Annotated in this window: 62 protein-coding genes and 5 tRNA genes (2 of these 67 only partly in view); 54 read left to right on the top strand and 13 right to left on the bottom strand. The window is 48.4% G+C overall.

The annotated features are described in order from the left end of the window. The 8 genes from FGS84_RS20395 to FGS84_RS20360 form a co-directional block, all read left to right on the top strand. On the top strand, positions 1-261 hold the final stretch of the coding sequence (locus FGS84_RS20395) for an HAD-IC family P-type ATPase (protein WP_138310220.1). It extends 2,124 nt beyond the left edge of the window; only the last 261 of its 2,385 coding nucleotides appear in the window; its start codon lies off the left edge, out of view; the stop codon is at positions 259-261. Positions 262-312: 51 nt separating this feature from the next. Beyond that, on the top strand, positions 313-618 hold the full coding sequence (locus FGS84_RS20390; RefSeq protein WP_138310219.1) for a metal-sensing transcriptional repressor: 306 nt from the start codon (positions 313-315) through the stop codon (positions 616-618). Between the two features lie 33 nt (positions 619-651). Beyond that, positions 652-2,130, top strand: a complete 1,479-nt coding sequence (locus FGS84_RS20385; protein ID WP_138310218.1) for an MBOAT family O-acyltransferase — start codon at positions 652-654, stop codon at positions 2,128-2,130. Positions 2,131-2,187: 57 nt separating this feature from the next. Beyond that, positions 2,188-3,285 carry a hypothetical protein gene (locus FGS84_RS20380; protein WP_138310217.1) on the top strand — a complete coding sequence of 366 codons (1,098 nt, stop codon included), beginning with the start codon at positions 2,188-2,190 and terminating at the stop codon, positions 3,283-3,285. Positions 3,286-3,408: 123 nt separating this feature from the next. After that, on the top strand, positions 3,409-3,603 hold the full coding sequence (locus tag FGS84_RS20375) for a heavy metal-associated domain-containing protein (protein WP_138310216.1): 195 nt from the start codon (positions 3,409-3,411) through the stop codon (positions 3,601-3,603). 107 nt (positions 3,604-3,710) lie between these two features. Further along, positions 3,711-3,784, top strand: a tRNA-Pro gene (locus FGS84_RS20370). Between the two features lie 10 nt (positions 3,785-3,794). Then, positions 3,795-3,866 (top strand) — tRNA-Glu (locus tag FGS84_RS20365). Positions 3,867-3,933: 67 nt separating this feature from the next. Continuing rightward, positions 3,934-4,006, top strand: a tRNA-Thr gene (locus tag FGS84_RS20360). Between the two features lie 106 nt (positions 4,007-4,112). On the opposite strand, the gene FGS84_RS20355 is transcribed toward FGS84_RS20360, so the two are convergent. After that, entirely contained in the window at positions 4,113-5,459 is a 1,347-nt protein-coding gene (locus FGS84_RS20355; protein WP_138310215.1) for a tyrosine-type recombinase/integrase, read from the bottom strand. A 69-nt stretch (positions 5,460-5,528) separates the two neighbouring features. Further along, positions 5,529-6,182: a helix-turn-helix transcriptional regulator gene (locus FGS84_RS20350; protein ID WP_138310214.1), complete on the bottom strand. Its 654-nt coding sequence runs from the start codon at positions 6,180-6,182 to the stop codon at positions 5,529-5,531. A gap of 152 nt (positions 6,183-6,334) precedes the next feature. On the opposite strand from FGS84_RS20350, the gene FGS84_RS30985 reads away from it, so the two are divergent. The 12 genes from FGS84_RS30985 to FGS84_RS32000 all read left to right on the top strand — a co-directional run bounded on the left by FGS84_RS30985 (position 6,335) and on the right by FGS84_RS32000 (position 15,208). Next, positions 6,335-6,526 carry a helix-turn-helix transcriptional regulator gene (locus FGS84_RS30985; protein ID WP_171042684.1) on the top strand — a complete coding sequence of 64 codons (192 nt, stop codon included), beginning with the start codon at positions 6,335-6,337 and terminating at the stop codon, positions 6,524-6,526. A 48-nt stretch (positions 6,527-6,574) separates the two neighbouring features. After that, a complete protein-coding gene (locus tag FGS84_RS20340; RefSeq protein WP_243130028.1) occupies positions 6,575-6,925 on the top strand; it encodes an excisionase family DNA-binding protein in 351 nt (116 codons plus the stop codon). Positions 6,926-7,020: 95 nt separating this feature from the next. Next, a complete protein-coding gene (locus FGS84_RS20335) occupies positions 7,021-7,698 on the top strand; it encodes a hypothetical protein (protein WP_074664447.1) in 678 nt (225 codons plus the stop codon). Further along, a complete protein-coding gene (locus FGS84_RS20330) occupies positions 7,695-8,966 on the top strand; it encodes a DnaB-like helicase C-terminal domain-containing protein (protein WP_138310211.1) in 1,272 nt (423 codons plus the stop codon). The genes FGS84_RS20335 and FGS84_RS20330 overlap by 4 nt, the downstream gene beginning before the upstream one ends. Positions 8,967-8,978: 12 nt before the next feature. Then, entirely contained in the window at positions 8,979-9,197 is a 219-nt protein-coding gene (locus tag FGS84_RS20325) for a hypothetical protein (protein WP_118018919.1), read from the top strand. Continuing rightward, positions 9,194-9,421: a hypothetical protein gene (locus FGS84_RS20320; RefSeq protein ID WP_118018918.1), complete on the top strand. Its 228-nt coding sequence runs from the start codon at positions 9,194-9,196 to the stop codon at positions 9,419-9,421. Before FGS84_RS20325 ends, FGS84_RS20320 begins: the two co-directional genes overlap by 4 nt. A 159-nt stretch (positions 9,422-9,580) precedes the next feature. Beyond that, a complete protein-coding gene (locus tag FGS84_RS20315) occupies positions 9,581-9,811 on the top strand; it encodes a hypothetical protein (protein WP_243130027.1) in 231 nt (76 codons plus the stop codon). Beyond that, positions 9,798-10,295, top strand: coding sequence for a hypothetical protein (locus tag FGS84_RS20310; protein ID WP_138310210.1), 498 nt, complete (start codon positions 9,798-9,800; stop codon positions 10,293-10,295). The genes FGS84_RS20315 and FGS84_RS20310 overlap by 14 nt, the downstream gene beginning before the upstream one ends. A 7-nt stretch (positions 10,296-10,302) precedes the next feature. Further along, positions 10,303-10,440, top strand: coding sequence for a hypothetical protein (locus FGS84_RS30980; RefSeq protein WP_002583339.1), 138 nt, complete (start codon positions 10,303-10,305; stop codon positions 10,438-10,440). 97 nt (positions 10,441-10,537) lie between these two features. After that, positions 10,538-13,510: a hypothetical protein gene (locus FGS84_RS20305; protein ID WP_138310209.1), complete on the top strand. Its 2,973-nt coding sequence runs from the start codon at positions 10,538-10,540 to the stop codon at positions 13,508-13,510. A gap of 84 nt (positions 13,511-13,594) precedes the next feature. Further along, positions 13,595-13,930, top strand: a complete 336-nt coding sequence (locus FGS84_RS20300; protein WP_138310208.1) for a hypothetical protein — start codon at positions 13,595-13,597, stop codon at positions 13,928-13,930. A gap of 1,029 nt (positions 13,931-14,959) precedes the next feature. Beyond that, positions 14,960-15,208 carry an antA/AntB antirepressor family protein gene (locus tag FGS84_RS32000; protein WP_334292747.1) on the top strand — a complete coding sequence of 83 codons (249 nt, stop codon included), beginning with the start codon at positions 14,960-14,962 and terminating at the stop codon, positions 15,206-15,208. Between the two features lie 743 nt (positions 15,209-15,951). Here FGS84_RS32000 and FGS84_RS20280 read toward each other — a convergent pair. The 4 genes from FGS84_RS20280 to FGS84_RS20265 are packed head-to-tail and all read right to left on the bottom strand — an operon-like array spanning position 15,952 to position 17,241. Next, positions 15,952-16,224: a type II toxin-antitoxin system YafQ family toxin gene (locus FGS84_RS20280; RefSeq protein ID WP_002583331.1), complete on the bottom strand. Its 273-nt coding sequence runs from the start codon at positions 16,222-16,224 to the stop codon at positions 15,952-15,954. A 2-nt stretch (positions 16,225-16,226) separates the two neighbouring features. Continuing rightward, positions 16,227-16,436 carry a hypothetical protein gene (locus tag FGS84_RS20275; protein WP_074664556.1) on the bottom strand — a complete coding sequence of 70 codons (210 nt, stop codon included), beginning with the start codon at positions 16,434-16,436 and terminating at the stop codon, positions 16,227-16,229. 27 nt (positions 16,437-16,463) lie between these two features. Beyond that, positions 16,464-17,021, bottom strand: coding sequence for a Uma2 family endonuclease (locus FGS84_RS20270; protein WP_138310205.1), 558 nt, complete (start codon positions 17,019-17,021; stop codon positions 16,464-16,466). Between the two features lie 4 nt (positions 17,022-17,025). Next, on the bottom strand, positions 17,026-17,241 hold the full coding sequence (locus FGS84_RS20265; RefSeq protein WP_117626975.1) for a hypothetical protein: 216 nt from the start codon (positions 17,239-17,241) through the stop codon (positions 17,026-17,028). Between the two features lie 337 nt (positions 17,242-17,578). On the opposite strand from FGS84_RS20265, the gene FGS84_RS20260 reads away from it, so the two are divergent. Next, positions 17,579-17,782: a hypothetical protein gene (locus tag FGS84_RS20260; protein WP_138310204.1), complete on the top strand. Its 204-nt coding sequence runs from the start codon at positions 17,579-17,581 to the stop codon at positions 17,780-17,782. Positions 17,783-18,022: 240 nt separating this feature from the next. On the opposite strand, the gene FGS84_RS20255 is transcribed toward FGS84_RS20260, so the two are convergent. After that, positions 18,023-18,262, bottom strand: a complete 240-nt coding sequence (locus FGS84_RS20255; RefSeq protein ID WP_330670832.1) for a hypothetical protein — start codon at positions 18,260-18,262, stop codon at positions 18,023-18,025. A 293-nt stretch (positions 18,263-18,555) separates the two neighbouring features. Here FGS84_RS20255 and FGS84_RS20250 point away from each other — a divergent pair, with 293 nt between their 5' ends. The 4 genes from FGS84_RS20250 to FGS84_RS20235 all read left to right on the top strand — a co-directional run bounded on the left by FGS84_RS20250 (position 18,556) and on the right by FGS84_RS20235 (position 20,930). Continuing rightward, a complete protein-coding gene (locus FGS84_RS20250; protein ID WP_138310203.1) occupies positions 18,556-18,888 on the top strand; it encodes a hypothetical protein in 333 nt (110 codons plus the stop codon). Positions 18,889-19,007: 119 nt separating this feature from the next. Then, positions 19,008-19,493 carry a hypothetical protein gene (locus FGS84_RS20245; RefSeq protein WP_138310202.1) on the top strand — a complete coding sequence of 162 codons (486 nt, stop codon included), beginning with the start codon at positions 19,008-19,010 and terminating at the stop codon, positions 19,491-19,493. Then, a complete protein-coding gene (locus tag FGS84_RS20240; RefSeq protein ID WP_138310201.1) occupies positions 19,494-20,210 on the top strand; it encodes a hypothetical protein in 717 nt (238 codons plus the stop codon). Between the two features lie 393 nt (positions 20,211-20,603). Further along, positions 20,604-20,930 (top strand): hypothetical protein, encoded by a 327-nt coding sequence (locus FGS84_RS20235; RefSeq protein WP_138310200.1) that lies wholly within the window; start codon positions 20,604-20,606, stop codon positions 20,928-20,930. A 211-nt stretch (positions 20,931-21,141) separates the two neighbouring features. On the opposite strand, the gene FGS84_RS20230 is transcribed toward FGS84_RS20235, so the two are convergent. Then, entirely contained in the window at positions 21,142-21,450 is a 309-nt protein-coding gene (locus FGS84_RS20230) for a DUF3837 family protein (protein WP_138310199.1), read from the bottom strand. A gap of 204 nt (positions 21,451-21,654) precedes the next feature. On the opposite strand from FGS84_RS20230, the gene FGS84_RS20225 reads away from it, so the two are divergent. The 11 genes from FGS84_RS20225 (at position 21,655) to FGS84_RS20175 (ending at position 35,330) form a co-directional block, all read left to right on the top strand. Continuing rightward, positions 21,655-22,902 (top strand): AI-2E family transporter, encoded by a 1,248-nt coding sequence (locus tag FGS84_RS20225; RefSeq protein ID WP_138310198.1) that lies wholly within the window; start codon positions 21,655-21,657, stop codon positions 22,900-22,902. A 32-nt stretch (positions 22,903-22,934) separates the two neighbouring features. After that, entirely contained in the window at positions 22,935-24,896 is a 1,962-nt protein-coding gene (locus tag FGS84_RS20220; RefSeq protein ID WP_138310197.1) for a fructose-1,6-bisphosphatase, read from the top strand. A 164-nt stretch (positions 24,897-25,060) separates the two neighbouring features. Beyond that, positions 25,061-25,909 carry a transporter substrate-binding domain-containing protein gene (locus FGS84_RS20215; protein WP_138310196.1) on the top strand — a complete coding sequence of 283 codons (849 nt, stop codon included), beginning with the start codon at positions 25,061-25,063 and terminating at the stop codon, positions 25,907-25,909. A gap of 283 nt (positions 25,910-26,192) precedes the next feature. Next, positions 26,193-26,873: an amino acid ABC transporter permease gene (locus FGS84_RS20210; RefSeq protein ID WP_002583318.1), complete on the top strand. Its 681-nt coding sequence runs from the start codon at positions 26,193-26,195 to the stop codon at positions 26,871-26,873. Continuing rightward, positions 26,863-27,594 carry an amino acid ABC transporter ATP-binding protein gene (locus FGS84_RS20205; protein WP_138310195.1) on the top strand — a complete coding sequence of 244 codons (732 nt, stop codon included), beginning with the start codon at positions 26,863-26,865 and terminating at the stop codon, positions 27,592-27,594. Before FGS84_RS20210 ends, FGS84_RS20205 begins: the two co-directional genes overlap by 11 nt. Before the next feature lie 158 nt (positions 27,595-27,752). After that, positions 27,753-27,823 (top strand) — tRNA-Gly (locus FGS84_RS20200). Positions 27,824-28,026: 203 nt separating this feature from the next. Continuing rightward, on the top strand, positions 28,027-29,946 hold the full coding sequence (locus tag FGS84_RS20195) for a DNA gyrase subunit B (RefSeq protein ID WP_138310194.1): 1,920 nt from the start codon (positions 28,027-28,029) through the stop codon (positions 29,944-29,946). A gap of 18 nt (positions 29,947-29,964) precedes the next feature. Further along, the gene (locus FGS84_RS20190; protein ID WP_138310193.1) at positions 29,965-32,199 is read left to right on the top strand and encodes a DNA topoisomerase (ATP-hydrolyzing); all 2,235 of its coding nucleotides are present in this window, start codon (positions 29,965-29,967) and stop codon (positions 32,197-32,199) included. 20 nt (positions 32,200-32,219) lie between these two features. Continuing rightward, positions 32,220-32,945 (top strand): purine-nucleoside phosphorylase, encoded by a 726-nt coding sequence (deoD, locus tag FGS84_RS20185; RefSeq protein ID WP_138310192.1) that lies wholly within the window; start codon positions 32,220-32,222, stop codon positions 32,943-32,945. A gap of 187 nt (positions 32,946-33,132) precedes the next feature. Further along, a complete protein-coding gene (asd, locus tag FGS84_RS20180; RefSeq protein WP_138310191.1) occupies positions 33,133-34,218 on the top strand; it encodes an aspartate-semialdehyde dehydrogenase in 1,086 nt (361 codons plus the stop codon). Between the two features lie 47 nt (positions 34,219-34,265). Then, on the top strand, positions 34,266-35,330 hold the full coding sequence (locus FGS84_RS20175) for an aldose epimerase family protein (RefSeq protein WP_138310190.1): 1,065 nt from the start codon (positions 34,266-34,268) through the stop codon (positions 35,328-35,330). Here the strand turns inward: FGS84_RS20175 and FGS84_RS20170 are convergent. Continuing rightward, positions 35,317-35,571: a hypothetical protein gene (locus FGS84_RS20170; RefSeq protein ID WP_138310189.1), complete on the bottom strand. Its 255-nt coding sequence runs from the start codon at positions 35,569-35,571 to the stop codon at positions 35,317-35,319. The genes FGS84_RS20175 and FGS84_RS20170 overlap by 14 nt on opposite strands. Before the next feature lie 203 nt (positions 35,572-35,774). Between FGS84_RS20170 and FGS84_RS20165 the strand changes: the two genes are divergently transcribed. Together FGS84_RS20165 and FGS84_RS20160 are read left to right on the top strand one after the other, a co-directional pair. Continuing rightward, complete coding sequence (locus tag FGS84_RS20165; RefSeq protein WP_138310188.1) at positions 35,775-37,892, top strand: DNA topoisomerase; 2,118 nt, start codon at positions 35,775-35,777, stop codon at positions 37,890-37,892. A gap of 3 nt (positions 37,893-37,895) precedes the next feature. Then, a complete protein-coding gene (locus FGS84_RS20160; RefSeq protein ID WP_138310187.1) occupies positions 37,896-38,642 on the top strand; it encodes a UDP-N-acetylglucosamine pyrophosphorylase in 747 nt (248 codons plus the stop codon). Positions 38,643-38,798: 156 nt separating this feature from the next. On the opposite strand, the gene upp is transcribed toward FGS84_RS20160, so the two are convergent. Beyond that, positions 38,799-39,428 carry a uracil phosphoribosyltransferase gene (gene upp, locus FGS84_RS20155; protein WP_138310186.1) on the bottom strand — a complete coding sequence of 210 codons (630 nt, stop codon included), beginning with the start codon at positions 39,426-39,428 and terminating at the stop codon, positions 38,799-38,801. Between the two features lie 116 nt (positions 39,429-39,544). Further along, positions 39,545-40,369: a DUF4163 domain-containing protein gene (locus FGS84_RS20150; RefSeq protein ID WP_138310185.1), complete on the bottom strand. Its 825-nt coding sequence runs from the start codon at positions 40,367-40,369 to the stop codon at positions 39,545-39,547. 188 nt (positions 40,370-40,557) lie between these two features. Here FGS84_RS20150 and FGS84_RS20145 point away from each other — a divergent pair, with 188 nt between their 5' ends. The 6 genes from FGS84_RS20145 to FGS84_RS20120 all read left to right on the top strand — a co-directional run bounded on the left by FGS84_RS20145 (position 40,558) and on the right by FGS84_RS20120 (position 43,823). Beyond that, entirely contained in the window at positions 40,558-40,782 is a 225-nt protein-coding gene (locus FGS84_RS20145) for a helix-turn-helix transcriptional regulator (protein WP_138310184.1), read from the top strand. Positions 40,783-40,828: 46 nt separating this feature from the next. After that, positions 40,829-40,960 (top strand): hypothetical protein, encoded by a 132-nt coding sequence (locus tag FGS84_RS31830; protein WP_264469627.1) that lies wholly within the window; start codon positions 40,829-40,831, stop codon positions 40,958-40,960. Next, positions 40,929-41,423, top strand: a complete 495-nt coding sequence (locus FGS84_RS20135; protein ID WP_138310183.1) for a macro domain-containing protein — start codon at positions 40,929-40,931, stop codon at positions 41,421-41,423. The genes FGS84_RS31830 and FGS84_RS20135 overlap by 32 nt, the downstream gene beginning before the upstream one ends. A gap of 376 nt (positions 41,424-41,799) precedes the next feature. Then, positions 41,800-42,006 (top strand): hypothetical protein, encoded by a 207-nt coding sequence (locus tag FGS84_RS20130; RefSeq protein ID WP_138310182.1) that lies wholly within the window; start codon positions 41,800-41,802, stop codon positions 42,004-42,006. A gap of 29 nt (positions 42,007-42,035) precedes the next feature. Further along, entirely contained in the window at positions 42,036-42,566 is a 531-nt protein-coding gene (locus FGS84_RS20125) for an O-acetyl-ADP-ribose deacetylase (RefSeq protein WP_138310181.1), read from the top strand. Positions 42,567-42,746: 180 nt separating this feature from the next. Then, positions 42,747-43,823, top strand: a complete 1,077-nt coding sequence (locus FGS84_RS20120; RefSeq protein WP_138310180.1) for a 5'-3' exonuclease H3TH domain-containing protein — start codon at positions 42,747-42,749, stop codon at positions 43,821-43,823. A gap of 81 nt (positions 43,824-43,904) precedes the next feature. Here the strand turns inward: FGS84_RS20120 and FGS84_RS20115 are convergent, their stop codons facing one another. Continuing rightward, positions 43,905-44,666, bottom strand: a complete 762-nt coding sequence (locus FGS84_RS20115) for a GntR family transcriptional regulator (protein WP_138310179.1) — start codon at positions 44,664-44,666, stop codon at positions 43,905-43,907. 206 nt (positions 44,667-44,872) lie between these two features. On the opposite strand from FGS84_RS20115, the gene FGS84_RS20110 reads away from it, so the two are divergent. The 7 genes from FGS84_RS20110 to FGS84_RS20080 all read left to right on the top strand — a co-directional run bounded on the left by FGS84_RS20110 (position 44,873) and on the right by FGS84_RS20080 (position 51,573). Then, positions 44,873-45,820, top strand: coding sequence for a carbohydrate kinase family protein (locus FGS84_RS20110; protein ID WP_138310178.1), 948 nt, complete (start codon positions 44,873-44,875; stop codon positions 45,818-45,820). 15 nt (positions 45,821-45,835) lie between these two features. Further along, positions 45,836-46,693, top strand: a complete 858-nt coding sequence (locus tag FGS84_RS20105) for a class II fructose-bisphosphate aldolase (protein WP_138310177.1) — start codon at positions 45,836-45,838, stop codon at positions 46,691-46,693. A gap of 24 nt (positions 46,694-46,717) precedes the next feature. Further along, complete coding sequence (locus FGS84_RS20100) at positions 46,718-47,866, top strand: galactose ABC transporter substrate-binding protein (protein WP_138310176.1); 1,149 nt, start codon at positions 46,718-46,720, stop codon at positions 47,864-47,866. Between the two features lie 18 nt (positions 47,867-47,884). Next, a complete protein-coding gene (locus FGS84_RS20095; protein ID WP_138310175.1) occupies positions 47,885-49,414 on the top strand; it encodes a sugar ABC transporter ATP-binding protein in 1,530 nt (509 codons plus the stop codon). Further along, positions 49,411-50,415: a beta-methylgalactoside transporter gene (locus FGS84_RS20090; protein ID WP_138310174.1), complete on the top strand. Its 1,005-nt coding sequence runs from the start codon at positions 49,411-49,413 to the stop codon at positions 50,413-50,415. Before FGS84_RS20095 ends, FGS84_RS20090 begins: the two co-directional genes overlap by 4 nt. A 14-nt stretch (positions 50,416-50,429) precedes the next feature. Then, positions 50,430-51,311, top strand: coding sequence for an aldo/keto reductase (locus FGS84_RS20085; RefSeq protein WP_138310173.1), 882 nt, complete (start codon positions 50,430-50,432; stop codon positions 51,309-51,311). 179 nt (positions 51,312-51,490) lie between these two features. Further along, positions 51,491-51,573: transfer RNA gene (locus FGS84_RS20080), tRNA-Leu, on the top strand. Positions 51,574-51,655: 82 nt separating this feature from the next. Here FGS84_RS20080 and FGS84_RS20075 read toward each other — a convergent pair. Further along, positions 51,656-52,576 (bottom strand): hypothetical protein, encoded by a 921-nt coding sequence (locus tag FGS84_RS20075; RefSeq protein ID WP_227146521.1) that lies wholly within the window; start codon positions 52,574-52,576, stop codon positions 51,656-51,658. Between the two features lie 171 nt (positions 52,577-52,747). Here FGS84_RS20075 and FGS84_RS20070 point away from each other — a divergent pair, with 171 nt between their 5' ends. From FGS84_RS20070 to polA, 3 genes are all read left to right on the top strand, one after another. Further along, positions 52,748-53,572 (top strand): helix-turn-helix domain-containing protein, encoded by an 825-nt coding sequence (locus FGS84_RS20070; protein WP_138310171.1) that lies wholly within the window; start codon positions 52,748-52,750, stop codon positions 53,570-53,572. A 151-nt stretch (positions 53,573-53,723) separates the two neighbouring features. Next, complete coding sequence (locus FGS84_RS20065; protein WP_138310170.1) at positions 53,724-54,053, top strand: zf-HC2 domain-containing protein; 330 nt, start codon at positions 53,724-53,726, stop codon at positions 54,051-54,053. Between the two features lie 25 nt (positions 54,054-54,078). Next, positions 54,079-56,305 carry the 5' portion of a DNA polymerase I gene (gene polA / locus FGS84_RS20060; RefSeq protein WP_138310169.1) on the top strand. Its footprint extends 521 nt past the window's final position, so the window shows 2,227 of its 2,748 coding nt (coding positions 1-2,227); it begins with the start codon at positions 54,079-54,081; its stop codon lies beyond the right edge, outside the window.

The raw sequence follows: 56,305 nt of genomic DNA, 5'->3' as shown, positions 1-56,305 counted from the left end.
TCCGGGGATGTGGTGCTGATGAAGTCGGATTTGATGGATGTTTACAGGGCAATTAAACTGAGCAAGGCAACCATCCGCAATATCAAGCAGAACCTGTTCTGGGCATTTTTCTACAATTCATTGGGCATTCCGGTGGCAGCCGGTGTGCTGTACCTGCTGGGCGGTCCTCTTTTAAGCCCCATGCTGGGAGGATTTGCCATGTCCTTAAGCTCGGTGTGCGTGGTGGGAAATGCCCTGAGGCTCAGGAATCTGAAGCTGTAGGGTATGTCTTAACATGCCCGGGATAACAGGAAGGCAGAAGGAGAGGAATACATGAATCAGGAAGAAGGCTGCGGCTGCCGCCATAAACACAGGGAAGTTTCGGAAGAACGCGGGCTTATGAACCGGCTGAACCGGATAGAGGGACAGATAAGAGGCATTAAATCCATGGTGGAGGATGAGCGCTACTGCGTGGATATCATCACCCAGGTTGCCGCTGTCCAGGCCGCTCTCAACAGCTTTAACAAGGTGCTGCTGGAGCGCCATATCAAGACCTGCGTGGTGGATGACATACTTAAGGGCGACAGCGACGCAACGGTGGAGGAGCTTTGCAGAACCCTGCAGAAAATGATGAAATAACAGGAAACCTGAGATAAAGGAAACAGAAGATACATGCAGTTTAATTCATATTTATTTTTATTGTTGTTCCTTCCGGCTGTGCTGGCCGGCTACTTCGGATTGTGCCGGATGAAGCGCTATACCTGGGCCAGAGGATTTCTGGCCGCCATGTCCCTGGTATTTTTCGCATACGGGAATCCATGGTATCTGGGACTTCTGGTGGGCAGCGCAGTGTTTAACTGGGCTGTCTCCAGGATGCTGGTGCGTGACGGAAGCAGGGGGACAGATACAGGGCATGGCGGAGCGGACAGCGGCCCGGGCCGCGGACAGGGCCGGAAGCTGCTGCTGATATCCGGCATCTTCGCCAACCTGGCCCTTTTGTTTTATTTTAAATACATGAATTTCTTTATAGAAAACCTGAATGCATTTTTGGGAAAGGACATTGCCTTTACAAGGCTTCTCCTTCCGGTGGGAATCAGTTTCTTTACCTTTCAGCAGATTGCATGGCTGGTGGATTCCTTCCGCATGGAGACAGAGGGATATGGGTTTTGGGATTATTTCCTGTTTACCGTGTATTTTCCCAAGATTGCCATGGGGCCGATTCTCCTGCACGGGGAATTTATTCCCCAGCTCAGGGAACCGTGCCGCCGGAAGGCGGATTCCGGTCATCTGGCCGAGGGGCTGATGATACTGGCAGTGGGGCTGTTTAAAAAGGTTATCCTGGCAGAGTTTTTTGCGGGACCGGTAAACTGGGGATTTGCCCAGGTGGAGATACTCAGTTCCACGGATGCGTTCCTGGTTATGACGGCCTATACCTTCCAGCTGTATTTTGATTTCAGCGGCTACTGCGATATGGCTATGGGAATTTCGAGGATGTTTAACCTGGAACTGCCCCTTAATTTTAATTCGCCCTACAAGGCGCTGTCTCCCGTGGAATTCTGGAAGCGCTGGCACATGACACTGACCCGTTTTCTCAGGAAGTATATCTATTTTCCCATGGGAGGAAGCAGGAAGGGACCTATGCGCACCTGCATAAATATCATGGTGGTGTTCCTGGTAAGCGGTTTCTGGCATGGAGCTGCCTGGACCTTCATTCTCTGGGGAGCCCTTCACGGAGCTGCCCAGGCCCTTAACCGGATGTTAAAACAGCAGTGGGAGAATCTTCACACGGCGTTTCAGTGGATGGCCACCTTTCTGTTTGTAAACCTGACCTGGGTTATATTCAGGTCAGAAAGCATAGCCCAGGCAAAGCTGTTTTTTAAACGGCTGCTGGATTTTGGAAACATGCAGATTAACCCATCCTTCATGGACAGTTTTAAGATGGCGGAGCTGCCTCTATGGCTGACAGAGCACCGGGTATTTACCGTGCTGGGACTGTATGGAGCCGTGTTCTGTCTGGTGATGAATGCCAGGAATATGGGAGAGACCGAGCTTCGCCCCACCCTTCTCAGGGGGGCGGGAACAGCGGTTCTTTTGGTGTGGTCGGTTCTGTCACTGGCAGGGATATCCAGCTTTATTTATTTTCAATTTTAAACAGGTTTGCGGCTTACAGACAGTAAGGCATAATATACAGCTACAGGAGAGATAGGATTGGAGACACAAAAGCAGAGGAAAGGGACAGAAGATAACAGCTATGGCAGATGGCTTCGGTTTACCTTGGGAACCGTACTGGCCATGCTGGTTTTAATTGGGGGAATGGTGGTTTATGTGGACCCCTTTTTCCATTATCATAAGCCCCTTGGGCATCTGGCATATCCCATTGACAGCGAGCGGTACCAGAATGACGGAATCAGCCGCAATTTTACATATGATGCAGTGCTCACAGGAACATCCATGATGGAGAATTTTAAGGCCAGCCGCTTTGACAGTCTTTTCGGCGTAACATCCATCAAAATACCTTATGCAGGGGGATACTATAAGGAGGTGGACCAGGCTGTCAGACGGGCCATTGCCTACCAGCCCCGGATTAGAGTGGTGTGCAGGAGCCTGGACAGGAGTTTCCTGTTTTATCCCAAGGATGAGTGGAATCCGGCAGCCCCTTCTCCCGCTTATCTGCTGGATGGAAACCCATTTAATGATGTGAACTATATTTTCAATAAAGAAGTGATATTCGGTACCATTCCGGGCGTTTTTGCCAGGACAAGGGCGGGGGAGCAGACCACCACCTTTGACGAATACATGCACTGGGCGCCGGAACGGGACTGGGGCAGGGAGGCTGTCTTAAAGACATACGAGCGGGAGCCCCGGAGGGAGGAAACAGCCCTCTTTACCGAAGAGGACCGCCGGATGGTCATGGAGAATCTGGAGCAGAATGTGCTGGCCACGGCAAGGGCTAATCCCCAGGTCACCTTTTATTACTTCATTCCGCCCTACAGCATCAGCTGGTGGGACAGTGAACTGATGGTAAAGGGGGAGTTTGAACGTCAGATGGAGGGATACCGGCTCATGGCCTCCATGCTCCTGGAATGCAGCAATATCCGGCTCTTTGCTTTTGACGACCAGTTTGACATTACCTGCAATCTGGACCATTACATGGACGTGATTCACTACTCGGAGGACATAGGGGACCGGCTTCTGGAATGGATGGCGGCTGGCGAGCACAGGCTGACCAGGGAAAATGTGGATGGGTATTTTGATAGAATCACGGATTTTTACGCAAACTATGATTATGACAGCATTTATGAATGAGGGAAGAATAAGCGAAAACCGCCAGGGTCTTTTGCAGATGCAGCGATGACAGTGAAACAGGATGGCGCCCCGGAGCAGGAATCAGGGAAGGCCTGTTAATAAAAATAGTAAAGGAGAATGAATATGAAGACGTATAAGTGTGAGGAAATGATGTGCGAGGGCTGTGTAAACCGGATTAAGAAGGGGCTGGACGGAGCCGGCATTAAGAATACCGTGGATTTATCTGTCAAGACAGTGACTGTTGACGGAGACACGGACGCTGAAGCCAGGGCTGTGGAGATTTTAGATGACCTTGGATTTACAGCCGTGGAAGTGTAGTACTGAGCCTGCAGCCAGGGGTTACAGAAATTATCAAAGTTATTTTAAAAATTTTGACAATTTATAGTTGACTTTCTGGAATAAATGTATTATACTACCAAAGGTATCGAGGCGTGGCTCAGTTTGGTAGAGCGCTGCGTTCGGGACGCAGAGGCCGCGTGTTCGAATCACGTCGCCTCGATTTACCTTAAGGCCTGATGGTCAAGCGGCTAAGACGACGCCCTCTCACGGCGTAAACCCGGGTTCGATTCCCGGTCAGGTCATGATGGCAAGGCTGTTGCTTAGGCAGCAGCCTTGTTGCATCAAAGGAATGGCAATTGCTGTTCGGATGCCACTGTAGCGCAGTTGGTAGCGCAACGCATTCGTAATGCGTGGGTCGCCGGTTCAAGTCCGGCCAGTGGCTTGATAAAAAAGTACGTATTTACAAGGAAAATTGAACATTTGAGCAAAAGAAAAACCGTCCGGTGTGGGCGGTTTTCTTGATTTGACTAACATTTGACTAACATTGACTAATTTGCCTTGATTAAAACACTCTCCATGATGTTAGCTGCTTCCTCATTCTTGCTGCGGAAAAAGTAGGCATAGATATTTAATGTGGTGGTCGCATTGGAATGTCCCAGAACCCCGGCAACGGAGCGCGGGTCCATATTATTAGCAATCAATATGGATGCGGCAGTATGCCGTAAATCGTGTGGGGTTATATCCGGGGGTATCATGTGGCTGCAATCCTCTGCCACATATTTGTTATACAGTTCTATAATTCGTTTAAACTGATGGTATGGGCTTGAAGGGTGCATTTGAATCCCATTTTCTTGTGTGAAGATAAAATTCTTATCAAATTCTTTCCCGTGGTATCCCTGCCAATATGTGCCGCGCTCCATGCTTTGGCGCATTTGCTCCGCTTTCCATAATTTCAATATGCCTGTAACAACAGGCGGTATAACAGGAGTGCGTGATTTATTTGTTTTGGTCTTTTTCTGTATTATCTTTCCATCCACATAAGCTGTAGAGTTTTCAATATTCACGGTTCCGGTATCTAAATCTATATCATTCCATGTGAAAGCTATATTCTCACCACGTCTGTCACCAATAAATAGAGCCAGATAAAAGTAAGCCCGCCATTTTAAAGAGAGTTTCCAGGACGTTTGATATTCTTTGATTGAATATACTTCCCCTGATTTGTTTTTACGCTTACGGCCTCCGTATTTTATCGTTATAGGGTTGTCTAAGGCCCACAGGAACGCTTGTGTTTGCTCTATGGTAAGATATTTCACCTTATACTCTTTCTTGGGTCTATGTCCCTTGCTTTGCTTTCCAGCATAGATTAAAGAGTTTATGGTAAGTAATCCCTCACCAACGGCATAAGACAATAAGCTGCTGACAATGGCGCAATCCCTTGTTATGGTGCTTTCAGATAGCCCGCCGGGCTTTCCGTCAATCCTGGCCCCGTCCTGCCTTAAGTCTTTGCTGTAATCCTTAAGGTTCTTTGGAATGATGCTGCATATCTTTAAATGCCCCAGGCGTGGGACAATGCGCAATTTCAAACAGTTTTTATAGCTGGCCCAGGTAGTGATGGACATAATATCTTCATCCGGTTTTCCTGTAGGTTCATTGTCTTTTAAAAATAACTCAGATAGTTCCTCCAAAGTCATGCGCCGGCCTTTAACGTTTTGGCCTGATTTTACATCACGCTCAAAGTCCATTACAAATTGCTCCAGGGCCTTTTTCTCCTGTTTTGGGGTCATTCCTGGCTCTGGTGTGAATGTTTCCGTTTCAAGTATTTGGGACCCATCGGCTCTGCGCCCATTGCTAACCGTGACTTGATAAGAGTTACCGCGCTTTCTTACACTTGCCATAATATCCTTCCTTTCATCTGCTGGGCGGCATGGATGAATGGAAAATTGATAGTTGACAATAGTGGTTAATTAGTCTTTTTTTCTGTATTCCGGTATTTTCGTAAGCAATTCTAGCTGTTTAATGGTTCTGGTTATTTCTTCGTCAGCTTTCTTTTGACCTTCTTCGTTTAACATTGCATAATATTGTGCGAAAGAATCTCCTATGCCTCTTAAGGCTCTTGCCAGGTAAGCTGATTTGAATATGGATTCCTGCGGTGTCAGCTCTTCTCCACGGTTAGTTTTTTGCATAATACCATTAAACTTCATGTCGTCAAGATATTCATGATTATAGATACTATCATTGTTATGAAGTTTTATTTCTGTTTCTTCATATGACAAATGAGCTTGAGTAGACGTTGTTATCGGTAGACTTAATTTGTCTTTTCCTAAAATAAATACTTCTTGTGCAGAAAAGGATTTTTTTGCCTTTTCATCCATTGCTTTGGCGGCTTGAACAGTTTTTTGTATGTTATCCATGCGTGTAAAAAAATCTTTTTCGACTCCTAGAGCACTAGCAAGTTTTTGTAATTGTTCATCTCTGGGAAGTGATTGATTGTTTTCATATCTGCGAATCTGTACTTCGTGAATGCCACTTTCGCTAGCAAGCTTTTTTTGCGTCCAACCCTTATTTTTTCTTAGGATACGGATGCTATCACCAATTCTTAATAATGTACTGGCCTTCATATACCCACATCCTTTCTTATGATGCTTTAAGCATATCACATAGGAAATGTTTTTTCAATGCTAAAAATAGTTCTGTTCACATAGTTGACAAATCGAAATTAGTTCTATATAATATAAATAGAACTAAAAATAGTTCCATAAGGAGGTGGATTATGAGACTGTGTAAAACTAAGATGGAAATTATTATGGCAAAACATGATATGTACCAGAAGGACCTTGCAGACAAAGTAGGCATGAGTAGGGGGAATTTATCTACTCTTATTAACGGAAAGAATTGTCAGGCAAGAACTGCATTTAAGATTGCAGATGCGTTAGAGGTTGATGTAACTGAAATTTTAGAATAGAAATATGCTGGGCGGCATGGATGAATGGAAAGGAGCAAGCTTAGATTTATGACAAAAATGGAAATGGTTTCCAGATATACGGACTTAGCGCGGCAGCGTTCAGAACTTTTCTTGCAATCCGGTTCCTGTTGGAACACAAACACAGAAAGGCAGGAAAAGGCTATTCTTAATGAGATGGCGGCATTAGAAGCGGCTATTAAACTTCCAGTGCAGGAGGAGCAGTCCATTCCAGAAATGCTTACCATCCGTAAGGCAGCAGAGAGAACCGGATTATCTTATGATTGCATAAGAAAATTATGCCTCCAGAAGAAAATAACGTTTGTTATGGTTGGGACGAAATATTTAGTCAATTTTGGCAAACTGGTAGATTTTCTGAATGGACAGGGGGCTAATGCATGAGGGCTAAAGAATGGCGGTGATTAAACTTGAATGGCTGGGTGAGCTTACATAGAAAAATGTTAGATAATCCTGTAGTATGTAAGGATTCGGATTATATGGCTATTTGGATTTATCTTCTGCTTAATGCAACCCATGCGGAAATTCCTGCTATGTTTAAAGGGCAAAAAATAATGCTTAATCCTGGTCAACTGATAACAGGCAGAAAGGTCATTTCTGACAAATTGCGTGTCACGGAATCGAAAGTACAGCGTGTCTTAAAGTGTTACGAAAGTGAACAGCAGATTGAACAACAGACAGGTAATAGAAATCGCCTAATTACAATAAAAAACTGGGATATGTACCAAATGTGTGAACATCAGAATGTAACGCAATTGAACGACCATCGAACAGCCAGTGAACGACCAGTGCACACAAACAATAATGTAAATAATAAAATAAATATATTATGTTCGCCTGGAGCCGAACCAGATAAGACGGGAGATAATAATTCCGACCTTGAACAACTGAAAACAGACTTTGAAAAGATTTATGCCATATATCCCAAAAAGAGGGGAAAAGCAAAAGCATTTGAATACTATTGTGCTTATGTGAAAAAGGGGCGCTGTATCAACAAAGTTCGTTATCGGCTGACTAACAAGCAAATTTATTTGGCGGTTCGGGCCTATACCCGTGAATGGGAGGCAGAGGGAACAGAGATATGCTTTTGTAAAAATTTCGATACATTTATGTCAAAGGCTATTATTGATTATCTGCCGGGGGAGGATGATTTATGATTGTTAATGCGGAGCAAGCGCTTATTGGTGCCTTGATGATGGAACCACGGGCAATCAAGGATTGTGGGAGCATTCGCCCTGATATGTTTGTTGACGCGCTGTTAGGTAGGATATATCTGGAATTTTTGAGAGCGCATGATTTTGGATATCAGGCCAATCTTGTAACCCTTGCAGCAAATATTGCTGATGTTTCCCAAGCTGAATTACTGAGCAAATTAAAAGAGTGCAGTGATTCAAGTGTGACAAGCACTGCGGCTGGGGAATATGCAGATGTGATTAAAAACGCATATAAGGCCCGTACAGCCACGCAAATTATCAATGCAGTACAATTCCACCCATCTGCCGTAGAAAAGCAAATAGGGGAGACTGTGAACGCTCTGGAGGCATTGCAGGAGGATGATAGACCAAAGGCAAAAAGCTTAAGTGAGATTGTTGACGAAATGGCCCCAGGATGTTTTGTGGACAGGGAACGGGATTTTCTTTACACGGGATTCACACGATTGGATGAATGTCTTGGGGGTCTGGAGGGTGGGGATGTCATTGTTATTGGAGCGCGCCCAGCAGTTGGAAAATCTGCTTTTGTTACGCAAATACTGACCAATATGGGAATCCAGGGCAAGCGGGTGCTGCTGTATAATCTGGAAATGACAAATAAGCAGATGTATGAACGACTGGTGTCGCGGCAATCTGGTATTATGATGAACCGTATCCGGCAGGGCAAGGCTTTCCTGGGGGATGAAAAAGAACGGTTCCAAAAGGCCAATACGGAACTGAAAAGGCTGGATGTGTGGATATCAAGCGGGGTCAAATCCGTGGGCGAGATACGCAGAGAATGCCAGCACATGGGGGCTGATTGCATCATCATTGATTATTTGCAGCTTATAAAGACAGAACGTCATTATGCTAACCGGGTGTCAGAAGTGGGCGATATTTCAAAGGCAATTAAATCATTAGCAATGGAGTTGAACCGGCCTATCATAGTCTTATCGCAGTTAAACAGGGCATCAGAGGGACGGCAGACAAAAGAACCCACTATGTCGGAACTGAGGGAATCAGGTGATATTGAGCAGGATGCATCAGTTGTTATGCTACTTTGGAATCTTTCAGAAGAAAATGAAAGATACAAAGGGGTGAAGGTAGAGAAAAACCGACAAGGAAAAACAGCAAAATTTCAAATGGAATTTGTTGGTGAGGAAATGAGTTTCAAGGAAGCAGAGAGTAAAGATTTTAATTTCAAGCCCGTAAAGGAGAAAACACCATTTGATTAACAGGGGGCCGATGTGGTAAAAAATTCAGATGTGAAACAAGAATTTGAAATGTTCGCAGACGTTTGGAAGCTATTTAAGCAGCGGCTTCCAGTAGGAAAACCAGATGATGATGAATACTGGGAGGAAACCGTAAATGCAGTTAAGTGTTTCATGACAAAACATCCAGATTCATTCAGCAAGGATATAGCAATGGCGGTGTTGACAGAAATCGAAAGGAGGGGTAAGCGGTGAAGATAAGAACCCAGGATGCAAGGCAATACCTTGAATATGGTGAAATATATACAGAATATAGCCACGATGGTAAAGGGGCAACGGTGTATGTCAGAAGCAGGTTTCATAATGGAGCATTGTTTGTAGGAGTCTATGAGGATATGGCGAGGGCTAAAGGTGTTCTTTATGAGGTGGATTTAGCATATCAGACCGGGCAGAGGGTCTTTTATATGCCAGCAGAATAAAAATTACATAGCAGTATGATTGTATAGAGCCAGACGCTGAGACGCAGAGCCGTTTAAGGAAGGGCTTTATTTTTTACTATAACACAAAGAAAGTGGGGGATAATGTGATTGTTATTGGAATAATGATTTTTGTGGTTATTTGTGAACTGGCGGCGATTTATGAAAAGATGGAGGGTAAAAACAATGAATAAAATAGAAATGGTTGAAACGTGTTTGAGCGGCTGCATGAAGGTTCTGGGAGAAACGCAAAATGATTTGCCGGGGGTTGCGGCAGGATGCATGGAAAAGGGTATGGAGGACATATCTGGATTTATGCAGAATGCGGTAACAGAGGATAAAGCAAGATTAAAGAAAATGATAAGCGGAGGTTATAGGAATGGCAAATATTAATTTTGATGATGGATTTGAAACATTTACAATCAATGGGGATTCCAACCGGGTTATAAAGATAAATCCAAAGGATGGAAACATCCTAATCCGATTTGATGAAGCTATGCGGGACTTAAAAAACGAATCGGAACGACTTTCAAGTATCAAAGTTAAGGCAGACGGAAGTCCTGCAGAACAGGCAGGAATATCCCTGGAGGAAAGTACTTCCAGACTTGGGGAGTTTAACCAGCTTATCAACGACAAGATGGATTATATATTTAATGCCGATGTAAGACAGGCTGCTTTTGGGAGACAGTCTCCCCTTTCCATTGTTGGTCCAGATAACCGCTTTCTGTTTGAGATATTCTTAGAGGCAGCTTTGGAAGCGGTTCGCGACAAGCTGGAGGTTGCAACAAAAGAAATGGAATCCCAAGCAGGAAAGTATACAGGCCAGTACAAACAGGCAGCAGACAACGGGAGCAAGTACCCATTCCCTGTAAAGTAGGTGTTATATGAGTTCTGATGAAAAAATGATTGAAGCAATAAAAAAGATTTTGTCCAGGGGAAATACGGCAGAAATAAAAAAGCGAAAAAATGATGTGATTATCCTGGAGGTAGAAAAGAAAATTACATATCAAACTAATAGATAGAGTGGTATCTGTTAAAGGCTAAATGGAGCCGGGAATTTTGCGATATATGCAAGATTTCCGGCTTTTTCTGTCTCTTAGGAAGTGAGGAACTGGGATATTGAAAGCAGATGGAAATATTGTTATTGATACAAAAATCAATTCAGATGGGATGCAGCGTGGTATATCAGAAATTAAAGGCTCCATGACAAAGCTGGGTGGCATAGTGAAAGGCATCGGTAAGGCCATTATTACCGCTTTTGCGATAAAGCAGATTGTGCAGTTCGGTAAAGAATGTTTGGAACTGGGGTCCGATTTGGCAGAGGTACAAAACGTTGTAGATGTGACTTTTCCCAGCATGACAAAACAGGTGGATGATTTCGCAAAGGCGGCGGCTGATTCCTTTGGGCTTTCTGAGACGATGGCGAAAAAATATGTCGGTACGTTTGGAGCAATGTCTAAATCTTTTGGTTATTCAGAAAGCGCGGCCTATGATATGGCTACGGCATTAACCGGGTTAACAGGTGATGTCGCAAGTTTCTATAACTTGTCGCAGGAAGAAGCATATACAAAATTAAAATCTGTGTTCACGGGCGAGACGGAATCGCTTAAGGAATTAGGCGTTGTCATGACGCAAAGTGCATTAGACCAATATGCTCTTGCAAATGGTTTCGGAAAAACCACTAATAAAATGACGGAGCAGGAAAAGGTTGCCTTACGCTTGCAATTTGTACAGAACCAGCTTTCAGCGGCAAGCGGTGATTTTGCCCGCACATCGGATTCATGGGCCAACCAGGTAAGGATTTTTCAGTTAAGGCTACAGTCTTTAAAGGCTACGATTGGACAAGGGCTTATAAACCTGTTTACGCCTATTATAAAGGCCATAAATGTATTCCTTGAACGGTTGTCAACAGCAACCACGGCATTTAAGAATTTCACGGAAACGGTAATGGGTAAGAAGTCTGTAAATAGCGGAGTTGCACAAGCGGCTGGCGAAATGGCAGAGGTACAGGCTGGATATGAGGGCGCGGCTGATGGTGCGGAGGACTTTGCAGATGGAGTAAAGGACGCGGGCAAACAGGTAAAGAAATCATTAGCACCCTTTGATAACCTGATACAGATTCAGCGTGATGCAGAGGAAGGTTCTGAAAATACAGGAGATAGCAATATAATGCCGCCGGGACTGTCCCCTGATGAACAGCAGACAGAATCACCGTTTTTAAATAATGTCATGGAAACCCTGGAGGCAATCAAACAAAGACTGATTGAGATAGGGGGAATCTTTCAATCGGGGTTCTGGCAAGGCCTGGGGGATTACAAGCCTGTCCTGGATTCAATAAAGACAAACATAGCAAGTATTGGCGATAGTCTGAAAGATATTTTTACGGACCAGGGCGTTATGTCGGCCTTTAATACCATGTTGGATACTATTTCCTACAACCTGGGAAGAACTGCCGGGGCGTTTTCCAGTGTTGGACTGACAATAGCTGATAATCTGACAGGGGGAATAGCATTATATCTTGAAAGTGCAAAAGACAGAATCAAGGGTTATCTGATAAGTATGTTTGATATCACATCAGAAATCAGTACCATAGGCGCTGATTTTGCGGTGGCGGTAGCGGATATTTTTTCAGTATTCAGAAGCGATACAGCAAAGCAAATCACGGCTGATATTATAGCAATCTATGCAGATATATTCATGGGAATTACTGAATTATCGGCAAAGTTGTTCAGGGATGTGTTGGACACGATTCTTACCCCATTTGTAGAGAACAAAGATAAGATAAAAGAAGCTCTTACAAATACGATGGAGCCAATAAAAACCGTCCTTGATTCTATTTCACAGGGCATAACTGAGACATTCGAGAATTTAAACAAGATGTATGACGAGCATATTGCTCCGCTGTTTGAATCTATTAAGAATGGGCTGTCTGAAATCCTGGGGAATCTGCTGGATGGTTATAACAAGTACATTGCCCCAACCCTTCAAAAACTGGCAGATAAATTCTCAGAAGTATATGAAGGTACGATACAGCCGCTTATCAATAAAATCATTGAGCTGATAGGGAAAGTTGCAGATTTAATCAAGGTAATATGGGATGAATATTTAAAGCCTTTACTTAGTTGGATATCTTCCAACATACTGCCCGTTGTTGCCCCTATACTGGAGACAATAGGCACGTACCTGCTTAACCTGATTGACACGGCGGCATCTGTTTTGGATGGGCTGATAACGGCCTTTTCTGGAATCATAGATTTCCTGACAGGTGTATTTTCTGGAGATTGGGAAAAAGCTTGGGAAGGTATCAAGGAAATATTCGGGGGTGTTATTGATGCCATAATGGGCCTTGTGGAAGGTCTGATAACGTCACTAGGCGATTTTATTAGTGGAGGACTAGAAAGTATTGGCGCAATCATAAAAACGGCGCTAAGCGGCCTTTTAGGGGCGGTAGAGGAAGCATGGAAGCGTATTTCCAGTACCGTTAAGGGATTATGGAATGCTTTAAAAGGAGATGCACAGAACATATTTGAAGGAATCGGACGGGCCATAGAATCAGTGTGGGATTCTGTAATGAATAAGACTACCGAAATATGGAACAGTATTGTGACGGTAATAAAGAATACGATAGCGAAGATTGTTTCAGGTATCGAGGGCATGGTAAATTCGGTGATATCCGGGATAAACAAAATTATCGAAGCAATCAATAGGGTAATGGATAAGGTGGGAATTGCAATCCCTGCCATCCCTAATTTGAACCTATCAAGCAAAACCAGTTATCCAGCCTCTGCCTATGCAGCAGTACCATTTAGAATGCCAATGCTTGCAACTGGTACAGTAGTGCCACCACGGGCCGGGATGTTTGCTGCTATCTTGGGAGATAACCCAAAGGAACCGGAAGTGGTATCCCCTTTATCAACTATGAAGCAAGCTCTTAAGGAAGCGTTGGCAGAAAGCAATATATCTGGTGGAAACCAGATTGCTAAAGCGGAGCTAATACTTGATGGTACAAGATTTGGTCAGCTTGTAGTCAAATTCGGAAACAACGAAAAGAATCGTGTGGGTGTAAGAATGGTTACGGAAGGAAGTATATAAAAATCCCGCTGTCGTTTTTAAATGGGTGATGGCAGCGGGAAAGTCACATTGCTTTAATTATATCAGAAGGATGGTGTATAAGCAATGAGGACAAGGGACAAGAGCTTAAGCGATTACGGAATAGATTGCAGCCGGACGGCTGAATTAATGGAACTTGCCAGACTGGAAGAAAACAAAGGCTTAATATGCAAGGCGGCTGAATTAAGTAATCCAGGACTATCTACTTTTATTATTGAATCTCTCACACAAAAAAGAGGGTATGACCGTATTTATATTAAATCGTATATTCCCGCTAAACGTGATGATTTTTACGCATACCGCAGGAAAACATTAGCATTGTTTAGTCTGCTGCTGGAAGGGAAAGCGCCTATAATACCGAGGGACAGGAGGATACAGAGAAATTCCCGCATAGCTAGTTAAAATAGCAGGAAGGGCATTCTGATGCTTTCTATGGGGTATGGACGGCTAATATCTGCTTACGGAAACTTACGCTTGCACAGTATAGGAACCAGATTAAACCAGACATTTTTACAATATACCCCTAAATAACCCTAAAACCATAAACATCATGTATACGGTTCATCGACCACCAAATGGTTGTCGTTCAATAAAACCTTAGAAAACCTTAGTTTTATGTTTATAGCAGAAAGAAAATTAATCGTAAGAAATGAAGTGAGATTTAAAGGTTGTGCATCAGACGCACGATAAAATTGTCATGGGCGAGAGCCATGACAATTTACTATTTGAATTGGGATACCCCGGCAGAGGTACGGCGCTCACTGGTCCACGTCAATAATTGGGTGGTCAATGGAGAAATAACGGCAAAGGAGGCGAATGCTATATTTTATTCGGCTAATCTTATTCTTAAAGCATTAGAGCAAGAAAAACAGTGATATCACCAACTTATCGTAACGTGTCGGTGAGACAGGCACGTTGGAAATGCTCTTGTCGCTGGGGTACGCAAAGAGTCCATCACCCAGGCAGAGCACATCTGCATATTATCGGAATGCGGCTATGCGAAGCTGATTAAGATAATGAATACTGGCCTGGGGCGGTGAAATACCGGGTCAGTATTTTTCTACCCCAGGACAATCAGATAATGCTTTATGATATCATAGTTTGAAACTGCGCAAAAGTGCGCACAAAAAAAACAAAATAGACTAAACTAAACGCTATCCCTCTGCCGGTATCAACTATAGGCACATATACGTTGACGAATGCACAAAATGCACTAAAATGCATACAAAAAAAAGTCCGGGTCAAAAATGAGGTACAATTTTATGACAATCCGATTGGGCAGTGAAACAGTCCTGCCTTAGATGAGTGTGAGTCAAGGGGGATAGAGTAGGTGGGAAGCGATTTGTTAGGTCTGGACAATACTGGAATGAGTTAGGACAATGCAGCTCTGCCTATGTCCAGGTATACCCTATTTCCGGGCATACCTGATGGATTTCACGGCGGAAAATTCCGCCGCCAAAAAGACATTTTTCCAAAAATGGAAGAAAGTATAGGAGGCAAGCAAGAGAGTTACATGATGGACTGGAAATTAAGAGCAACTTCACGACATGGTTTGACCGTATGTGTGAGTATGGTTTTACTGAAAACGATTATACGGTTATGTGGAGCGATTCCAAAAATGGAAACGCTGTAGAGTTTGAGAAAATGCGGATTACATATTGGTTACTCAAAAAAGAGTAAAACCTCAGAAATCGGCGGAAGACCATCAATAGACTATGAAATCACTGTAGACATGGCAAAGCAGATTTGCATGAGGGATTGGAGATTAGAACTGAATTCGTAAAGTGGTTTTCAAGGATGTGTAAGTACGGTTTTTTCAATAAAATGGACTATTTTAGAGGTTATCGTCAAAAATGACAAAAACTCAAAAGGCGGTAGGAAGCAACAGATTTATATGATTTACTTTGGAAGTGATGAAATGACCAGCGTACTTACACCTCCGGAGGTTCAAAACAACGGCGGTGTGCAGATTAGAGAGCTTCAAGACTATATTGTTTCTGTTGACACAGCAAAGCATATCTCACAGCCGAATTTCCGGCTGTGAGATAACCACTGCCCTATTTCGGGGCAGAGGGCAGGACAAGATTGTTACCTCCTTGCTGCTTCCCACTGGTATACCCTACCAGCGTACCTATTGCTACGGTGGTAAGGGGAGTTTTCCCCATACCTGGAAGAAAGTTATTGGTTGCTCCATTTTATTATTTTTTCTCATTTAAAATATCCTTTACATTATGAACTATATGTTTACTTTGTTCTTGAATATAGTTAGATTCTATGAAAAGGTCTGCCCAATTTTGGGGAGCCCCCAATCCGCTGGTTATGTTTTGGTTTACGCTGGTGCTCATGTTTCTTTAGGTGTCGTGTTTCGCGACACCCTATGGGTGTACGGCGTTTTACAGTACACTCTGCTGCATTCGTTTAAGTTACATTCCAAATAAATCCGCATGGGTTCCGGTTCGCTGCAACAGCAATTCTGTTTCGGTTTGCTGGTAAATCAATAACCAATCGGGCTGCAAATGGCATTCTCTGTAACCGACATAGTTTCCTGATAAATTATGGTCCTTATTCTTTTCTGGCAATGGGGCCGGGATTCTTAATGTGTCAACTGCATTCTGAAATATGGATACATCAAGGCCGCGTTTCACACAAGTTTTGAAATCTTTCTTGAATCTGGTAGAATACCGCACATCTAACATGGTCAGTCCTCCATCAGTTCGTTTATAAGGTCCTCGGTGCTTCCGGTAAAAAGATGGCCTCCCCCGTTCTCTAGCTCTGCAAATGCTTCCAATGTTTCAGCATTGGGTATTTCATCCGGGATAGCAGCTCCTTGGAGATATGGGATTATAAAAACAAGCTTACCTTCGGGAATCTGGTCAATTAAGCTTTTGGCTAAGTCTCTATTACTCATGGTTTTACGCTCCTTTCTGCAATGATATCAAAGTTTTAATTGGCTAAAATCAATAGAGAATCCTGGATAAATCCTTACGGGGATTGAATCATTAAAGGAATGGATAACCGGGCTGTCCCCATGCTCCATATCATACACAAGGATTATCTGCCGTAATGGGTCTACAATCCAATATTCACGGACACCAGCTTCACGGTATAAGGATAACTTGGTGTAATAGTCCATAGGCTTGCTACTGGGGGATACAATCTCAATAATCCAATCTGGCGCACCGTTGCAGCCCTTACTGTTCAATTTGTCTTTGTCGCAAATAACGGATATATCTGGCTCCAGGTAGTTTGTATTACTCTTTTCATCCTCTGCCTGGAGGAACACGGCAAACGGAGCCGGGAATACCTCGCAGGAACCATTATTGTTGCGGATGTGGTTTCCTATCTCCAGGTGCAGGAATGACAATGTTCTTTGATGGGCTGTGCTGGGTGGGGCCATGTAATAAATCTGTCCGTTAATTAGTTCAGCCCGTTCACCTTCTGGCAGATTGTAAATATCGTCAATGGTATGGATTCTTTCTTGTGGTAATGGCATAGGGTCACACTCCTTCCTGGGCGGCGTTATCAGATTCGATAGTTTGTGTAATGGCGCGATTGATAAAACCATTTAGGCTTTCACCATGTATTTCAGCGTGTTTCGATATGTCAGTTTTCTTCCCTTTAGGTACAGTGAGATTAATTCTGTCATAATTGTTACTGATATATTTATTTACTGCTTTTTGCTGGGCTTTGCTTATTTTGCTTTCCTCTGCCATAGATTCATATTTCCCCTTTCATTAGGTGATAAAAGTTAAAATCACCTATTTTCATTATACCCATATTGTAGCACTAATATCTACTTGCGTAAATATACAAATTTCACAAATATATTTGCGCAAATATATGAAGTATGCCAATGGACTATTTGCGCAAATAGATATATACTATATACATAGCAAGGAACACAAAACAAAAGCAGCCGGGGCAGACAATCCCCCACAAACCTATCAATCGTACCTGTGAGCCGAAAGCAATAGACACGCAAGACTGATAGGGGCTGCGGATTCAATCCCGGTGAGAATCAACCATTTATTATGAAAAGGAGATTATGATATGAGTGCAATGGACTACATTGACATTCAGTGTCCAACTGCTGCGGAAATGTTTGGACTGATGCCAAAAGGCAGTAGCAGGCCATTAAGATTTGAAATATTGGGGTATGCAGAGTTAGAAGATGGACAGCGCTTCCCGATTTTGGGGAAAATCCTTCCGATTAATAAAACGATTCCTGTCAAGTTGGGAGAAATAGAGAAATAATCAAAATAAAGCTGATGAAAAAAAATATTAAGATAGGTTAAATTATTGAGAACACTGATTTTAAAACAAGATTAGTGTTCTTTTCTATATATCCAAAAACCCATTCGCATAAATTACGAAAGTAGTGAATGGGCCTTTGGATATATGTCATATTTAAGTAAAGGGATTATTTCTTTATATAGTGACCGGAGCCGTATATTTTGTGCAAGTATTGGGTTTTGTTTAATCCGTATTCCATAATTAGATTTCCTTCTGCGTCTGCATCGTGTCACGATTCATTGTTTCGTCTATTGCACGATTAATAAAGGAATTTAATGTTTCTCCGCTTAATTCAGCATGAGCTTTTATTTCTTCTTTTTTCCCTTTGGGTTTTACGGTTAATTCGATGCGGTCATAATTTCGTTTCACATATTCATGCACCGCCTTTTGCTGCGCTTTGCTGATTTTGCTATCTTCTGGCATTTTATCACCTTCTTTCATTTTTAGGTAAATGGAGTGACGAATAATAAATACACCTTCTCTACCATACCAATATTATAGCAAAAAAGTCTATTCACGTAAATATACAAAATTCACAAATATATTCACGTAAATATATAAATGATGCCAATAGACTATTCACGTGAATAGATATATAATGTAGTTATAAGGATGAAACAAACGAACAGCCCGAAAAGTTGTGAAGCTGAAAACCATATACCTGTGAGTGAGCAATAGAGCAAAACCAATAGCCAGGAAGATGATTCAGCCGGACAAGGAAGGAGACAGAAATCATGAAGTACAATCTTCAAAAAATCATGCTGAGAGCATGGAGGCTTTACCGGGAGAAAAAAGAACTTTCTTTTGCAGAGTGTTTACACAGGGCATGGTTATCTGCAAAGGCAGAGGCAATCAACGCAAAGAGAATTGAAGAAGCAAAGGCCACGGCAGGAGTTGAGGAAGAAACAAATACCTGGAACGGCTGGAAACAGTTAGGATATGAAGTTATTCATGGAAGCAAGGCCCTGTTTGGTACTGAACTGATATGGGGAAGCCGGGGAGATGGGAAAGCTTATAAGGCCCGATTCTTTGGACGCTCACAGGTACATGAGATTGCAATAGCATAAGAAAAAGCCTCTGCCAGTGCTACCAACACTGACAGGGGCCAACGAAACAGCCGGGGCCGTTCCTAATCACATAGGTATATTAGCATGGCCCCTAATAAAAAGAAAGAGGTAAATTGAAAATGTATCATTTAATTGATGAAAAAAGAAGATTATACGCTTGCAACGTGGCAGAAATTACACTGGAGGATTCGTATTGTATATTACAGTCATGGGGCGGTAAGCATTCGCTATCAGAGGTAGTGGTATTTTATTCCGTGACACAGAACGCAGTTGTTATAAATGAGAATTGCAAGGATTTTAATAGCATTGTTATGTTATGCCGGGGCTTTTTGGATGCAGATGCAGAAACATTGGAAGATGTTGAAAAGGGCAACCTTGAAGGAAACACATGGGAGCCAGTTTGTCGTGTGCTGCTGAAGGCAAGGGCGATGATGGACTTTAAAGACAATATGGAGATGCTTTCCCATCAGAAGCCTGGGAAGGAATATCACTTGATGGACTGGCGTACATATAATCACTTGATGCAGGAGCAGCAGTTTTTTAATATATTCCAGTACGGCGTTATCATGGGTAAAAGGACTGAACGGGCAAGGAGGGCAAAGTAGATGCACTATCCAATTAATATAGAAATGCTTATGGAGATGGCCAAAACTGCCGGAATAAATGAATTGTCAAAGACGCTTTTAGGGCAGATGGCAAGGGTGTTAAACAATATTTATAAGATGGGTATGGAATATTCAACCGAAGATTTTGTTTTCACGCCCGAAATCGTAAGGGAAGCACATCAGAGGGTATATGGTAAGCTTTTAGTGAATGAAGAAGTAAACCAGCGATTCTATGAACTGCTGTCTGAATGGGGAAATGATGCGTTCCAGGCGGGTGCGGCTAATGATAAACATACTGTCAGGTTATCCAGTATATCTATTTCCAGAAGAAATTCTGGTACAAGGCCGACAAAAAAGAAGATGGAACAGGCTAGGCAGTTCTATGAAAAGTACGGTGTATATAAAAGGGAAATTGTGATTGATGAACACGGGGTATTGATGGATGGATACACCACATATCTACTTATGTGTGAACAAGGTAAGGATATGGTGCCAGTAAGACGAATAAGGAGACAGGGGATTAAAGCGGTATTCAATGAAGGTGGCAAGCAATACCAGTGGGAAATCCCCTTGAAATTGATAGATAAGATAGCTCCGGGGGATAGGGTGGTAGTGGAAACATTTTATGGTCCGCAGCGGGTGACAGTTAAAGAGATTATCCCTCTTGCCAAAAGAACAGGCCGAAAAGTACGGCAAATAGAAGAAAAAGAGAACTAATCAAAGTCCCAGGATGTCATTTATATGTGGCATACTGGGGCATTTTATTGACTAACATTTGACTAACAAAGTTGCATCAAGAAAAATTGGTGGAAAATAGGATATTGCCTAGAAATGGCTTAAATACGTACTTTTTTGAATGACACAATCTAATAAAATGTGTTGAAAATACCGATTTTTAAAATTCGTAATGCGTGGGTCGCCGGTTCGAGTCCGGCCAGTGGCTCTGTGAAACCCTTGTGAAATCAAGGGCTTTTTTTGTTTTCTGTAACTTTAAGCCCAACCATGTAAATTGTATTGAAAAATACCGGGTGATATGGTAAATTCTAATTAATACATCTGCACGGGCAATGGATGAACAGGGGCCAGCGGCTGCAAGGAAGGATGGAATTTATGAGAATAGAGGCATTAAAGTACCAGACCGACAAGAAGGAAGACATCATTATTTTTGTGGATTACAATGAGGTGTACAGCGAGGGATATCATGTACAGTGGTCCATAGCCGATATTGCCTACCGGAGGCCGCCTTCGAGAAACTATATCTTTTTAAGCGATACATACCGGGATGACAGTGAGTACTACATACTGCCGCCGGAAGAAAAAACCGCATATGCTTTAAAGAGGCAAAAGGAGTTTGCAGGGGAAGAAAAGCTGAAAGAGGCCCTGGTTTCCGCCTGGAATATCATCCGTCCTGATACGGATTCCATATTGGGGATGTGAGAAGGGTTAAAATCATGGTTTTGCGGAAGCCGGCAGAGCCAAAGGCCGTATAACCACACCATAAAATCAAAGGGGAATGCTATGACAACGGCATTCCCCTTTCTGACATTCTGCTCTGTTTTTCGGCCTGATGCAGCAATACCACTGTTCCGGCCGTTCCATCAGCGCCATTACCCCGGCGGGCACAGGCGCCAAAAAATCCGCCATTTCCTCACCTCTCATTTTCATAGCCGTATTTCACGTACTCCATCATCTGGTCCGTGGTTTCCTCATTTCGTATAAAGCCCTTGAGGATGGAATGAATCCTGGCTGTCCGGCTGTCCTCCGGTTCATTGCCGCCCATATCCGCATCCAGCTGGTCACGCATCTCAAAGAGCGTATCCTTTTTCTCCGGCATCGGAAGCTTCATTGCCTTGGCAATGGTCCCGATGGCGCAGTAGGCTTCCAGCGGGGACGTCATGGGAGCGGGAGGCTCAAACCGGGCCTTGATGTCCAGGGCCATTTTTATGATATAAGACATGTCTCAACACCTCTTTTTCAAAGATAGGAATATCATACCACAAAAATCCCGCTTTGTCCTCCCCGTTAAGATTCCGTAAAAATCCCTGGGGAACAGGCGCAGTAATTTAAATCCTAATTGCTGTTAGTTTCAGCTTATGATATGATATATGGGTGAATGACTTGCCGAAATGACGGAATACTTTAGACATAGGAGTAAAGATGTATGAAAAACCCAAGATTTAAAAATTATATATACTGGGGAACAACGGCGCTGGCCGTGGTTGCCTGCAGCGTTGCATTTGGATTTTTCCTGTCGCGTTTTGAAATTGTATCAAGGGCAGCGGGAAAAATCGTATCCATATTGATGCCCATTATCTACGGGGCAGTGCTGGCCTATCTGATGCTGCCTATCTATAACAAGACCAGGGCCTATACAGCAGGAAAACTGAAACGCTGTATTAAGGACGCACGCACGGCAGACGGTCTGGCTAAGGCCGCCGGTACGCTGGTAAGCCTGCTTCTGCTCGTTGCCATTGTCTGCGGATTGTTCTGGATGGTCATTCCCCAGATTTACACCAGTATTATCGGCCTTCAGGAAAGCCTGGGAGAGAACATCAATAACCTGAGTCTCTGGCTCATGAAGATGTTTGAGGATAACCCCACCATTGAACAGACCATCATGCCTTTTTATGAGCAGGCCGCCACGGAGTTCCAGAACTGGCTGACCACAGACCTGGTGCCCAATATGTCTAAAATCATAGGCGAGCTCTCCACCGGCATTTTAAGCGTGGTCACAGTTGTGAAGAACATACTGATTGGCGTCATTGTCATGGTTTATTTCCTCAACATCAAGGACACCCTGTCGGCCCAGAGCAAGAAGATTGTCTACAGCCTGCTGAAGCTTAAGGACGCCAACCGGCTGGTAAGCGAGGTGCGTTTTGCCCACACTGTATTCGGAGGTTTTATAACCGGAAAGCTGTTGGATTCCCTGATTATAGGAATCATGTGCTTTTTTGCCATGCAGTTTTTAAAAATGCCCTATGTGCTGCTGGTCAGTGTGATTATAGGCGTGACCAATGTGATTCCGTTTTTCGGCCCCTTTATCGGAGCCGTGCCCAGCGCTTTTCTCATATTGCTGGTGAGCCCCATGAAATGTCTGTATTTCCTTATTTTCATCCTGGTGCTCCAGCAGTTTGACGGCAATATCCTGGGGCCGAAAATCCTGGGGGATTCCACGGGACTTCCCAGCTTCTGGGTATTGTTTTCCATCCTGCTGTTCGGCGGCTTGTTCGGATTTGTGGGAATGATTATTGCGGTGCCGCTGTTTGCCGTCATTTACAGGCTTACAGCCACCTATGTGAGCAGCGCGCTGAAAAAGAAGGATTTATCAGCCAGGACAGAGGATTACCTGAGCCTGGATTATATTGACGAAGAAGACAGGCATTATGTTGACCGGGAGAGGGAGGAGTAAAAACATCATATAAGTATTGAGGGAGGAAAGCAATGAGTGATTTGCAGACAAGGTATCTGGAACGGCTTGCTGAATTGTATCCAACCATAGCGGCCGCTTCCACAGAGGTGATTAATCTGGAGGCAATCTTAAACCTGCCAAAGGGGACGGAACATTTCCTCACGGATATCCACGGTGAGTACGAGGCGTTTTCCCATGTGCTGCGAAACGGTTCGGGAGCTGTACGGCGCAAGGTAAACGATGTGTTCGGAAACACCCTGAGCAGCCAGGACAAGCAGACCCTGGCCACCCTGATTTATTATCCCAGGGAGAAGATGGCCCAGATACTTGAACATGCCAGGAACCGGGAGGACTGGTACAAGATTACCCTGTACCGCCTTATTGAGGTGAGCAAGCGCGCTGCCAGCAAATACACCAGGTCCAAGGTGCGCAAGGCCCTTCCCCAGGAATTTGCCTACGTGATTGAGGAGCTGATTACGGAAAAAGTGGATGTAAGGGATAAGGAGTCCTATTACAATGCCATTATACAGACCATTATCCGGGTGGGCAGGGCAGGAGAGTTCATTGTGGCTCTCTGTGAACTGATTCAGCGCCTTATTGTGGACCATTTACATATTCTGGGGGATATATATGACAGGGGGCCGGGGCCCCACATGATTATGGACAAGCTGATGACCTACCATTCCCTGGATATCCAGTGGGGAAACCACGACGTGCTGTGGATGGGGGCTGCTGCGGGCCAGAAGGGGTGCATTGCCAATGCAATCCGCATCTGCGCCAGATACGGCAACCTGGATATCCTGGAGGACGGATACGGCATCAACCTGCTGCCGCTGGCAACCTTTGCCCTGGATACCTACGGAAATGACCCCTGTGCCTGTTTCCAGCTTAAAGGGGCAAATGCCAGCAGTCCCAGTGAGACGGAACTGAATATCAGGATGCATAAAGCTATATCTGTCATCCAGTTCAAGGTGGAGGGGCAGATTATAAAGGAGCACCCGGAATTCTGCCTGGATGACCGTAGCATGCTCCACCGCATTGATTTCGGCAAGGGGACAGTCCGGCTGGAAAGCGGCGACCATGAGATGCTTGACTGCCATTTTCCCACCATTGACCCGGCAGACCCTTACAGGCTTACGCCTGAGGAGGGAGCCATCATGGAACGCCTGGCAGCCGCGTTCCAGAACTGTGAAAAGCTTCAGCAGCATATGCGTTTCCTGCTGGCAAAGGGCAGCCTTTACAAAGTATATAACGGCAATCTCCTGTATCACGGCTGCATCCCCTTAAACAAGGACGGCAGCTTTAAAGAGGTGGACATATACGGCCGGAAATATAAAGGAAAGCCCCTCTATGAGTGTCTGGACAGTTATGTGAGGAAGGCGTTTATGGCAGTGGACCCGGTGGAGCGGGCAAAGGGCAGGGATATATGCTGGTATATCTGGCTTCATCAGGACTCCCCCTTGTTCGGCAAGGATAAGATGGCCACCTTTGAGCGCTATTTCCTGGCGGACAAGGAGACCCACAGGGAGGAGAAAAATCCATATTACTGTATGCTGGAGGATGAGAATACAGTGGGCCGCATCCTGGAGGAATTCGGCCTGTCACCCCAGGAAGGACATATTGTCAACGGCCATGTGCCGGTCAAGTCCAAAAATGGGGAGAATCCTGTAAAATGCGGCGGAAAGGTGCTGGTTATTGACGGCGGTTTTTCCAGGGCATACCAGAAGGAGACAGGAATCGCAGGATATACGCTGATTTATAATTCTTACGGCCTGATTCTGGCTGCCCATGAGCCCTTTGAGTCCACGGAGGCTGCAATTGAGAAGGAGAGTGACATACACTCAGAGAGTACCATTGTAAAACGTGTGTCCAGCCGGAAGCTGGTGGGGGATACGGATGTGGGCAAACAGCTCAGGACAAAGATTAAAGACCTGGAAATGCTTTTGGAAGCCTACCACACAGGCGCGATTGTGGAACGCTTTCCTGTGAGATAAAAGGATAGGCACAATTTTTAGATTGTGGCCGTCACAATAAGTTGACTTTGACAAATCTTTGTGATATAGTAATCAGGATGATGCAGGTGCATCACAGGTCAAGGGAGACATGATGTATTAAAGTCGCCCTTATTTTATTTAAATCAATAGAGGAGGAAGTAATTATGAAGAAATTTATGGCGTTATCCATGGCCGCCATCATGGCGTTCACTGTGTCGGGATGCGGCTCCAAGCCGGCAGAGACAACAGCAGCAGGCACCACGGCGGCAGAGACTGCAGCAGAAGCAGATACCACGGCAGCAGACACGGAAGCGGCCGGTGAAACCAGCGCAGCCGCCCCGGGCAAGAAGTATATCATCAATACAGATACCACCTTTGCCCCCTTTGAGTTTGAGAATGAGAAGGGCGAGATGGTAGGTGTTGACCTGGATATCTTACAGGCAATTGCCCAGGACCAGGGATTTGAATATGAGGTGGTTCCGGTGGGATTCTCCGCAGCAGTGACCGCGCTGGAGGCCGGCGAGTGCGACGGCGTGATTGCCGGCATGTCCATCACAGATGAGAGGGTACAGAAATATGATTTTTCAGAACCCTACTATGATTCCGGCGTTGGCATGGCTGTCCTGTCTGATTCCGATATTACCTCCTACGACCAGTTAAAGGACCGTAAGGTGGCTGCCAAGATTGGTACAGAGGGCTGCACCTTTGCAGAGTCCATTGCGGACCAGTATGGTTTTGAGGTAATACAGTACGAGAGCTCATCCGATATGTATCAGGCCGTACTGGCCGGAGAGGCAGCTGCCTGCTTTGAGGATTATCCGGTTATCGGTTATGAGATATCCAGGGGACTGGGACTTACCCTTCCCACACCAATGGAAAAGGGTTCCTCCTATGGTTTCGCAACCTTAAAGGGCGCTAATCCGGAGCTGGTGGAGATGTTCAACAAGGGACTGGAGAACATCAAGGCAAGCGGCAGGTACGACGAGATATTGGATACATATATTGCAAAATAAAGACTGCCGGGCAAAAGCCGTCAGGCAGTGCTGCCAGACGCCGGCTCCTGCGGGTTGCAGGGCCGGCGCCTCAATGCCGGTATTTTTAAGGCGGGTGTTTCAACACCGCCTTATGAATGCCGTCTTTTCAATGCCGGCGGGTTATGGATGAATTTAAAGCAATTACACGAAGGCCATGTCAGGCTTTGCTTAAGTGCTTTAAATTTGGCTATAACATTCCATGGGTGCAAAGCACCTCCCTGGAATGACGCACGTCAACGAATAATCAGAAAAGGATGATAGTATGCAGATAGTAAACATCATAACACAGTATTACCCATCATTTTTTAAGGCCCTGGGAATCACCCTGCAGATGACCGTGATATCGCTGCTCTGCGCAACGGTGCTGGGTGTTATTTTCGGCCTGTTCAAGGTCTCTGACTTTAAGATATTAAAACTCATCGCCGATGTCTATATTGATATCATCCGGGGAACGCCCCTGCTGGTACAGGTCATGATTATGATGTACGGCGTGGGAAGCGTCCTGAAGCCCTATGGTTTCCAGTGGAGCAATATAGGCGGCGCATTTACAGCCGGCTGTGTGGCCCTGAGCCTTAACGCGGGAGCGTATATGGCGGAAATTATCCGCGGAGGCATAGAGGCTGTTGACAAGGGACAGATGGAAGCAGCCAGAAGCCTGGGGCTTTCTTACGGCAAGGCCATGCGCAAGGTAATCCTGCCCCAGGCTTTCCGGACCATGCTGCCCTCCATTATCAACCAGTTCATTATTTCCCTGAAGGACACATCCCTTGTGTCTGTCATCGGCCCCAGGGAGCTGACCCAGAACGGTAAAATCATTGCGGCCAATTCCGCTTCCATGGTCATGCCCATCTGGATTTGCGTGGCCCTGTTTTATCTGGTAGTCTGCACCATTCTGTCCAGAATTGCCAAGTATGTGGAGAGGAGAGTGTCCTATGGAAAATAAGATTTCAGTCCATAACCTGAAAAAGAACTTTGGAAAGCTGGAAGTCCTTAAGGATATCAGCATTGAGATAAGAGAGGGGGAAGTGGTGTGCATGATAGGCCCCTCCGGCTCCGGCAAGAGCACCTTTCTGCGGTGTCTGAACCGCCTGGAGAAGATTACATCCGGCCATGTGGTGGTGGACGGCCATCCCATGTCCGACCCTAACACCAATATCAACAAGGTGCGGGAAAACATCGGAATGGTGTTCCAGCATTTTAACCTGTTCCCGCACCTTACGGTGAGGGAGAATATTACGCTGGCTCCCACGGAGCTTAAAATCATGGGAAAAGAGGAGGCCGGTAAAAAGGCCCTTGAACTGCTGGCCAGGGTGGGTCTGGCGGATAAGGCGGAGGCCTATCCGGGACAGCTCTCCGGCGGACAGAAGCAGAGAGTGGCCATAGCGCGCTCCCTTGCCATGAATCCTGATATTATGCTCTTTGACGAGCCCACATCCGCCCTGGACCCTGAGATGGTAGGGGAGGTGCTGGAGGTCATGAAGCAGCTGGCGGCCGACGGAATGACCATGGTGGTGGTCACCCATGAGATGGGATTTGCCAGAGAAGTGGCAGACCGCGTGGTGTTTATGGATGACGGCTACATTGTGGAGGAAGGCACTCCCGAGGAAGTGTTCGGAAATCCCAGGGAGGAACGGACCAGGAGCTTTCTGGATAAGGTGCTTTAGGCAGCAGACAGGCTGCCCGGTCCCGGCGGACCGGACGGCCTGTTTTTATTCCGGCCTGGGGCCTGAACCGGATTTGTAGAAAATAATGCAGAAAATTTTACAAAAATAAGAAAATACACTTGAATTTTCCAAAATACATGGTATAATATCAGTGTTGTGCAGATGTAGTTCATCGGTAGAACACCAGCTTCCCAAGCTGGGGAGGCGGGTTCGATTCCCGTCATCTGCTTTTAAGGCCTTGCAAGTGTGCAGGGCTTTTTTGTTGTCCCGGGACAGGGTATTCCGGTCTGTAAGTCCGGGATACAGAAGGCGCCGCGGGGTGTATGCGGGAATTTCTCACGGCCGGAACTTGCCAAAACAATTTAAATATGGTTTAATACTATAAGACGAAACATATGTACGCATCTGTACATAGCAATATGGAGGAATAGAATGGCAAAGGAACAATATAATGCGGACAGTATTACGGTGCTGGAAGGGCTGGAGGCGGTCCGTAAGCGTCCTGGTATGTATATAGGAGGCGTGGGCTCCAAGGGGTTAAACCATCTGATTTATGAAATCATAGACAATGCGGTGGATGAGCACCTGGCCGGATTCTGCAGCAGCGTATGGGTGACATTGGAAGCCGACGGTTCCTGTACGGTCCGTGATAACGGCCGCGGCATTCCGGTGGGACTTCACAAGAAGGGCATATCCGCTGCAAGAATCGTACTGTCCACCCTTCATGCAGGCGGTAAATTCGATAACGACGCTTATAAGACCAGCGGAGGACTTCACGGTGTGGGTTCCTCCGTAGTTAATGCTCTTTCAGCCCATATGGACCTTAAGGTTTACAGGGACGGCTGCATCTATCACGATGTGTATGAGAAGGGAAGGCCGGTCATTAAGCTGGAAAACGGGCTCCTCCCTGTGATTGGAAAGACAAGGGAGACTGGTACCTGTATCAATTTCCTGCCTGACGGCGATATATTTGAGAAAACACGTTTCAAGGCGGACTGGCTTAAGAGCCGTCTTCATGAAACCGCATACTTAAACCCCAGCCTGACCCTTTACTATGAGAACAAACGGCCCGGAGAGGGGGAAAAGGTGACCTTCCATGAACCGGAGGGCATCGTTGCCTATGTGCGGGAGCTGAACTCCGGCAAGGCGCCTGTCCATGACCCGATTTACTTCAAGGGAACCGTGGACAAGGTGGAGGTGGAGGCCGCCATCCAGTTTGTGGATACCTTTGAGGAGAACATACTGGGCTTCTGCAACAACATCTTTACCCAGGAGGGCGGCACCCATCTGGCCGGCTTCAAGACTAAATTTACGGCCCTGATTAACAGCTATGCCAGGGAGCTGGGCATTCTGAAGGATAAGGATACCAATTTTACGGGAGCTGATACCAGAAACGGCATGACGGCCGTCATCGCTGTAAAGCATCCTGACCCCATTTTTGAGGGGCAGACCAAGACAAAGCTGGCCAGCGCCGACGCCACCAAGGCCGTGTTCACCGTGACAGGGGATGAGCTGCAGCTTTACTTTGACCGCAATGTGGAGGTGCTAAAGGGGGTTATCGGCTGTGCGGAAAAATCGGCCAAGATTCGCCGGGCCGAGGAAAAGGCCAAGACCAACATGCTGACCAAATCCAGATTTTCCTTTGACAGCAACGGCAAGCTGGCAAACTGCGAGAGCCGGGACGCATCCAGGTGCGAGATATTCATTGTGGAGGGAGATTCCGCCGGCGGCTCCGCCAAGACTGCCAGAAACCGCCAGTACCAGGCCATCCTGCCCATCAGGGGAAAAATCCTCAACGTTGAGAAGGCGTCCATGGATAAGGTTCTTGCCAACGCGGAAATCAAGACCATGATAAATACCTTTGGCTGCGGTTTTTCAGAAGGCTACGGCAATGACTTTGACATCACAAAGCTGCGCTATGACAAAATCATCCTGATGACCGATGCCGATGTGGACGGCAGCCACATTGACACCCTGCTTCTCACCTTCCTCTACCGTTTCATGCCGGAGCTGATTTACGACGGCCATGTGTATATTGCCATGCCGCCCCTGTTCAAGGTGATACCCAAGCGGGGGGAGGAGCAGTATCTGTACGATGAAAAGGAGCTGGAACGCTACCGCAAGACGCATACAGGCGACTTTACACTGCAGCGCTACAAAGGTCTGGGTGAAATGGACGCAGAACAGCTGTGGGAGACCACCCTGGACCCGGAGCGCCGGGTCCTGAAGCGCGTGGAGATAGAGGATGCCAGAATGGCTACGGAGATAACCGAGATGCTTATGGGCACCGAGGTGGGACCGCGCCGCCAGTTCATTTATGAACATGCGGATGAAGCGGAGATTGACGCATAGACAGGAGACAATTAGAACATGGCTGAAAAGATATTACGGACTGAATACAGTGAGGAAATGCAGAGAAGCTACATGAACTATTCCATGAGCGTCATCACTGCAAGGGCCATCCCCGATGCAAGGGACGGCCTGAAACCGGTGCAGCGCCGGGTCCTCTATGATATGAGGGAGCTCCGTCTGGACCACGATAAGCCCCACAGGAAATCGGCGCGTATCGTGGGCGATACCATGGGTAAGTACCATCCCCACGGCGACAGCTCCATTTACGAGACACTGGTGGTTATGAGCCAGAATTTCAAAAAGGGCATGGCCCTGGTGGACGGACACGGCAACTTCGGCTCCATAGAAGGGGACGGGGCGGCTGCCATGCGTTACACGGAGGCCCGGCTTGAGAAGTTTGCAGAGGAGGTCTACTTAAAAGACCTGGACAAAACCGTGAATTTCGTGCCAAACTACGATGAGACGGAAAAGGAACCGGAGGTGCTTCCGGTCAGGGTTCCCAACCTGCTGATTAACGGGGCCGAGGGCATTGCCGTGGGTATGAGCACAAGTATTCCTCCCCACAACCTGGGGGAGGTGGTGGACGCGGTCCAGGCATACATTGATGACCCCGAGGTGACGACACAGGAGCTGATGGAGCTGATGCCGGGACCGGATTTTCCCACGGGCGGCGTCATTGCCAACAAGAGCGAGCTGCCGCAGATATATGAGACAGGCATGGGGAAAATCAAGCTCAGGGGCAAGTTCGAGGTGGAGCTTGGCAAGCGCAAGGCAGACAAGGATAAACTGGTCATTTCGGAGATTCCCTATACCATGATTGGCGCCGGAATCAATAAATTCCTGGTGGATGTGGCTGACCTGGTGGAGAGCAAGAAGCTTACGGATGTGGTGGATATCTCCAACCAGTCCAACAAGGAAGGTATCCGTATTGTGCTGGAGCTGCGCAAGGACGCGGACATTGACAAGATAAAGAACATCCTCTATAAGAAGACAAAGCTGGAGGATACCTTTGGCGTCAACATGCTGGCCATTGCGGACGGCCGCCCGGAAACCCTGAACCTGAAGGGCATTCTGAGAAATTTCCTCAACTTCCAGTATGAGAACACGGAGCGCAAATACAATGTCCTGCTCCAGAAGGAAATGGACAAAAAGGAAGTCCAGGAAGGTCTCATTACAGCCTGCGACTGCATAGACCTGATTATAGCCATCCTGAGGGGGTCCAAGAACCTGAAGGATGCCAAGGCATGCCTTACCACCGGCGATGTGACCAACATCAGATTCAGGGTTCCCGGCTTTGAGGAGGACGCAAAGAAGCTGGCCTTTACGGAACGCCAGGCCTCCGCTATCCTGGAAATGCGTCTTTATAAGTTAATCGGACTGGAAATCCTGGCCCTGGAAAAGGAGCACAAGGAAACATTAAAGAAGATTGCCGAGTATAAGAAAATCCTGGGAAGCAGGGCTGAGATGGACCGTGTCATAAAGGAGGACCTGGCTGCCATCAAGGCTGAATTCGCAGCTCCCAGGCGCACACTGATAGAGGACGGACCTGAGGCAGTGTACGATGAGAGCGCTGTGGCTGTTCAGGAGATGGTCTTTGTGATGGACCGCTTCGGATACTGCAAGCTGCTGGACAAATCCACCTATGAGCGGAACCAGGAAACCGTGGACAATGAACAGGTCCATGTGGTGAGATGCCTGAATACGGACAAAATCTGTCTCTTTGCAGCCAGCGGCAGCCTGTACCAGATTAAGGCCATGGACGTGCCGGCCGGCAAGCTCAGGGACAAGGGAACTCCCATCGAAAACCTGAGCAAATTCGACGGCACCAAGGATACCATTGTTTATCTGACCAGCGCCGGGGACATGAAGGGCAGGACATTTATATTCGCCACCAGGATGGCCATGGTCAAACAGGTGCCGGCAGAAGAATTTGAAACCAATAACCGGGTGGTGGCAGCCACCAAGCTCCAGGATGGGGATGAACTGGCGGCCGTCATACCGGTGGAGGGCCAGACCGAGGTGGTGATTCAGACAACGGGAGGCGTGTTCCTGCGGTTTGCCCTGGAGGAGATATCCGTGCTGAAAAAAGCGTCCAGGGGCGTCCGGGGAATCCGGCTGTCCAAGAACGAGGAGCTGGAGAAGCTGTATCTGATTGGTGAGAATCCCATTGTGGATTACAAAGGCAAGGAAGTCCATTTAAACCGTCTGAAACTGGCTAAGAGAGACGGGAAAGGCAGCAAAGTGCGTCTGTAACAGAAAAGGAGGTATAATCCATGTCAGCATCCAACATACCCACGCCCCATATCGGGGCAGGCCAGGGGGAAATCGCCGGGACTATCCTGCTTCCGGGAGACCCCTTGCGGGCAAAGTACATTGCAGAGCATTTCCTGGAGGGCGTGAAACAGTTTAACGGCACCAGGAATATGCTTGGCTACACGGGAACCTATGAAGGCAGGCCGGTATCTGTCATGGGCACGGGAATGGGGTGTCCTTCCATCGGCATCTATTCTTATGAGCTGATTCATTTTTACGGCTGTAAGAACCTGATACGGGTGGGCACGGCAGGCGCCCTGATGCCGGATGTCCATGTGCGGGACATGGTGTTTGCCATGGGAGCCTGCACCACCAGCAATTTTGTCCGTCTTTTTGGCCTGCCGGGGGATTATTCCCCGGTGTGCAGCTACCGTCTGCTGGAGCGGGCCGTGTCAGTGGCAAGGGAGATGGGACTGACATACCATGTGGGCAATGTACTCAGCTCCGATATGTTTTACGCCCCTGCGAAGCAGGCGCAGGGAGGAATGACATGGGCGGACATGGGTGTCCTGGCTGTGGAGATGGAAGCAGCGGCCCTCTATGCCAATGCAGCGGCGGCCGGTGCCAATGCCCTGGCGGTGCTGACCATATCCGACTCCATGGTCACCGGCGAGGCCACCTCTGCCCGGGAGAGGGAGACCAGCTTTACACAGATGATGGAGGTGGCATTGTCCCTGGTACCCTGATGCAGTGGGGATGTTGCATACAAAAAAACGGAAATGTCTTTCTGCTGCGTACAAATGTATTTTTCTAGCGAATAAATCTTGATTTTTTCCGTTGTTTGGTATAGGATAGGGAAAGATTCGCCCCTGCTGTGAATAAATGCGGCAGTTCCGGTGGGCGGGAAAATCAGGATGATGAGGAGAATGATTGATGGAAAAGAAGCTGAAGGTTGGAATATTAGGCGCAACAGGTATGGTAGGGCAGCGTTTCATCGCCCTTTTGGAGAACCATCCGTGGTACGAGGTAGTGACAGTGGCTGCCAGCCCCCGTTCTGCCGGCAAGACCTACGAGGAAGCAGTGGGTGACCGCTGGAAGATGACCACCCCCATGCCGGAAGCTGTCAAAAAGCTGGTTGTGATGAATGTAAATGAGGTGGAGAAGGTGGCGGGAGGCGTTGATTTCGTGTTCAGCGCCGTGGATATGACAAAGGATGAAATCAAGGCCATTGAGGAGGCGTACGCAAAGACAGAGACGCCTGTGGTATCCAATAACAGCGCCCACCGCTGGACGCCGGACGTTCCCATGGTGGTGCCGGAAATCAATCCGGAGCATTTTGACGTGATTCCCTTCCAGAAAAAGAGACTTGGAACAGAGAGGGGATTCATCGCAGTAAAGCCCAACTGTTCCATCCAGAGCTATGCCCCTGTACTGACGGCATGGAAGGAATTTGAGCCATACGAGGTGGTGGCCACTACATACCAGGCTATTTCCGGCGCGGGAAAGACATTTAAGGACTGGCCGGAGATGGAGGGGAATATCATCCCTTACATCGGCGGCGAGGAAGAAAAGAGCGAGCAGGAGCCCCTTCGCCTCTGGGGAACCATAAAAGACGGCGTCATTGTCAAGGCGGAAAGCCCGGTCATCACCTGCCAGTGCGTAAGGGTGCCTGTGCTTAACGGCCACACGGCTGCCGTATTTGTAAAGTTCAGGAATAAGGTGACAAAGGAGCAGCTGATTCAGAAGCTCAGAGAGTTTAAGGGGCTTCCGCAGGAGCTTAAGCTTCCCAGCGCCCCGTCCCGGTTCATCCAGTACCTTGAAGAGGATAACCGTCCGCAGGTAACGGCAGACGTGGACTTTGAGAGAGGCATGGGTATCTCTGTGGGCCGTCTCAGGGAGGATTCTGTATACGACTATAAATTCATCGGCCTGTCCCACAACACGGTAAGGGGAGCCGCAGGCGGCGCCGTACTCTGTGCAGAGCTGCTCACTGCCAGGGGATATATCCAGCCTAAATAGGACGCGGAAGGATTCCGTATCATCATGGAGAAGGAGTGCAGACAATCATGGCAATTGAGAAAAATTCATTCGGGAAAATGCCCGACGGTACAGAAGTTTACAGATACACACTGACCAATAAGAACGGGGTATCCGCATCATTCATCACCCTGGGAGGCGTATGGGTTTCCATGGTGGTGCCTGATAAGGAGGGCACCATGGCGGATGTGGTGCTGGGATACGATGATTTGGACAGCTACCGCAGGAATCCAGCCCACTTCGGGGCGCCCATTGGCCGCAATGCCAACCGAATCGGCGGGGCTGTCATCACCATTGACGGCAGGGATTATAAGCTGGAGGCCAACAATGGTCCCAACAATCTCCACAGCGGACCGGACCTGTACCATGACAGGGTCTGGGACTGCAGTTCCTCTGAGACAGAGGCTGGCAGCAGGCTGGACTTTTATCTGGAGAGCCCGGACGGCGACCAGGGATATCCTGGCAATGCCAGAATTACCGTGAGCTATACCCTGACGGATGAGGACAGCCTTGTACTGGATTATCACATGGTCTGCGATAAGGATACGGTTGCCAATTTCACCAACCACAGCTATTTTAACCTGGCAGGGCATGACAGCGGCCAGGTGATGGAGCAGGAGGTATGGCTCAATGCATCCTGCTATACGCCGGCAGACGAGGTTTCCATTCCAACGGGAGAGATTGCTCCTGTGGCAGGCACTCCCATGGACTTTACTGAGATGAAGGCCATTGGACGGGATATAGGCGCTGATTTTGAGGCCCTTGTATTCGGAAAAGGGTATGACCACAACTGGGTGCTGGATAAGGAAGAAGGAGAGCTGGCCCTGGCGGCAAAGGCCATGGACCCGGCAAGCGGCCGGGTGCTGGAATGCTATACGGATCTGCCCGGAATCCAGTTCTACACAGCTAATTTCCTTCAGGATGAGATGCCGGGGAAGGGCGGAGCACATTATGGCTGCCGCCACGCATTCTGTTTTGAAACCCAGTATTACCCGGACGCAGTCCACAAGCCCCAGTTTCCGTCCCCCTTACTGAAGGCAGGGGACGAGTACAGGACCAGGACCGTGTATAAATTCCTGGCTAAACAGGCGTGATGCTGGTCGCATAGGCCTTGCCGTTAAGGGGCTGATAGATTTCCACAATGGCAAAATGGGGAGTCAGGTCCGGCTGCTCAGGCTCCGCTATGGTCATGAACCGGTAGTTGGTTCCGTTTACCACCTGTTTTGCCACGGCGATGGGCCGGTAGAAGTAATCGGGATGCTCCCCGATTGCATTGTAAAAGATGAATGAATCATATGTGGTGAGATATGGCTGATACTGCCAGCTTCCAGGCATGGAAGTCACCTCCGGAATGTCGTTACAGTAGTTTATGCAGGAAAACCATGAGGGTTCCGCCATAGCCGGCGCCTCATGGTTTTTTTTGATTGCTACAAAGGGAATTTAATGGTATACTATTAAAATACGCGCTCTGCCGCCGGGAAAATCCGTTGAAGGAACCGGGACCGGAGCGCGTGTGAAGAAAGTAAATGAGGGATTGGATGTCAAAATCATTATACATAGCAGAAAAGCCCAGCGTGGCCCAGCAGTTTGCCGATGCACTTAAGATACGGGGAAGGCGGGGCGACGGGTATATAGAGTCTGACCAGGCAGTTGTGACATGGTGCGTGGGACATCTGGTGACCATGAGTTATCCGGAGGCCTATGACATGAAGTTTAAGCGCTGGAGCCTGCAGACACTGCCATTCCTTCCAAAGGAATTCAAGTACGAAGTCATAGACAATGTATCCAAGCAGTTTGAAACCGTCAAGGGACTTTTGAACCGGGCTGATATTGATACCATCTATGTCTGCACGGACTCGGGGCGCGAGGGAGAGTACATATACCGCCTGGTGGCCCAGATGGCCGGGGTAAAGGATAAGAAACAGAAGCGGGTGTGGATTGACTCCCAGACAGAGGAAGAGATACTCAGGGGAATCCGTGAGGCCAAGGATGAAACAGAGTATGACAATCTGTCCGCCTCCGCCTACTTAAGGGCAAAAGAGGACTACCTTATGGGAATCAACTTTTCCAGGGTGCTGACCCTTAAATATGGCCCGGCCCTGTCAAATTACCTGGGAACCAGGTTCACGGTCCTGTCCGTGGGCAGAGTCATGACCTGTGTCATGGGAATGGTGGTGCGCAGGGAACGGGAGATACGCAGTTTTGTGAAAACTCCCTTTTACAGGGTCATGGGTTCCTTTGAGGCGGCAGGCAGGGACGGCCAGCCGGTTCCCTTTGAGGCGGAGTGGAAGGCAGTGGAAGGCTCCCGCTATTTCGGAACCCCTTATCTGTACAAGGACAACGGCTTTAAGGACAGGCAGCAGGCAGAGGAGCTGGCCGCTTTCCTGACGGCGGAGCCGCCTCTCACAGCCACCGTGCTCTCCAAGGAGAAGAAAAAGGAAACAAAGAACCCGCCTCTTCTCTACAACCTGGCGGAGCTTCAGAACGACTGTTCCAAGATGTTTAAAATCAGCCCGGATGAGACGCTTAAGGTGGTCCAGGAGCTGTATGAGAAGAAGATGGTCACTTACCCCAGAACCGATGCCAGGGTTCTGTCCACAGCTGTTTCCAAGGAGATTCAGAAGAACATCGGCGGCCTTAAGAATTATGCCCCCATGGCGGCATTTGCGGATGAGGTGCTGAACCTGGGCTCATATAAGGGGATTGCCAAGACCCGTTATGTCAATGACAAGCAGATAACGGACCACTATGCCATTGTGCCCACCGGACAGGGGCTGGGGAACCTGCGGGGGCTGACGCCTCTTTCTGAAAAGGTATTTCAGGTTATATGCAGAAGGTTTTTAAGCATATTTTATCCTCCGGCCATATACCAGAAGTACAGTCTGGAGCTGGAACGGCAGAAGGAACATTTCTTTGCCAATTTCAAGGTTTTGTCAGAGCCCGGCTATCTCAAGGTGGCGGATGTGAACCTGGCAAAGAAGAACGGGGTGGAGGAATCCTTTGATGAGTCCCGGGAAGATGCCAAAGACGGGGCAGAGGAAGGAAAAACAGCAGACGAGGATAAAAACCGGGGCCAGGAAGGCGCCGGAAACGCTGTTTCTCCAAAAGTTGACAGGACAGTATTGCTCCAGATGCTTGCAGAATTGAAAAAAAATGATATACTTACTTTGGTGGAGCTGAACATAAAGGAGGGCGAGACATCGCCTCCCAAGCGCTATACCTCCGGTTCCATGATTCTGGCCATGGAAAATGCAGGCCAGCTCATAGAGGACGAGGAGCTGCGGGCCCAGATAAAGGGCAGCGGCATTGGTACCAGTGCTACCAGGGCAGAGATACTTAAGAAGCTGTTTAACATCAAGTATCTGAACCTGAACAAGAAAACCCAGGTCATCACCCCATCCCTTTTGGGTGAGATGGTATACGACGTGGTGGACCAGTCTATCCGGCAGCTTCTGAATCCGGAGCTGACAGCCAGCTGGGAGAAGGGACTTACCTATGTTGCGGAGGGGTCCATAACATCAGATGAATATATGGAAAAGCTGAATCGTTTTGTTGCCGGCAGGACAGTCAATGTCATCCGCATGAATAACCAATATAACATGAGAGGTTATTTTGACGCGGCAGCCGCATTCTATAAAACAAAAAAGGAGAATTAATTTATGAAACTGGAACAGATGAAAATCAAAGAACTTTTAGACACAAGCCATACAATCGCTGAAAAGCTGTTTGAGGGCCATGAGTATCCATGGGAAGTTCTGGGTGACATCAGTGGGTTCATCGAGAGTCTGGGCGCCAGCCTTCCGGAGAACGAATACAAGAAGATTGGAAAGAATATCTGGATTCACAAGACAGCTCAGATGGCTCCCACCACTGCCATGGGCGGTCCTATGATTATCGGGCCAAAGGTACAGATACGAAACGGAGCCTTTTTAAGGGGCAGCGTTATCCTCGGCCAGCACGTTGTCATCGGTAATTCCTGTGAAATCAAGAATTCCATCATCTTTGACGAGGCACAGGTCCCCCACTTCAACTATGTGGGCGATTCCATCCTGGGATATAAGGCTCATATGGGCGCAGGCGCAGTGACTTCCAATGTGAAGGCTGACAAGGGGCTTGTAAAGGTCCATGCTGAGGATGGGGATGTGGAGACAGGGCGTAAGAAATTCGGCGCCATCCTGGGCGACCATGCTGAGATTGGCTGCAACAGCGTGCTGAATCCCGGAACTGTCATTGGACGTAATTCCAATGTATACCCGCTGTCCAGCGTAAGGGGCTGTGTTCCGTCTGATTCCATTTATAAGGGCCAGGGCAACATTGCTGTGAAAGAGGCCAGGGAAGTGGAAGCAGAGCCGGAAGTTACCGAGGCGCCTGAGAAGGGAAAAGGCGGGCTTAAGGTAGTAAAATAGACCGGGCGGAAGAGACGGAATCCTAAGACTCAGCAGAAAATCCGACAATAACAATAAGCGGTAAATAGCAGAAAGCCGGACGAAGTGATTGCAGCGTCCGGCTTTCTGTTATTTTTGTTCCGAAGATACCTGTTATTTTTGTTCCGAAGATACCTGTTATTTTGTTCCGAAGATACGGTCCCCGGCATCTCCCAGCCCGGGACAGATATAAGCGTTTTCATTCAGGCAGCGGTCCAGATGTCCCACGTAAATCTGCACGTCGGGATGAGCGTCATGGAGACGCTTAAGGCCTTCCGGAGCAGCTATGATAGCCATGAACTTGATTTTCTTTCCGCCGTGCTCCTTGATGAAGTCAACGGCAGCAACGCCGGAGCCGCCGGTTGCCAGCATTGGGTCTGTGACAATGATGGTGCGCTCCTCAATGGGGTTGGGAAGCTTGCAGTAATATTCGTGAGGTTCATGGGTTACCTCGTCCCTGTATAAACCGATATGACCTACCTTTGCACTGGGAACCAGGGCCAGTATGCCGTTTACCATGCCAAGTCCCGCCCTGAGAATCGGAACCACGGCCAGCTTGCGGCCGGCAATCATGGGAGTCATGCATGTCTCGATGGGAGTCTCCACCTCCACATCCTCCAGAGGAAGATCACGGAGGGCCTCATAGCCCATCAGCATGGCAATCTCCTCAATGAGGGCACGGAACTCGTTGGTTCCTGTGGCTTTATTGCGCAGAATGGAAATCTTGTGCTGAATCAAAGGGTGGTCAAATACCATTACGTTATCCATAAGTTTTGCTGCTCCTTTATCTATTAGAATTAATGATAATTATATATCAAATATCTTATGATATCAACCCCGGGGCTTGTCTTTAAATACGCACAAGACAAATCCCGTCAAAGGGACTATTTTGTAGCTGGGTCAAATGCCACCAGTACGTAGTCTCCCAGGGCATGGGGCACAGGCAGGGAAAAGTAGATGGTTCCCTGTTTTTCATAGCTGAAGGATTCAGGCCACTGGGATTCTGAGGACAGGGGGAAATCCGCGCTGTTAAAGACAGCTGTCAGGGAATCCAAATCCAGGGAAGAGCGGTAGCTCAGGACCTCGGCCTCCACATCAGAGGAAATGCCTGAGAACTTCACGTCGTCGCTGAGCACATAGCCGGCCATGGTGTAGGCATCGGTAAAATCATCCAGTCCCAGGTTCTGGACCTGGAGCAGGTTGACTGTGTTGGAATAGAACATATTGACCGGATGGGCAGCACCTTTTGCAGTCAGAAGGCCGGTGTAAGTGGCGGTGAGACGCTTGCGGTCCGCGGAAATCACCTTGCACTTGATGTCCAGGGTATCGCTGGCCTCGTCAATGTCATTGGCTTTTATGACTGACAGGGCGTTTGCTTTTAATAATTCATTAATCCTGTCCTTTTTTGAGGCGTCATCCATCTGGTCCACCACAGGATACTGGATGGTTACCTTTCCGGATGTATAGGTCTCAATGGATGCGGAAACACTGGAAACAGCGCCTTCCTGGTTTTCCTGGGACTCCTCTGTCTCAGGAGCCTGGGTGGCGGGGGGAAGGGTTTCCGTGGGAGCTTCCGTGGGAGCCTCCGTGTGTATGGTGGAAAGGTCCGCCTTTTCCGGCGTTTTGCTGAGTAGGAGACCGATGGCAACGCCGCCGATGACAACAGCAGCGCCAATGGCTCCTATTAAAATTTTCTTGTTTGTATCCATAATAAATCCTCCTTTGTATTCCGGGCAGCACCCGGATTGTAATTATTATACATGATATTCATGGACGGAGTTTGAAGAAATACTTACAAATTATTGAAGGACTTTTGTGCATATTTTCATTTACAATTTTCCTCTCAGCATTTATGATAGATTCGACACAACTTTTTACTGGAATTGGGGGATGGAATGTGGTACAGGACAGGATTGACTTGAAAAATCTGTTTGCGGAAATCAGACGCAAGGGCAGCACCAGCCAGGTATCCAGGGAGCTGGATGTATCTATGGGAAATATCAGCGACTGGAAAAACGGAAGGAGCGTGCCCAATGCGGTTTCGCTGGTAAAGCTGGCGGACTACTTCGGCTGTTCCGTGGACTACCTGCTGGGCAGGACGGAAAAGCGGGACATGTCATGAACCGGCGGGCTATGGACAGGGAGGATATGCCCAGGCGGACAGTATTATGGAAGAAATTGTGCGTTTTTTGGAGGAAAATACAGAAGCGGAAATCGTGGATGTGGAGAGAGAAATACGATGGAAAACAACGGACAGAGGAGGAACATATGATTCAGTATTACAATGGCAGCATATTTGATTCAAAGGCAGACATCCTGTGCCATCAGGTGAACTGCCAGGGCGCATTCGGCTATGGCATCGCTGGACAGGTAAAAAAGCTGTTTCCTGAGGTGGAGAAAACCTATAAGAGGATTACAAAGCAGTGGATTGAAAAAGAACACGGGGACACGTCCAGACTGCTGGGAAGGGTATCTGCCCAGCCGGTGGAAAAGGACGGACGCTGGTTCCTCATTGGAAATCTGTACGGGCAGAATGATTACGGCAGGAAAAAAATGGTCTATACCGATTATGATGCATTGGAAAAGGCCATGGGGGAAATCCGGAATTTTCTGGAAGCCAGGGACAAAAACGAGACAGTGGCGTTTCCCTACAAAATAGGATGCGGCAGTGCAGGCGGCGACTGGAATATTGTGGAGGATATCATTAAGCGTACGTTTGAGGGGTATTCAGGTGAGGTGCAAATCTGGAAATACGAAGAATAACGGGCCGTGATTTGAAGGAAGAAACCTTCGGCAAAGATTCGGGTAAGAATTCTTTTTGGGGGGAGCCCGGCGCTTCCACAACATGGGGCTGTGGAAGCTGCCGGGCTAGCGTCATTTCTGACCTGATGTGAATATACCATAGTTCAGGATGAATTGCAACGGAAGTCAGCGAAATGTAATGAAGCGTAATGTTTCTTACAAAAAGCTGACTTTTTTCAATGGAATGATTAATCTTTACCATAGGTAAAACGAAAGATTTTCATGATTTCACAGGAATCAAATGGCTGCCAGCAGGAATATTCTGGAAAATGCATGCATATATTATTAGGCCGGCATTTTTAACAGAGGGTTGAAAAAGGCAGAAAGAAGGTGAATCATGACACATTTAGAGCTGGTGGCGGAAATCGGCAGCGGACCCATGGAAATTGTAAAATTGTATCTCAAAGGCCTGCTTTCCTTTGCTGAACTGGAGAACATCCTGGGCAGGGATAAGGCTTGTCTGGTCCATACCTTTGCGGCTGACAGCGGGGCAGGAAAAATCGGGGAATTACTGCTGTCAGGACTGAGGGGTTATATGGTATAATTAAAAAAAGGTATCAGAGGAGGCCAGCCATGAAGAATGAAAAAAACACAGTCATAGGTACTGTATTAGGTGATATAACGAAGATAACCGGAATGGATGCAATCGTAAATGCGGCCAACTCATCCCTCCTTGGAGGAGGAGGGGTGGACGGGGCCATCCACAGGGCCGCGGGAAAGGAACTGCTGTATGAGTGCAGGCTGCTAGGCGGCTGTAAGACAGGACAGGCCAGGCTTACAAAGGCTTACAATCTGGACTGCAGGTACATCATCCACACGGTTGGCCCTGTGTGGAACGGAGGGGAGCACAATGAGCAGGAAATGCTTGCCTCCTGTTACCGCAATTCCCTTTTGCTGGCAGTGGAACACGGGGTGAAGCGGATTGCGTTTCCCTCTGTCTCCACCGGCATATACCACTTCCCGGTGGAGCTGGCAGCCAAAACCGCCATTGGGACAGCCAGGGAATTTACAGAAGGGCATCCGGGTGAGCTGGAAGAGATTCTGTGGGTTCTCTTTGACGCCAGGACAAAACTGGTGTATGATACAGTCTTGAGGAAGCTGTGACTTCCGGGTAAAATCATGTCTCCGGGAGGAGGAGCCATATGGGACAGATGGAACGGATGATTGTGCTGGTATTCATTGTAGCCGCCCTGCTGTTTGCAGGAATCTGGGACAGGCATCACCGCAGATAAGGATGGAGAACCCGCGCAATGACAGAATACGCAAGAAAGAGATGGAATCAGGATGTCAGAAAGAAAATTCGTGATTGTTGACGGCTCATCCCTGCTGTCAACCTGTTATTATGCAGTACTGCCCAGGGAAATTATGTTTGCCAAGACCGACGAGGAGAAGGAAAAGTATTACGGGAAAATCCTTCACGCATCGGACGGGACCTACACCAACGGCATCATGGGGGTGCTGAAGGCCGTGGCGTCCCTGCTGAAAAAGCAGCAGCCGGCCTACATGGCCTTTGTGTTTGACAAGACAAGGGATACCTTCCGCAGGGAGCTGTATCCTGAGTATAAGGGCACCAGAAGCAGGACGCCGGAGCCCCTTAAGCAGCAGTTTGTGCTGATGGAGCGGATTTTGGAGGAGGCAGGCTTTAAGGTGCTCTACAGCGACCGGTATGAGGCGGATGATTACGCCGGAAGCCTTGTCTATAAATTCAGGGAGCAGGTACCTGTGGTGGTGATGACCAAGGACCATGACTACCTGCAGCTGGTAAACGACGCGTACAATGTAAGGGCCTGGATGGTCCAGGCCAGGCAGGAGAAGGCGGAGGAGCTTTACGGTAAATATTACGGGCTTTACGGTCTGGATAAAACGTCGGTAAACCTGCCGGAAAAAACCTTTGAGTTTACGGCGGAAACCGTGTACTCCGAGGAGGGAGTGTGGCCAGAGCAGATTACGGACCTGAAGGGAATACAGGGCGACACCTCCGACAACATTCCGGGAGTCAGAGGCGTTGCCAGCGCAGCCCCTCTTTTGCTGGGTGAATACGGCACCGTGGAGAACATTTACCAGGTGATACATGAGGCGGAGCAGGACAAAAAGGAGATGAAGGAGCTGCAGGACTTCTGGAAGAACAGCCTGGGAATCAGCCGTTCTCCCTACAAATCCCTGACTAAAACAGGTGAGGAAGGGGAACTGTGCGGGGAAGCAGCCGCAAGGCTGTCAAAGGAATTGGCCACCATCAAGACAGACATACCCCTTGACCATGATTTGGAGGATTTTTCCGTGTCATTCTATAAGGAGGATGTACTGAAGGAGTGGTGCAGGAAGCTGGATATTAAGACAGCTTCTGTGTTTGGGAAAAATTAAGATATGGGAACCGCAGCAGCGGGGCCGGATGATGTTATTCCGGTCCCGCTGCTTTTTTGCGCGGGTATATGACGGATTGTATTATGAACGGGGGTATTTGGGGCTTTCGTTGATTTCAAACTTATTCATATCCCCGCGGTAATGGGCATAGGCATAGTCGATTATGGTTCCGTCGCTGGTGGTGGAAATATTATTGAAGCAGAGCATGGGGCTGCCTGGTTTTACTTCCAGCAGCTTGACATCCTCAGGCGTGGCTGTCTCGGCGGAGACAATGGTACGGGTATTGTCAATGCAGGTTTCGGGCCGGGACATGAAGAGATTGTATAGAGATACGTCCTTAAAGTCATGACTCAGTACAAAGTGGCAGAGGCTGTAGGGAAGATAATTCTGAATCGTCACCACAGGCGTTGAATCCGCAAAGCGCCGTCTGAACAGGGATATAACCTTCTCATTGGCCCCAAGGCGGAGAAGTCCCCTGATTCGGTCGTCCGGCGTCATGACGGACATATCTAACAGCTCCGTGTGCGGGGTCTTGCCCAGTTCCTGGATTTGCTGGTGGAAGGGTTCAAAGGACTTGATGAAGCTGGTCTTTTTATTGGGTTCCGTAACAAAGGTGCCTTTGCTCGTCTTTCTGACCAGGTAGCCCTCATTTACCAGTTCGGAAATCGCCTGACGCACCGTAAAACGGCTGATGCTGTAATGGCTCATGATTTCCATCTCGGTGGGGATGGTATCCCCGGTTTTCAGATTGCCGTTTTCAATATCTGTTTTGATGATATTTTTCAGCTGGTAATAAAGGGGAATGGGCACATCCTTATTTATTTCTTTCGTGAACATAGTCATAATTTAAAATCCTTTCAGCTTTAGATGCATATGTATGTACAAACGAAACATCAATTATATTGTAAAGCATGTTGTGAAAAATGCAAGAGAAAATTTGAAAAAATAACATTTTATCATAATTTTGCCACAAGTACTTGACAAACATATCACATTGTGCAATTATATGTATGTACGGACATATGGATGAAGGAGGGGTGGTTTAAAAGGTGGTACTTAGTTTTGGAATGATGGTGTGCGATACCCTTTTAAGACCCGTGGACCGGGATGTCTTAAGCAGAGACTGCACCATGATAGAAAAGCCGGTGCAGGCCTGCGGCGGGGATGCTCTCAATACAGCTATTGGTTTATCGCGCCTGGGCATTCCTGTTACAATGGCGGGGCGGGTGGGAGATGACCTGAACGGAAGGTTCATTCTGGACCAATGCAGAACCCTGGGAATTGATGTTTCCCATGTGGTGACTGACCCGGTTCATGCGACTGCTTCCAGTTTTGCCCTGATTGAGGAAAACGGGGAACGGCATTTTCTGTCGGATGTATCCATTTTTGACGAGGTGGATGACAGGGACCTGCCGGAGGAAGCCATGGAAAATGCAGATATTGTTTACATTGGCTCTGCATGCAGTTTTAACCGGATGAACCAGGGCGGTCTTGCCAGAATCCTTAAAAGGGCCAGGAACCAGGGCAGTATGACGGTTATGGATGCGGCCTTTAACCAGCGGGCATCCTGCTGCCGCTGGATGGATATGTTTAAGGAAGTCCTGCCCTATACGGATATTTTTTTCCCAAGCTACGAGGAGGCGTCGGCCATAACCGGATGCAGGGAGATACCGGAAATCCGCAGGGCCTTAAAACCTCTGGGGCTCAGATATTTTGGAATAAAGCTGGGTGCAAAGGGATGCTATGCCACGGATTTTACCAGTGAGCAATACATAGAGTGCCCCCGGGGAATCCGGGCCGTGGACACCACGGGGGCAGGTGATTCCTTTATGGCCGGACTGGTGGCAGGCATGATTAACGGACTTACATTTTTTGAAAGTGCGGCACTGGGAAGCTCGGTTGCCTCCCACAGTGTCCAGCACATGGGGGCGGCAAACGGCATCCTGCCCTATAAAGAAGAGTTGTATTTATACAATCATCATAAAAATCATAAATAAAGGAGAAAAAAGAGTATGAAATTATCACCGATGAAAGACATTTTGCAGATGGCTGAGGAGAGAAACATTGCCTACGGCGCCTATGTGACTGTTTCCTATGAAACTGCCCTGGCAGCAATTGAAGCAGGGACCCAGCTGGATATTCCGGTTATCTTTATCACGGGTACGGACTGCTGTGATTTGATGGGAGGTTTTGAGGGAACCGTGGAAACCGTCAGGAGGGCCATGAAGGCAGCTGACTGCAAAGTCCCTGTTGCCCTTCACCTGGACCACTGCCGTACATATGAGGAATGCGTACAGGCCATACAGGCCGGATATTCCTCTGTCATGATAGACGGTTCCTCCCTGCCCTTTGAGGAAAATGTGGCTCTGACCAAAAAAGTGGCGGATTACGCCCACTGTTACGGCATCACAGTGGAAGGCGAGTTAGGCAAGCTGGTGGGAGAAGAAGGAAACTTCAAGGTGGAAGGCGACCCTGAATCCGCCCAGACAGACCCGGACCAGGCAAAGGAATTCGTGGAGCGCACGGGCATTGACTGCATTGCTGTCAGCATCGGGACACAGCACGGTGTGTATGTGGCGGCTCCACACCTGAACATTGAACGGCTTAAGAAAATCCATGATGCAGTGGATGTCCCCATTGTGCTTCACGGCGGCTCAGGCACTCCTAAGGAGCAGGTACAGGAAGCCATCAGGAACGGCATCAGGAAAATCAACATTGCTACGGATGTACTGATTGCAGTTGCCAATTCCTTTGGGGATATGAAGCAGAAGCCGGACTTTAAGTACAACACAGGCATGTTTGTAAATTCCCAGGCCTGCGCCAGGGAGTTCATTAAGGGGAAAATGAGAGAATTTGCACTGATGGATTAATCTATTAAAAGGAGAAGATAACTTATGAAAAAAAGTATGAACAGAATCGTATGTGGGATGACAGCAGCAGTGATGATGGGAACATTGACAGCCTGTTTTGGAGGTCAGGGGGAGACACAGCCAGCGCCGCCGGCAGGCAGTGAAACAGCCAGGGATGCAGAGAGCGCCGGACAGCAGGGGGAGGTCCGGGAGGATATGAAGGCCACCGTTATCTGGAGAGCTTTTGACGACCAGTTCCAGAGCGGATTTCGCATCATCATGCAGAACGAGGCCGAGAAGCTGGGCGGTATTACCCTTGATATGCAGGATGCTGCAAATGACGTATCCACGGCCAATTCCAAATTAGAGGTGGCCCTGAGCAAGAAAACGGATGTGGTTGCCATATGCGCGCCTGACAGGGAGAGCATTGAGAACATGATGAAGAAATGCGACGCAGACGGCGTGCCGGCCGTATTCTTCAACATGGAGCCAATGGAAGATACCATGAAACGGTACGACAACATCTGCTATGTGGGCGCCCAGGCCAAGCAGTCAGGTGAAATGTGCGCCCAGGCGCTGATTAACTACTGGAACAGCAAAAAGGACATTGCGGATAAAAACGGGGACGGCAAGCTTCAGTTGGTTATCCTGCAGGGGGAAATCGGCCAGCAGGACGTTACCCTGCGTACCGATGCCTATAAAGAAACCCTGGAAAAGAACGGGATTGAATACGAGATTCTGGCCTGCGATACAGCCAACTGGGACCAGGCCCAGGCGCTGGATAAGATGAACGCATGGATTACGGCCTACGGAATCGACGGAATTGAAGGCGTTCTCTGCAACAACGATTCCATGGCCATGGGCGCGGTGCAGGCTTGCATCAACAACGGCTACAATTCAGGGGATGCCGGAAAATTTGTTCCAATTGTAGGAATCGACGCAAATATTGACGCCCTGGAGGCAATGAAGGCAGGTTCCCTTCTGGGCACTGTGCTGAATGACAGGAAGAGCCAGTCCGACGCCATTATCAATGTAATCAAGGCAGTGCATGCAGGAACGGAAATCACGGAGGACGTGGTTGGCGTGGACTGCACGGTTGACGGGAAGTATGTATGGGTGCCCTACGTGATTGTCGATGAAAGCAATTTAAGCGCAACCCTGGAGGACATGCTGGCAGTGGCCCAGTCCGAATAAGGAACCTGGAGGAAGCAGATGGAAGAATACAGGCTGAAGATAGAAAACATGTCTAAATCCTTCCCCGGAGTAAAAGCCCTTGACAATATTAAGCTTGCGGTGAAGCCTGGAAGTGTACATGCATTGATTGGCGAAAACGGGGCCGGCAAATCCACTTTGATGAAGTGTCTGTTCGGCCTCTATCATCCTGACAGCGGGACCATTGAAATTGATGGCCGGGTCATGGATATCAAGGACCCCAACGATGCGCTGAAAAGCGGCATTTCCATGATTCACCAGGAGCTGAATCCGGTTCCTTACCGGAATGTGGTGGACAATATATGGGCGGGCAGGTTCCAGACAAAGGGTATTGTGGTGGATGAAAACCAGATGATGGAAAAGACCAGGAACCTGCTTCGGGATTTGGATTTTGATATAGACGTGACAACCTTTGCAAAGAACCTGTCTGTTTCACAGATGCAGGCAATCGAGATAGCAAAGGCTGTTTCCTACAATGCAAAAATCATCATCATGGACGAGCCCACTTCCTCGCTGACCGTGGCGGAAACCCGGCATCTGTTCAAAATCATTGACAAGCTGAGGAAGGAAGGGCGTTCCATTATCTACATATCCCACAAGCTGGAGGAAATATTTGAGATAGCAGACCAGATAACCGTGATGAGGGACGGCCAGTACATAGGCACATGGGATATCGGGGACATTACCATAGACCAGCTTATTGGGCAGATGGTGGGCAGGAAGATGGACGAGCGCTTTCCTGTCTGTGAAAAGACCCTGACAGACGAGATAATGCTGCAGGTAAGGAATTTTACCAGCGCGGACCCGCGCTCCTTTAAGAACGTATCCTTTGACCTGCATAAGGGCGAGATACTGGGCATAGGCGGGCTGGTGGGAGCACAGAGGACAGAGCTGATAGAAGCCATATTCGGCCTGCGCAAAATCGTAAGCGGGGAGCTGTCCGTCAACGGAAAAAGAGTGGTCAACCATTCTCCCCAGGACGCCATACGCAACGGATTTGCCCTTCTGACAGAGGAACGCAGGGCAACGGGAATCATTCCCATGCTGTCGGTATGGGACAACACCCTGGCGGTTGCCTATAAGAAGCTGACCGGCAATGTCTTGGGATACATCCATGCGAAAAAGCTGTCTCCCAGCGTTGACAAGGTGTGTACGGACCTGGATGTCCGCATGGCCGGGACAAAGACCCTTATCAAGAACCTGTCGGGGGGGAATCAGCAAAAGGTGCTGATTGGCAGATGGCTGCTGGCAAACTGCGATGTCATTATGCTGGATGAACCCACCAGGGGCGTGGATGTGGGAGCCAAATACGAAATTTACAGAATCATGCAGGATTTAGTGAAAAAGGGAAAGGCAATCATAATGGTTTCCTCTGAGATGCCGGAGTTACTGGGGATGTCGGACCGCATCATGATTATGTGTGCCGGAAAGCAGACCGGCATCCTTGGCAGGAAGGAAGCCACCCAGGTTGAGGTGATGAAGTATGCCACCCAATTTGACGATAAGACGAAAGAAGGAGTGTCGGTATGAAAAGAAAGGATTTGACAGCAAAGGACATAAAACAGATTATGATGGATAAAGCCCTTATCATCGTGCTGGTATTTATGATTATAGGAATCATCATAATTGAACCTTCTTTTTTGCAGATAAGGGTTTTGACAGACATACTGACCCAGTCTGCCGTTAAAATGATATGTGCGTTGGGACTGATGTTTGCCCTGCTTTTAGGTGGGACCGACCTGTCCGGCGGCCGTCAGGTGGGCCTGGCGGCCGTTATGGTGGCGTCCCTGTCGCAGATGGTGGACTATTCCAACAAGTTCTGGCCGGGCCTTCCTGAGCTTCCCATCATTATTCCGGTCATCATGACCCTGGCACTGGTTGCCGTGATTGGAGCTATTAACGGCTTCATGATTGCAAAGCTTAAGATGGCCCCCTTTATCGCCACATTCGGCATGAGCACCATTGTATACGGAATCAACTGTCTGTATTTTGCCAAGAAGCCCAACAATTCCCAGCCCATCGGAGGCATCAGGGAGGATTTGACCGTGCTCAGCAGTTTCAAGGTATTCGGGCAGATTTCCTTTCTGGTGGTCATTGCCATCATTGCCATTGCCGGGGTATGGTTCCTGCTCAATAAAACCGTGTTCGGGAAGAACATATATATTGTGGGAGGCAACCCGGAGGCAGCCAAGGTATCCGGCATCAATGTGAGCAGGGTAATCATCACTGTGTTCATCATTGAATCCATGTTTGTGGGACTGGCCGGTATCCTGGAAGTGGCCAGGACCGGAGGCGCCAACTCAGCATATGGAAATGCATATGAATTTGATGCCATATCCTCCTGCGTGGTGGGAGGCGTATCCCTGAGCGGAGGCGTGGGAAAAGTATCCGGCGTTATCATAGGCGTGCTTATATTTACCTTCATCAGCTATGGACTTGCCTACATAGGGGTTAACTCCAACTGGCAGCTGATTGTAAAGGGACTTATCATATGCAGTGCTGTTGCCCTGGATATGAGAAAAAATTCTTAATTAGGAGGAACAAGGTGAAAAAAGTCAAATTATCAGAAGGGCTGTCATTGTCAGCCGTGGTACAGGGATTCTGGAGACTGGACGGCTGGAATTGGTCTGCAAAGGAGCTGGCCCGGTTCATGAATGAATGCATTGAGCGGGGGGTAACCACCTTTGACACAGCGGAAATCTACGGCGGCACGCTGTGCGAGACACTGATGGGCCGGGCCTTTGAACAGGACGCCTCCATCCGGCACCGAATCCAGCTGGTATCCAAAACCGGAATTTTCAATGAGAATGGGTTCGGATACTATGACACAAGATACGACAGGGTAAAGAAGTCCTGTGAGGAAAGCCTGAAGCGGCTTCACACAGACCGTCTGGACCTGTATCTGATTCACAGGGAGGACCCCTGCATTGATTTTGAGTCCACGGCCAGAGCCCTGACAGAGCTTAAGAGGGAGGGGAAGATTGGGGAGATGGGCGTTTCCAACTTTGACCCCCACAAATTCCACGGCCTTAACAAAGCAGTGGGCGGACAGCTGGTAACCAACCAGATTGAGTGGAATCCGGTCTGCTTTGAGCATTTTAATTCAGGAATGATGGACGACCTGACTGCGTCCGGAATCCATCCCATGATATGGTCGCCTCTGGCGGGCGGAAGGATGTTTGACCCCAATGACAGCCTCTGCGCCGCAGCCATGAAAACCATTAAGAAAATTGCAGAGAGACATGACACAGACCCAGCCACTGTCATATATGCCTGGATTATGTACCATCCCGCAGGGGCAATCCCTATTTCCGGCAGCAACCGCCCGGACCGTCTGGATATGGCCGTCAAGGCCCTGGACCTCCGGCTGGAGCATTATGAGTGGTATGAAATATACAAGGCCAGCGGCCAGCAGGCAATCCGGTAGGACAAACGTGAGAAGGGGACTGTTGGGAATGGGCAGCAGCCGGTCCTGACAGTCTTTCTCCAGCCCGTCCATTCCCGTCAGCCTGCGGCGCAGCCGGTCAGGGGTGAAGAGTCCCGCAGGTTTTTTCAAAAAACACTTGCCAAAATATGTATCCTGTGATAAAATAATCAGCGTTGTAAGCCGGCGTGTCGGAATGGCAGACGATGCAGACTCAAAATCTGTTGCGGGTAACCGCGTGCGGGTTCAAGTCCCGCTGCCGGCATAAGAAAAAACCGTTGAAACCTTGATGAAATCAAGGGATTCGGCGGTTTTTTGTGTTTTGTGGTTTGTTCCGCTATACGCATCTAAATGGCAGACGCACAGGACCCCTGGAATGGATTTCTATATCCAGCATCCGGATTCCGGCATCCGCGGATTTCATCCATCATCTGAAAGACCAGGAAGGAGGTTGCGAGGTGCCTGCGCCAGTCCCTTTTTCCTTCTATATATTCCATGCACTGTTCCAGCTCCCTGCTGCGGCAGGCTTTGTCTGAAAAGGAGACCAGCGGCTCCTCTGCCGCGAAACGGTTGAAATAGGTTACTTCCCTGAAATTCTGTATATCACGGATTAACAGGCTTCCCTTTTCTCCCTCTATGAGGCTGGGAACATGGCTGCCGGATATCTTGGAATAAACCAGCTCCACCCGGGCAGCGCCCAGATATCCGCTGACTGCGCCGGCTGCGTCCATTCCGTTTTCCGTGAACACCATCCGGGCATCCAGATGCTCCGGTATGCCAAAGAGATGCACAAGAGGATAGATGCAGTCCAATCCCCTTTGAAACAGTGCACCTCCCGGGAGAAGGCGGGCCGGAGCATGGACAAAAGCGCTGCGGATTCCCTTGCAGGTGAAGGCGTACTCACAGGAATGGAGACGAATCCGGCGTATGGGGCCCAGGCATTTGACTGCTGTCTTTAAGGGAGCCATACATGGGTTAAACCCAAGATGGATATGTTCCAGCAGCACCGCGCCGTGCTCATCCGCTGTCTGTGCCAGCGTCCTTAAGGAACCGGCATCCGCTGCTCCCATGGCACCGAACAGGACATGCTTTCCTGCTCTCAGAAGTGCAAGGACCTGCTGGAAATCCAGACTGCTGTAATCCGGAAGATATATGATATCGGCCTCCTCCATGGGAACCTCCGCCAGGCCCAGGCCTTTTTGTTCGGCGGCTGTTTCCCGAAGGCAGCGGCTTTTTTTATTGGCAACCATCACAGCCATGGGTATCATGGTCATTCCTCCATTTCATTGTTTACCTTTGGATGGCTTTATGGTATAACAAAAACAGATGGAATAATACGGATTTTATGGGATATTTTTCGAAAATTACAGTTTTCTTGCCATGGCGGTCCGGCCATGCAGAGGAAGGATGCAGGCGAAGATGAAGGAGGGAATGCATGTATGAGCAACACCATGGTTTTAAAGGATAAAAGCGTTCAGGTCAGCCGTATCAGAAGGTCCTCCAGTTTTGTGATGAAGCGCCCTCATTACCATTCTTATTATGAGATTTATTATCTGTTATCCGGGAAATGCAAGATGTTTATCAATCAGGATATCTACTACCTGGAACCGGGCGATATGACCATCATCCCTCCTCTTGAGGTCCACAAGGCGCTGTATGAGCCAAACTGGCAGGCAGAACGGTTCGGCGTCTATTTTTCAAAGGACACGGTCAGCTCCTTTTTAAGCCTTTGCGGAAAGGATGCATTTGACCATATCTTTTCACAGCCCAAACGGACCATTCCCCCGGAATTCCGCCCAAAGACGGAGGAACTGCTGGCACAGATGCAGGATGAGGAAAAGCAGGGGGACAGCTACTGCCAGATACAGCTTCGCAGCCTCCTTCACCAGATTCTGGTCATATTAGGGCGCTGCCAGGGCGCCCGCGGGGACGGGCACATGCTGGAGGAGACCGAGGAAACCATGGTCAGGGCAGCCAGATATATGAACCAGCATTATCAGGAAGGGCTGACGCTGGGGGTGGTGGCTGCATTTGCCAACATGAGTCCCACCTATTTTTCAAAGAAATTTAAAAGCTCCACCGGTCTTTGCTTTAAGGAGTATCTGAATTACATCCGCGTGCAGAAAGCATCGGATTTGCTGCGCAACACAGACCTTTCCGTGACCGGTGTGGCCATGGCCTGCGGATTCTCGGACGGCAATTATTTCGGGGATGTATTCCGGCGGCTGACAGGCGTTTCTCCCAGGGAATACAGGAAGGGATAGACGGTCCGGCGTCTGGGCCGTGCCGGGGCCTGACTCCGGATGCGGCCCTGAATCAGGTCCCGGGAGTCCCAATCTTTCATTGAAAAGTAAGCTGATTTATTGTATGATGTAAGGAGAATTTGATTAAAATGATAGACAGGAGGTGCCGGCTGTGACCTGCAGGGAAGCGGAGCGTCTGGTAATGCCGTATATCAACGGCAGCATTACGGACGAGGAACTGAAAGAATTTTTAAAACACATTGAGACCTGTGGGGAATGCAGGGAAGAGCTGGAGATTTACTTCACAGTGGACGTTGGAATCCGCCAGCTGGACCAGGAAACAGGCACCTATAACATCAAGGGAGCCCTGGAGACAGCCCTGGAGCTGTCCCGGCAGAGGGTGCACACCCTGGGAATCCTGGAGACAGCCCGCTATGCGGTGAACACCCTGTGCTTCTGGGCCGTGCTGGTGGTGCTGGTGCTTCAGTTCAGGATGTGGTGACAGAGACAGAAAGGAACTCATATTAATGGACAAATTGGTTTTGATTGATGGACACAGTATTATGAACCGGGCATTTTACGGGGTACCGGACCTTACGAATTCGGAAGGTCTGCATACCAACGCAGTGTACGGTTTTTTAAATATCATGCTGAAGATATTGGAGGAGGAAAAGGCGGACCATGCAGCGGTTGCCTTTGATTTAAAGGAGCCGACCTTCCGGCATGAGATGTATGATGCCTATAAGGGGACGAGAAAGCCCATGCCTGAGGAACTTCATGAGCAGGTTCCGGTGATGAAGGAAGTGCTCAAGGCCATGGGAATTCCCATCATGACCCTGGAGGGCTTTGAGGCGGACGACATACTGGGAACCGTGGCAAAGAGGTGCCAGGCCCAGGGCATTGAGGTATCCGTTGTATCCGGCGACAGGGACCTTCTGCAGCTGGCTGACCAGCACATCAAGATTCGGATTCCCAGAACCAGCAGAGGCGTGACCGAGATTAAGGATTATTACCCCGGGGATGTGATGCAGGAGTATCAGGTAACGCCGGAGGAGTTCATTGATGTAAAGGCACTTATGGGTGATTCCTCCGACAACATACCGGGGGTGCCTTCCATTGGGGAAAAGACAGCTACCAGCATCATCGCCCAGTACAAGTCCATAGAGAATGCCTACGCCCATCTGGAGGAGCTTAAGCCGCCCAGGGCAAGGAAGGCTCTGGAGGAGCATTATGACATGGCCCAAATGAGCAAGAAGCTGGCGGCCATCTGTACGGACTGCCCTGTGGAATTTAATTACGAGGATGCCAGGATTGAGGACCTGTACACACCGCAAGCATATCAATATATGAAGCGTCTGGAGTTTAAGTCCATTCTGGCCCGGTTCGATGGGACAGCTGCCCGGGAAGCCTCTGCGCCGGATGTAAAAACCCATTTCACCCTGGTGAAGGACGTGAAGACAGCGGATGCCGTATTCGGCAGGGCCAGGGGCGCGTCTCTGGCAGGCTTCCAGCTCATACTGGGAAAGGACGGGGCGTTAAAGGAAACAGCGGAGCAGCTGTCCTTCAGCTTTGACGAGAACGGGGAAGTAAAGGCCGGGAAAAAGGCCAGGTCCGGGCTGAATCCCGTCACAGGCCTGGCCCTCTGCCTGGGCGGGGAGGAAATATACTGCCTGGCCGCAGGAGAACAGATTACCGGGGAGTATCTGCTGGAACAGCTCCGGGCGCTGTGCAGAGATAACCGGGATGCTAAGGAATTCTGGGTGCTGGATTTAAAGTCCATGCTTCCGTATCTGGAACTGAAGGATACCGACCCTGTGTATGACGCCGGGGTGGCCGGATATCTTCTGAATCCTCTGAAGGATACCTATGCCTACGATGACCTGGCCAGGGACTATCTGGGGCTTACAGTGCCGTCCAGGGCGGACCTGCTGGCCAAGGAGGACCTGGGAGACGCCCTGTGGAGGGGAGAGAAAAACGCCGTGGACTGCGTATGCTACATGGGCTATACTGCTTGGAAGGCAGCAGCCCCTCTGGCAGCCCAGCTAAAGGACACGGAAATGTATGCCCTTTATACGGATATAGAGATGCCCCTGATTTACAGCCTCTTCCATATGGAGCAGGAAGGCGTAAAGGTGGAGCGGGCCGAGCTTAAGGAGTACGGGGACCGGCTTAAGGTGGGAATTGCCAAGCTGGAACAGGAAATCTACCAGGAGACAGGACATGAATTCAATATCAATTCCCCGAAACAGCTGGGAGAGATTCTCTTTGAACAGATGGAGCTTCCGGGGGGAAAGAAGACAAAGACAGGCTATTCCACGGCAGCGGATGTACTGGAAAAGCTGGCCCCTGATTATCCGGTGGTCCAGAAAATCCTGGATTACCGCCAGCTGACAAAGCTGAATTCCACTTATGCGGAGGGGCTGGCCGCCTATATTGGTGAGGACGGAAGGATACACGGCAAGTTCAACCAGACCATCACGGCCACGGGACGCATCAGCAGTACGGAGCCGAACCTGCAGAATATTCCGGTGCGCATGGCCCTGGGCAGGGAAATCCGCAAGGTATTTGTTCCCAAGGAAGGGTGCGTGTTCGTGGATGCAGACTATTCCCAGATTGAGCTGCGCATCCTGGCGCATATGTCAGGGGATGAACGGCTGATTGAGGCATACCGTTCCGCCCAGGACATCCATGCCATCACTGCGTCCCAGGTATTCCATGTACCTCTTGAGGAAGTGACTCCCCTCCAGCGCCGCA

This window comes from Clostridium sp. 1001271st1 H5 (genome assembly GCF_005845215.1).
Lineage (GTDB): Bacteria > Bacillota > Clostridia > Lachnospirales > Lachnospiraceae > Enterocloster.
This window is presented reverse-complemented; position numbering and strand designations above follow the sequence as displayed.

Excerpts from the sequence above, each read along its gene's own strand:
- FGS84_RS20135 (WP_138310183.1), top strand. The coding sequence starts at position 40,929 with ATGATTCAGTATTACAATGGCAGCATATTTGATTCAAAGGCAGACATC.
- FGS84_RS31830 (WP_264469627.1), top strand. The coding sequence starts at position 40,829 with ATGGAAGAAATTGTGCGTTTTTTGGAGGAAAATACAGAAGCGGAAATC.
- FGS84_RS20330 (WP_138310211.1), top strand. The coding sequence starts at position 7,695 with ATGATTGTTAATGCGGAGCAAGCGCTTATTGGTGCCTTGATGATGGAA.
- FGS84_RS20210 (WP_002583318.1), top strand. The coding sequence starts at position 26,193 with ATGCAGATAGTAAACATCATAACACAGTATTACCCATCATTTTTTAAG.
- FGS84_RS20150 (WP_138310185.1), bottom strand. The coding sequence starts at position 40,369 with ATGGATACAAACAAGAAAATTTTAATAGGAGCCATTGGCGCTGCTGTT.
- FGS84_RS20270 (WP_138310205.1), bottom strand. The coding sequence starts at position 17,021 with ATGCCATTACCACAAGAAAGAATCCATACCATTGACGATATTTACAAT.
- FGS84_RS20350 (WP_138310214.1), bottom strand. The coding sequence starts at position 6,182 with ATGAAGGCCAGTACATTATTAAGAATTGGTGATAGCATCCGTATCCTA.
- FGS84_RS20165 (WP_138310188.1), top strand. The coding sequence starts at position 35,775 with ATGTCAAAATCATTATACATAGCAGAAAAGCCCAGCGTGGCCCAGCAG.
- FGS84_RS20095 (WP_138310175.1), top strand. The coding sequence starts at position 47,885 with ATGGAAGAATACAGGCTGAAGATAGAAAACATGTCTAAATCCTTCCCC.
- asd (WP_138310191.1), top strand. The coding sequence starts at position 33,133 with ATGGAAAAGAAGCTGAAGGTTGGAATATTAGGCGCAACAGGTATGGTA.
- FGS84_RS20315 (WP_243130027.1), top strand. The coding sequence starts at position 9,581 with ATGAAAAGATGGAGGGTAAAAACAATGAATAAAATAGAAATGGTTGAA.
- FGS84_RS20070 (WP_138310171.1), top strand. The coding sequence starts at position 52,748 with ATGAGCAACACCATGGTTTTAAAGGATAAAAGCGTTCAGGTCAGCCGT.
- FGS84_RS20205 (WP_138310195.1), top strand. The coding sequence starts at position 26,863 with ATGGAAAATAAGATTTCAGTCCATAACCTGAAAAAGAACTTTGGAAAG.
- FGS84_RS20175 (WP_138310190.1), top strand. The coding sequence starts at position 34,266 with ATGGCAATTGAGAAAAATTCATTCGGGAAAATGCCCGACGGTACAGAA.
- deoD (WP_138310192.1), top strand. The coding sequence starts at position 32,220 with ATGTCAGCATCCAACATACCCACGCCCCATATCGGGGCAGGCCAGGGG.
- FGS84_RS20300 (WP_138310208.1), top strand. The coding sequence starts at position 13,595 with ATGAGGACAAGGGACAAGAGCTTAAGCGATTACGGAATAGATTGCAGC.
- FGS84_RS20225 (WP_138310198.1), top strand. The coding sequence starts at position 21,655 with ATGAAAAACCCAAGATTTAAAAATTATATATACTGGGGAACAACGGCG.
- FGS84_RS20170 (WP_138310189.1), bottom strand. The coding sequence starts at position 35,571 with ATGCCTGGAAGCTGGCAGTATCAGCCATATCTCACCACATATGATTCA.
- FGS84_RS20280 (WP_002583331.1), bottom strand. The coding sequence starts at position 16,224 with ATGTTAGATGTGCGGTATTCTACCAGATTCAAGAAAGATTTCAAAACT.
- FGS84_RS20310 (WP_138310210.1), top strand. The coding sequence starts at position 9,798 with ATGGCAAATATTAATTTTGATGATGGATTTGAAACATTTACAATCAAT.
- FGS84_RS20355 (WP_138310215.1), bottom strand. The coding sequence starts at position 5,459 with ATGGCAAGTGTAAGAAAGCGCGGTAACTCTTATCAAGTCACGGTTAGC.
- FGS84_RS20190 (WP_138310193.1), top strand. The coding sequence starts at position 29,965 with ATGGCTGAAAAGATATTACGGACTGAATACAGTGAGGAAATGCAGAGA.
- FGS84_RS20105 (WP_138310177.1), top strand. The coding sequence starts at position 45,836 with ATGAAATTATCACCGATGAAAGACATTTTGCAGATGGCTGAGGAGAGA.
- FGS84_RS20220 (WP_138310197.1), top strand. The coding sequence starts at position 22,935 with ATGAGTGATTTGCAGACAAGGTATCTGGAACGGCTTGCTGAATTGTAT.
- FGS84_RS20240 (WP_138310201.1), top strand. The coding sequence starts at position 19,494 with ATGCACTATCCAATTAATATAGAAATGCTTATGGAGATGGCCAAAACT.
- FGS84_RS20255 (WP_330670832.1), bottom strand. The coding sequence starts at position 18,262 with ATGAAAGAAGGTGATAAAATGCCAGAAGATAGCAAAATCAGCAAAGCG.
- FGS84_RS20390 (WP_138310219.1), top strand. The coding sequence starts at position 313 with ATGAATCAGGAAGAAGGCTGCGGCTGCCGCCATAAACACAGGGAAGTT.
- FGS84_RS20230 (WP_138310199.1), bottom strand. The coding sequence starts at position 21,450 with ATGTCTTATATCATAAAAATGGCCCTGGACATCAAGGCCCGGTTTGAG.
- FGS84_RS20375 (WP_138310216.1), top strand. The coding sequence starts at position 3,409 with ATGAAGACGTATAAGTGTGAGGAAATGATGTGCGAGGGCTGTGTAAAC.
- FGS84_RS20075 (WP_227146521.1), bottom strand. The coding sequence starts at position 52,576 with ATGATACCCATGGCTGTGATGGTTGCCAATAAAAAAAGCCGCTGCCTT.
- FGS84_RS20245 (WP_138310202.1), top strand. The coding sequence starts at position 19,008 with ATGTATCATTTAATTGATGAAAAAAGAAGATTATACGCTTGCAACGTG.
- FGS84_RS20385 (WP_138310218.1), top strand. The coding sequence starts at position 652 with ATGCAGTTTAATTCATATTTATTTTTATTGTTGTTCCTTCCGGCTGTG.
- FGS84_RS20115 (WP_138310179.1), bottom strand. The coding sequence starts at position 44,666 with ATGACTATGTTCACGAAAGAAATAAATAAGGATGTGCCCATTCCCCTT.
- FGS84_RS30985 (WP_171042684.1), top strand. The coding sequence starts at position 6,335 with ATGAGACTGTGTAAAACTAAGATGGAAATTATTATGGCAAAACATGAT.
- FGS84_RS20090 (WP_138310174.1), top strand. The coding sequence starts at position 49,411 with ATGAAAAGAAAGGATTTGACAGCAAAGGACATAAAACAGATTATGATG.
- FGS84_RS20130 (WP_138310182.1), top strand. The coding sequence starts at position 41,800 with ATGACACATTTAGAGCTGGTGGCGGAAATCGGCAGCGGACCCATGGAA.
- FGS84_RS20250 (WP_138310203.1), top strand. The coding sequence starts at position 18,556 with ATGAAGTACAATCTTCAAAAAATCATGCTGAGAGCATGGAGGCTTTAC.
- FGS84_RS20215 (WP_138310196.1), top strand. The coding sequence starts at position 25,061 with ATGAAGAAATTTATGGCGTTATCCATGGCCGCCATCATGGCGTTCACT.
- FGS84_RS20195 (WP_138310194.1), top strand. The coding sequence starts at position 28,027 with ATGGCAAAGGAACAATATAATGCGGACAGTATTACGGTGCTGGAAGGG.
- FGS84_RS30980 (WP_002583339.1), top strand. The coding sequence starts at position 10,303 with ATGAGTTCTGATGAAAAAATGATTGAAGCAATAAAAAAGATTTTGTCC.
- FGS84_RS20120 (WP_138310180.1), top strand. The coding sequence starts at position 42,747 with ATGTCAGAAAGAAAATTCGTGATTGTTGACGGCTCATCCCTGCTGTCA.
- FGS84_RS20335 (WP_074664447.1), top strand. The coding sequence starts at position 7,021 with ATGGCTATTTGGATTTATCTTCTGCTTAATGCAACCCATGCGGAAATT.
- upp (WP_138310186.1), bottom strand. The coding sequence starts at position 39,428 with ATGGATAACGTAATGGTATTTGACCACCCTTTGATTCAGCACAAGATT.
- FGS84_RS20265 (WP_117626975.1), bottom strand. The coding sequence starts at position 17,241 with ATGGCAGAGGAAAGCAAAATAAGCAAAGCCCAGCAAAAAGCAGTAAAT.
- FGS84_RS20100 (WP_138310176.1), top strand. The coding sequence starts at position 46,718 with ATGAAAAAAAGTATGAACAGAATCGTATGTGGGATGACAGCAGCAGTG.
- FGS84_RS20235 (WP_138310200.1), top strand. The coding sequence starts at position 20,604 with ATGAGAATAGAGGCATTAAAGTACCAGACCGACAAGAAGGAAGACATC.
- FGS84_RS20275 (WP_074664556.1), bottom strand. The coding sequence starts at position 16,436 with ATGAGTAATAGAGACTTAGCCAAAAGCTTAATTGACCAGATTCCCGAA.
- FGS84_RS20340 (WP_243130028.1), top strand. The coding sequence starts at position 6,575 with ATGACAAAAATGGAAATGGTTTCCAGATATACGGACTTAGCGCGGCAG.
- FGS84_RS20260 (WP_138310204.1), top strand. The coding sequence starts at position 17,579 with ATGAGTGCAATGGACTACATTGACATTCAGTGTCCAACTGCTGCGGAA.
- FGS84_RS20125 (WP_138310181.1), top strand. The coding sequence starts at position 42,036 with ATGAAGAATGAAAAAAACACAGTCATAGGTACTGTATTAGGTGATATA.
- FGS84_RS20160 (WP_138310187.1), top strand. The coding sequence starts at position 37,896 with ATGAAACTGGAACAGATGAAAATCAAAGAACTTTTAGACACAAGCCAT.